Source organism: Variovorax sp. EL159 (assembly GCF_900100965.1).
Taxonomy (GTDB): domain Bacteria; phylum Pseudomonadota; class Gammaproteobacteria; order Burkholderiales; family Burkholderiaceae_C; genus Variovorax.
In genome coordinates, this window is sequence record NZ_FMUJ01000005.1 from 57672 (window position 1) to 112842 (window position 55171).

Sequence of the window (55171 nt, forward strand, 5' to 3'; positions counted from 1 at the left end):
CCGGCGACCAAGCTTGCTTCCCTGGTGACGTGAGTCACATCGTCGATGCGATCGCCTCCACCACGAAACGGCACGAACGCGTCCGAGGCGATCACCATGGCCGTGCGCTCTCGGCAGTTGAGGAGCCCGGCCGCCTAGCTGCGGGCCGCTTGCTCTCGGAATGGTTGCAGCAGACCTTCCCCGCGAACCCCCTTTAAAACCGAACTGCCCCGAACTTGGAGATCGCTTCATGTCTGCTTCGAATCTGCCCGCGCTGACGCTGCGCGGCGTCGACCATACGGCCCGCCCCACCTGGAAACTGCGCGAGACCATCGACTTCTATCGAGATAAGCTTGGCTTGCCGCTGATCCACGTCATCTCGGCACGCGGCTGGGGGCCGGCCACGCATCCCGACTTCCTGCACTTCTTCTTCGACAGCGGGAATGGCAGCACGATCGCCTTCTTCTACTACCTCGGCAGCGATCAACCGGCTGCCCTTGAAGGTCGCGCGGCAATGAGGCCAGTGCCGGAAGACCATGTATTCGATGCCACTCACACCGCGTGGCTGGTCGATAGCGCGGAGTCATTGCACGCCTGGAAAAAGCGACTCGAGGCCCAAGGGCTGAACGTATCGACCGAGACGCGCCACGAGGTGATCGAATCGATCTACGTGCGCGATCCGAACGGCTATTTTGTTGAGTTCACCCATAAGCTGCGCCCGTTGGAGGACGTCGATGCGATCGATGCCGCGCTCACGCTTCAGGCCGCAATCGAGGTCGAGGACGCGGCCGCAAGCGCTGGCAGACGCGTCACTGCGATCGATGAAATCTGGGCCCGCAAGGCCGCTCTGCTGGACCGGCGAGATGGTCGCCAAGGTGGTGGCATCCGCATCTACGTGCCCAAGGTGGATGAGTTCGCGGCAATCGTGAAGGATGCGGCTGCGCGCGGCGATTGTCGTGTTAACTCGATCGAAGGGTACGACCGGATCGAAGCCAGTGGCCCACTGGAGTTCCAGCGCGAAGTGCTGGGACTAAAGCCGGCGGTCTGGTACGGACTTTTCACCGGCGGTGTTCATGGTCGCATCGAAGTACTGGATCGCGACCGGGTGGTCATTGCGCCATTGCACGCCTGAGCGATGCGTCGAAGAGGAGACAAGAATGACGAGAATCCTGAACCCCATCGAAGGCGTGAGCTACCCTATGCCGGAGCGCGCCGCCGCATTTATCGCCAATGGATCGTGGATCGATTCGACCGTCGGCGACGCGCTGCGTGCTACCGCGCAGCGTCATCCCGATCGCGTGGCCTTCATCAGCGATGAGCGAACGCTGAGCTTCCGAGAGCTCGACGAAACCACGGAGCGCCTGGCTGCCGCGCTGCTGCAGCTCGGGCTGAGCACCGGCGACCGGGCGATCTTCCAGCTCGGGACCACTGTGGAAACGGCGATCGTGCTGCTTGCCTGCTACAAGGCCGGCATTGTTCCGGTGTGTTCGCTGCCGCAGCATCGCGAGGTCGAGATTGGCCAACTGGTGCGGCAGTCGGGCGCTCGTGGGTATTTCGTGCAGGCCGACTTCAGCAGCTTCGACCTCGTCAACTTTGCCGTAGGCATGGTCGAGAAGTATGAAATGCTGGAGCATTTGGTCGTCGTTCGTGGCGTGGCCTCTGATGCGCGAGGACTCGTGGGCCTGATCGATGGCATGCCTTTGGCCGAGGCGCGTAAGCGCCTGGCACGCCTGCCATTGGATTGCAGCGACGTGTTGAGCTTTCAACTGTCGGGCGGCACGACTGGTGTTCCGAAAATCATCCCGCGCTTTCATGCGGAATACCTTGGCCAGTCGGCGGCGTGGATGCGGCGCTTTCGAATCACGCCGCAGAGCCGCGTGATCTGGTCCCTGTCATTGCTGCACAACGCCGGGCAGCTGTATGCGCTGATTCCAGCGGCGGCCTTCGGTGCGACTGTGGTGCTGATGCCGAAGGTCGACGTCCGTCGAATGCTTGAGCTGATCGAGCAGCATCGCGTCACGCACGCACTGTCGATCGGTCCGATTGCGCCCCAACTGCTGGCCTATACCGACATCGCAACGCACGACCTGTCTTCGCTGCAGATCTTCGGAACCATGAGTCGAGCGGACAACCTTGAGATGCATCTCGGTGTGCCTTGCTCCAATCTCTACGGTCTCACCGAGGGGCTGCTGCTGGGTTCGCCTCCCGATGCCCCGGCCTTCGCCCGGCATCACACGCAAGGGGCTTCGGGCTGCCCGCAGGACGAAATCCGACTGCTGGTTCCGGAGTCCGAAGAGCCCAGCCCGCCGGGCGAGATGGGCGAGATGTGCTTTCGCGGGCCGTCCAGCCTGACTGGGTTCTTTGCCAATCCCGAGGCGAATGCCAATGCGTTCACCGCCGACGGCTTCTATCGGACGGGCGACATGATGCGCGCCCACGTGGTCGATGGTGTCTCCCACTACACCTTCGAAGGGCGGCTGCGCGACAACATCAACCGCGGCGGCGAGAAGATCGGCTGCGAGGAGGTCGAGGGCTTCGTCAGCCAGCATCCAGCCGTGGCCGACGCGAAGCTGATTGCGATGCCCGATCCCTTTTACGGCGAGAAAGCTTGCGTCTACATCATTCCGCGCCCCGGAATGACCGCTCCCGACGTCAAGACGCTCGGCGCCTTCCTCATCGAACAGGGACTTGCCAAGTACAAGTGCCCCGAGCGCGTGGAAGTGGTCGACAGCTACCCGCTCACCCGCGTGGGCAAGGTCGACAAGCCGGCCCTCAAGCAGCAGATCGCCGCGCAACTGGCCGCCGAGACTGCAGGGAGCGCGTCGTGATCGCCACCGAACTCGTGTTGAGCCAGTTGCCCCTCGTGATTCGTCGGCGGGTGAAGTGGGGCGAATGCGATCCGGCCGGCGTGGTCTACACCGTGACGTTCTCGGAGTACGTCATTTCCGCGGCGGAGCTTTTCTACGGCGCGCTTTTCGAGACTACGCCGCAACGTGCCAAACGGGAGCAGGGCTTCGGTACGCCCAGCCGCGCGCTGTCGTTCGACTTTCAACGATCTCTGCGGCCGGACGATGAGTTCGATATGACAGTTACCGTGGCAGACATCCGCGAGCGGACCTATGTGCTCGAGATCACCGGTCGGACGCTGCAAGGAGAGGTAATCTTCGTCGCGAAACTCACGCCGGTTTGCGTGGCACGCGACGAACGCCGATCGATCGAGATACCTGATGCATTTCGCCAGGCGCTGCAGCGCTACCGCGACGGCTGCGAGAGCCCCGCAGGGGGGGCGAAATCATGAAGATCGCAGTCATCGGCGCCGGCCCAGCCGGCATGTATTTCTCTTTGCTGGCGAAGAAGCACGACCCTTCGCATGAGATCCGCATCTACGAGCAGAACGCAGAAGGCGCCACTTACGGCTGGGGCGTGGTGTTCTCGGACGTTGGTCTGAAGTTCCTGCAGGAGGCCGACCCGGAGTTCTTCGCCGAGTTCACCGCGCATCACGAACGGTGCGACTACATGGAGCTGGTGCATCGTGGCACTCACGTGCAGGTCCACGGCAACCATTTCTCTCGCACGTCGCGCATCGACATGTTGAATACGCTGCAGCGCGCCTGCGAGCGTGTCGGCGTGGAGATCACTTACGGTCACCGTATCAACGATGTCGAGGCCTTGGCCAGCGAAGTCGACCTCGTGGTCGCTGCCGACGGCGGAAATAGCGCCGTACGCGGGCAATTTTCCGATCATTTTCGACCGAACTTCGAGAAGCGTCGCAACAAGTTCGCCTGGTATGGCACGCGTCAGCGCTTCCATCCCGTGTCACTGATCTTTCGGGAAACGCCGCACGGCGTTTTCATTGCTCACAGTTACCAGTACAGCGGAGAACTCAGTACCTTTCTGGTTGAACTGGCCCCCGAGACATGGCAGCGTGCCGGGCTGGACCATGCGAGCGAGGACGAAAGCCGGCGCCTTTGCGCCGAAGTGTTTCGCCCCGAGCTTGGAGGCAACGAACTGCTGACTAACCGCTCCCTCTGGTTCGAGGCCAACATCGTCCGGAACGAGCAGTGGACGCACCGCAACATCGTGCTGCTCGGCGACGCGCTGCGCACGGTGCATTTCTCGCTGGGTTCGGGGACGCGCATGGCGATGCAGGATGCAATCGCCTTGCAGCAAGGTTTGGCGGCACATCCGCGCGACCTGGAGGCAGCTTTCGCCATGTTCGAGACCTCACGTCGACCGGCTTCGGCAAGCTTTCAGAGCTCGGCTGCAAGAAGCTTGGATTGGTATGAGAACGTAGCCGACAAGCTGCATCTCGACCCTCTCACATTCGCCTACGACTACATGCGACGCACCGGCCAGGTGAGTCACGAAGACCTGGCACGACGCGATCCGCATTTCACTGCGGCCTACGACGCGCTGCACCCGAATAACAGCTGAAGGAGACATCACCATGAGCCCGTTGTTTCGCGCCCGTTCGCTGGGTGCCAGCCTGCTGTGCTTGGCTGCCATCATGAGTACTCCTGCGTTCGCGCAGGTCTTCCCGGCCAAGCCGGTGCGTGCCGTCATGCCGTATTCGGCCGGTAGCGGGCCCGACGCGGTGATGCGCAACGTCGGCGACAAGCTGGGCCGCGAATGGGGGCAGCAGGTCTTGGTAGACAACAAGCCCGGAGCCAACAGCTGGCTCGCGCTCGGCGAGGTCAAGCGTGCAGCCCCGGATGGTCATACGCTTCTCGTAGTCGATGCGATGCCGATGACTCTGCAGCCGCATCTGTACAAGCAACTGCCCTTCGATCCAGTCAAGGATTTCGAGCCCGTCGCGGGGATGTACTCCACCAATTTCTTCATCGTAGTCGGCGCCAACTCTCCGTGGAAGAACCTGTCAGATCTAATGGCAGCCGCGAAGGCAAAGAAGGGGCAGGTCAGCTATGGAAGCTGGGGCGTTGGCAGTCCGGCTCATGTGGGCACCGCACAGCTGGAGGGTGCGACCGGTTTGCAGATGATGCATGTCCCTTTCAAAGAGCTGCCGCAGCTCTACACGGCTGTCGCGACCGGGGATGTCGACTGGGCCTTTGGTACCGCGGCGACAGTGGATGCGCTGTACCGTGCCAGAAAGCTCAGGCTGCTGGCTTATGCAGCCCCTAAACGGTTGGCAGGCTATGAGGACATTCCCACTGTGGTTGAAGCTGGCGGGCCAGCGGGTTTCGAACTACGTACCTGGGTCGCGCTCTATGCGCCGAGGGGCACACCAAAGCCGGTGATTGACCGCATAGGCGACAGCATGGCTAGAACATTGACGAACCCCGAGGTGCGTGCGCGCTTTGCCGGCTTCGGCTTTGAACCGTGGAGTGCGTCGCCCTCGGAAATCGCCCGCGTCGCTGCCGCAGATACCCGGCGCTTCGCTGAGGTAGTCAAGCGCGCCAGCATTTCATTGGACTAAAGGATAGACATCATGAGCAATCGTCCCTTCCGGATCGGGCAGATCGTGCCCAGTTCCAACATCACCATGGAGACCGAGGTGCCGGCTATGTTCCGGGCCCGCGAGGCGATTTGCCCCGAGCGTTTTACCTTCCATTCGAGCCGCATGCGCATGCATAAGGTGACGAAGGAAGAGCTTGAGGCGATGAACAGGGAGAGCTTGCGCTGTGCGGCCGAACTCGCCGACGCCCGGGTCGACGTGATGAGCACCGCATGCCTGGTTGCCATCATGGCGATGGGACTGGGCTATCACCGCGAAACTGAGCGAGAGCTGACGCAAGTTGCTCGCGCGAATCAGTCTCTGGCGCCGGTGATGACCTCTGCCGGTGCGCTGGTCGAGGGGCTGAAGACACTGGGTGCAAAGCGCATTTCTTTGATGGCGCCCTACATGCGGCCGTTGACAGATCTTGTCGTGAAGTACATCGAGAACGAAGGCATCGAGGTCGTCGATTCGGTCTGCTTCGAGATTCCCGATAACCTTGAGGTTGGAATGCGTGACCCGATGAAGCTGATCGATGATGTCAAGCGGCTCGACACGACCGGTGTGGACGTGGTTGTCGCATCGGCGTGCGTTCAGATGCCTTCCCTGCCGGCCATCCAGCGCATCGAGGACATGCTGGGCATTCGCACTGTCTCGACGGCCGTGTGCACGGTGCGTCGCATGCTGGATCATCTGGCCCTGGAACCAGTCGTACCTGGAGCCGGTGCTTTGTTGGCGGGCAGCCAGCAGCCTTTCGCACCGCGGCTTGTGGCCTGATTCGCCTGTTCTGACCCCGACTGGGCGCTGAAGCACGCGATGCTGGATCTCAACGACTTTCGTTACTTCGTTCGCATCGTGGAGAGTGGTGGGCTCACCGCCGCTAGTCGCAGGATGAACGTGCCGAAATCGACGGTCAGCTATCGCTTGCAGCAACTCGAGACTTCGCTCGGCGTCCGACTGATCAATCGGACATCGCGCAGCCAGAGCATGACCGAGGCGGGGGAGTTGTTCTATCGGCATGCAGTCGCCACACTCGAGCGGGCTGACCTTGCCGAGAGCTCCGTTCGCGAACGGCTGGCAGAGCCTAGCGGCACCATTCGCTTTACGACCGCCGTGGCGACATCGTTGTTCGTGATGCGATACGTGCTGCCTGCCTTCCTCAGGCGCTATCCCAAGGTGCGTGTGATCCAGCACACCAGTGACGAGCCTGCTGATATAGGAGGTGGGAGCTTCGATCTCGCCATACGCGCGCATACAGGGCCGCTGTCGGATTCGACGCTGGTGTCGCGCGTACTTGCGCCGGCGCCCTGGTTCCTCTTTGCTGCGCCGGAATACCTGGCACAGCGCGGTGAACCTGTCTCTCCCGAGGATCTGACCAGTCACGACACCTTGGCCATGCTGCATCGTGACCGGCCGATGGCCTGGAAGCTCAGGCATCCGACGCATGGGGAGTTCATTGCGCCGCTCGAGCCACGCGTTGGTGGAAACGATCTTCTGATGCTCATGCAGGCGGCGCGCGAGGGCTTAGGCATTGCAGCCCTTCCCGGATATGTCTGCCGGGAGGACGCCGAGACCGGAAAGCTCCGACAGATTCTGCCCGACTGGCGAGCTGGCGAGGCCAGCATCACCGCGGTCACACCGCATCGGAACGGCATGCTTCCTTCTGTTCGCGTCTTTCTCGACTTCTTGATTGAAGAGGTCCCCAAGATAGTCTATTGACGGTCGCTGCCTGCGTCAGCCCGATTGAGCACCCGACTTGGCGCGATCATTCACAGCAAGTGCGCCGTGCTTGGGAGCCAGCCTAGGAAAGAGTACTCGCGCATTGCCATGGTTGATAGCGGTACGTTCCGCAGTCGAAAGTCCGTCATACACGTCGAGTTTTGCAGTGAAGCCCGCGGCGATCTCCTTGGAGACGTAAGGGAAGTCGCTGCCAAAGAGGATCCGATTGCTCTCAGTAAATGCTCTCAACCCTGCGAGGGCCGGATGGCCCGAAGACAACGCGGTGTCGAAGTAAAAGCGTTGAAACTTCGACAGTATCTCCGTGGGGCTCGCGGCATCCGGGCGGAACACACGGGCGAGCTCAGCAAAGCGATGCGAGGCATAGGGCAGAAATCCTCCTGCATGAGCAAGGATGATCTTGACGTTCGGGCGGCGATCCAGGGTACCGTTCAATGTGAGTTGCACGGCTGTGCGCGTCGTGTCGAACGGATAGTCTGCCAGTGGACCTGCAACGCCTTGAGCCGTTGGAAGCGGCGGCTGCCCTGGGTGGACAAAGACCACAGCTTGGCGGCGGTCGAGTTCGGCCCACAAGGGTTCGAAGGCTGCATCCCCAAGGTACTTGCCGGCGTAGTTGGCAAGAAGGATGACGCCATCGGCGTGTAGGACATCGAGCGAATGCGTCAGCTCCTGGAGTGCCCCGTCGACATCGGGCAGTGGCAGCGTTGCAAAGTTGCCAAACCGATCCGGCCGCTTGGCGACCAGGTCCGCGGTGTACTCGTTGACACGGCGAGCCATTTCGCGGCGCTGGCTTTTGTACCATTTGACGACGCTTGGTGCGGTCAGAGACAGGATGCCGGTGGCGATTTCCTGCGAGTCCATGAAGGCGATGGCACTCTCCGGCGTCCATTGCGGAACCATCGTGCCTGAAGGGTCCCCGCCGTGATCGGGCAGGGCCTTGGCCCAGAAGGGCGGAACTACATGTTGGTGTACGTCGATACGAGCTGCAGTGCTCATGATTCTTTCCTCGATCAATGAATGCGATGGGGAAGCAAGCGACACCTGGTGCCGCTTGCAGGACTGAAGCTCAGAACGGGTAATTCGGAAGCTGTGCGTGCGTTGTCACCCACTGCCATTCGCTGAACTGGTCAGCGTTGGCGAGCGTGCTGTGGCCGAACCCGTTTCCGGAAATACCAAAACCCCCGATCGGACCGTAGACGCCGTGGACCACGGTCTGGTCATTGATGTGCACCACGCCAGAGCGAATGCCGTCGGCAATGCGTTGTGCTCTCGCGAGATCGGAAGAGGCAACGGCCGCGGAGAGCCCGTAGGCTGTCGTGTTGGCGAGAACGATCGCTTCCTCGTCGGTCTTGAAGGTGGTGATCGCGGCGACTGGGCCGAAGATTTCTTCGTCGAATGCTGCCATTCCAGGCAACACGCCGGTGATGACCGTCGGCTCGAAGAACAACCCGTTGCGTTCACCACCAACCAGTACTTTGGCACCCTTGGCAGCAGTCTCTGCAACGATGCGGTCGACATTCTTTGCCTGGCGTTCGTTGACGATGGGGCCGATCTGTACCCTCTCATCGATCGGATTTCCGACAATCAGCGCCTTCGCCTTCCTGACCAGTGCTTGTGCATAAGCATCGGCGATGCTTTCGTGAACGATGTGACGACCCGTTGTCAGGCAAATTTGCCCCTGGTGGAAGAATGAGCCCCAAGCGCCCGCACTTGCTGCAGCTTCGATATCTACATCGTCTGTCACGACGTACGGATTGTTGCCGCCAAGCTCGAGCGACACGCGCTTGAGCATTCCGCTTGCCACAGAGCCAACAGTTCGTCCGACACGGGTCGAACCGGTAAAGCTGAGCATGTCGACGAGTGGCTCCTTGACAAGGGCTTCGCCCGTCTCCGCCGCGCCAGGCAGCATGTGAAAGAGTCCCTCAGGCAAGCCAGCTTCCTCAAGCAGGCGCGCGAAGACGACGCCGCCAACAATCCCGGTTTGCACGTCGGGTTTCAGGATCACCGCGTTGCCCATTGCCAGTGCTGGACCGATGGCGCGTGCCCCGAGAATGAGCGGCGAGTTCCAGGGGGTGATGATGCCTATGACGCCCAATGGAGTTCGCCGAGCGATGCTTTGAAACCCCGCTTCCAGCGTCGCGGTCAGAACGCCCAGTGGCTGGCTTCCCAGAGCAGCGGCTTCGAGAAACTCGCGAGCAGTCATCTGCACTTCCCACTGCGCTTTAGCTTTGATCGAGCCGGTTTCCCGAACGAGCTGCTCGGCGATCTCGTCGGCATGCAGCAGCATCAGGCGAGAGAACTCTCGCATGACATCGCCGCGCTTGGGGCCTGGCAACTTGGCCCAGTGCTTTTGGGCGAGGTGTGCGCTGACCGCTGCCAAGGAAACATCCGCAGGAGAGGCGATGCCCACCTCTCCCAGCTTCTCGCCCGTTGCTTTCTCTGTTACGTCGGCAATTCCGGCGCCTGGATCTTTCCAGCTGTTGCTATAGATCTTGGCGCGCCATGCTGGGTTCGAGGTCAGCAGGTTTGTGTTCGTCATTTCAATACTCCGTTAACTGATTTCGGTTCTGTCGAAGGAAGGCGAGATGCCTACGAGAAAATCTTTGCAGCAATGCGTTCGGCCACCATGATGGTTGTCACATTCGTCGCGACCGACGGGATGTCGGGAAGGATCGATGCATCCACTACGCGCAGTCCTTCGACACCTTTCACCTTGCCCCATGCATCGACCACTGCGGTCGGGTCCGAAGCCGTTCCCATCGGAACCGTGGAGGTTGGATGCAGGTAGGCGGCGACGGTCGAGACGATGTTGGTGCGCAGGGACTTCTCGTCATCCACTGCACTGCCTGGGCTCATCTCGTGATCGACAAAATCCGAGAACGGGGCCGCCCTCCCGATCTGTCGGGAAAGCATTACGGCTTCAACCATCCGGTCGAGATCGTTCTTGTCTGCAAAGAAGTTGTAGTGAATACGAGGTGCGGCGCGCGGATCTCGACTTGCAAGCCGGAACTGCCCGACGGACTTCGGTAGAGTCACCGCAGCAGCGAGCACGATGGCACCACCAGTCGGGCTTGCCTTCGGGTCGATGAAATGCGTACCCGAGACATGCAGATCCAGTTCGTTCGCCTTCGCACTGTTAGAGCGAGTCCAGACGATGGCGCCTGCAGCAGGATCCATCTGATTCACCTCCCGCTTCAGCGCATAGACGTTGTAGTAGAAAGGATGGTCCTGGAGGCGGTCGCCCACCGGGAGGTCGACAAGCGGTTGAATGCCAAGCTCCGACAGATGACTGGATGGCCCAATTCCCGATCGCATCAGGATTGCAGGGCTACCAAATGCACCTGCGGCGAGCACGACCTCGCCCGCAAGGATGACCTTGCCGTCGGCGAGCCTGACGCCAGTGGCGCGATGGCCTTGGAATACCACCGCGTCCACCTCGGCGTCAGCATGGATCGTGAGATTGCGGCGGGCCCGAACGGATGCCGTGAGATAGACCATCCCGGTGTTCATCCGCACGCCGTCCACGACATTGAGCGGGTAGGGGCCGACGCCGTGCTGGTTGGCCCCATTGAAATCGGTTACACGTGAAAGTCCGATTGCCTCGGAGGCATCGACAAAGGCGCGCATGGACACGGTGTTTTCCTGTCCGGTTCTTTGACGAATGGGAAATGGGCCGCCTCGACCGTGCCAGGCGTCATCGCCGCTCGGCGTGTTCTCCATGGCCTTGTAAGAGGCGAGCACCTCTTTCCATGACCAACCCTCGATGCCTCGATCGGCCCAGCGGGCAAAGTCGGTAGCGCGCGCGCGCATGGCCACAGTGCCGTTGACCGCCGAGCTGCCGCCGATCACGCGGCCGCGCGGCACAGGGACGTTGTGCCCGAGCAGGGCTGCATCCTGCGTGCTGTAGTTCCAGTCGAATGCCGGTGAGCCTGCAACGATGTTGGCGTTCTTAAGCACAGGCGGGTAGCTGCCGGGCGCGAAGTTCGGTCCTGCCTCGATCAATAGCACTTGCCGACTGTGGTCCTCGCTCAGACGCGACGCGAGAACCGCTCCTGCGGAGCCGCCGCCGACAATCACCACGTCGAAGCTCTTGGTCGTCTTTTTCTTCTGGGTGCGGCTCAAGTTGCTTGGATTTGCTCCTGCCATCAGCGTCACCGCGGAGGCGGCTCCTGCGACGAGAACACTGCGTCTGGATGTCTTCATGATCTGCTCTTCCTTTGAAAGCTGAGGCGCTGATATGCGCTCGGTTAACTGGTCGATCGGGTGACCGGCCTTCGAGTCAAAGTTAAGCCTGGAGCAGATAGCCAACAAGATGGTTGACTAGGAAGTTGGGTCCAATGGATCGGACGTTTACTCCGGATCTCAGATGCCAGACGTGTGGTCCGAGGGGGCAGCGATCCGAGGAGTACGAACGAGAAACCGGGTCATTCCCCGTTGGTTTTCAACGCCCTCCTAGGAAGACGCGGATTTGTCGATGGATCCCGGTGTAGCTGATGCATGCAATGAGAGGACGGATTTCTCAGGGCCTGTCGTCTGAAGCTAGAGATGCACTAGGAGCCTGGCAACGCCACCGCGTCGAGCAGAGGCCTTCATCGAGCGTGCTGGCGATTCAATCCCGCGCAAATGAGGCCTCAGGCGATGGCCTCGTCGCTGTTCATGAACTGGGTCAACACGTGACGACCCGTAATGCATTAGCTGGGGTAATTTCCGGGATGGGGGTATCGGTCGTTCTGGAAGCGGTTACGAAGCCGAATACCGCCGAGGCTCACTACAACGGCATTGAGGGTCTAAATGAGACCGTAGAGATTGCTTTGACCCGGTTGTGCGAAAGCGTCAATGAAGTGCTGGGAAGTCTTGTTCAGATTGCGGCGAGAGCCACAAAATTGCGCGTACCAGCGCAAGCATGACGCTTGGCAATGTCGTGTCGACTGCGTGAGCGGGCCGTGGTAGCTCGTGAGTCACGAGGCACTGGACGACGATCTGCGTGTCTGACGGGGCGTCTCCCCGTATCGTTGCATATAGATTTCCGAAAAGTGACCCGGGTGACTGAATCCATGACGATGGGCAATGGCTGCAATGCTCAAGTGGCGCTCATCGACAAGGTCCTTGCGCACTTTTGAAAGTCGGGCGTGCCGCGCGTAGACGGAAGGAGAGGTCTGGCGGAATGAGCGAAATCCGTCGAACAGTGCGCGAACGCTGACACCGACGTGCGCTGCGATCTCTTCGGTCGTTAACGCGCGGTTGAGATTTGCTTGGATGAACTCTTCGGCTTTTCTGACATGGCGCGGAGCGGTGGAGGCAGGCGACCTTAGATTTTCGCGATATGCATTGGGCTGCGTCAGAAGCAACGTCGACAAGACCATGCTCTCGATCGCCTGAAGGGTGGGGACAGGGAAAGTGGCAGATGGATCACGTTGCATCGCATCCAGCGCCGCCACCACCGGCGAAAAGGCGGACCATGTATCGGAACCCTGCGAAATACAGGGCGCGAAAGAAAAGTCCTGCTCGGGGCGAAAGCCCAATGTGCGCTCTGCGTAGTCTCGCAGCGTGGACATCTTGATGCGCAGAACCAGCATGTCGATGTCGGGTCCGTACTGCACCGTCGATACACGGTTCACGTCGATCACAGCGTAGTGCGCCGAATCGAATGCTGTGTCGGTTTCTCCATGGCTCACCCGGCCCGTTCCGAGTCGAGGCATCTGCAGCAGGATCACGTCCGCGCGCTCCTCTGGTCGTACAACCACTTGGGTGCCGTACGACAGAGAACTCAGAGACATGCCCTTGCTGATGGATCGGATGGAAAACCGCAGCGTGAGCTTGTCGTCATGAGGAACGTGAATGTGATGCGGAGACCATTCGGTGCCCATGATCTGTACACCCTCGCTCAGTGAAGTGGTTCGATAGACACGCGGTAGCACAGCAACCTCCTGAACGCCGAAGAACCAGCCATTGGCAATGCGGAACTCCCAACACTGTAAGACCGTGACCAGGCTTGGTGCAAGCTGCAGATCCGGAGTTTGGAAACGAGCCGATTCGGGAGTCGTCGACGCTTGCTGGCGAAAAGTCCTGCCGGATTCTGGTCCGGATTGCCGGAAATCGGCATTTATGGAAGTGGCCAACCCTAGAGTCAAGTCCCCAGCAAGCATTGGGTCTGGCGCCTCTGCTGGCAGGGTCTGTGCGCCTCGATACGCAGGGGCGGATGAAGCCAGTCCATATCTGCGAGTTCAATCGACAGGAAAGCTCTCATGGGAAAAATTCTTCACGTCGCTTCGCCATTGCAGGTCCAGACGCCGCCGCTTTCGGCTGCAACACGTCACGGCGAGCTGGTTTTCATTTCTGGAACGCCCGGATATCACGATGACGGAACGATTGCCGAAAACGACTTCGAAGCACAGTTTCACCAAGCGGTGACGACTTTGCAGGCGCTACTCCTCGCCGCGGGCAGCTCCATGCGCAGCATCCTGAAGGTGAACGTGCTGCTCACCCGGGAGGCAGATGTGCAGGCGATGAATCTTCACTACGGAAGCGCGTTCGGCCCTGCACCGTATCCCGCCAGAACCACTTCGGTTGTGCGCGCACTTCCCGATCCAAGAATGCTGCTTGAGATCGAATGCATCGCCGTCGCTACAGATGGGTCGGAGGTACTCTGATGGCCGCCATTACCGAGCAATCGGATACGTCTCGACCATTCCGCGTCGGCATGCTGATCTTTCCGGGTATGACGAAACTTGACTTCGCCGCCCCACTGGAGGTATTCGCCCGCATGCCAAATGCCGTGGTGCACGTTCTGGGCAAGACGCTTGAGCCAGTTCTTACCGACATCGGCACGCTGGAACTTCCCAACATGCGGATGACCGATGCGCCACCACTTGATTTGCTTTTCATCGGAGGCGGGCCCGGCGTCAACGCCCTGATGGAGGACGAGGAAACCGTGGGTTTCTTGGCCGCGCGAGCACCGCAGGCGCTGTGGATCACCTCGGTGTGTACTGGCGCCCTGGTTCTTGGTGCCGCCGGCCTTCTGAATGGTTACAGGGCCGCGACGCACTGGACTGCGATGGACGTACTGCCCCATTTCGGCGCACAGCCGGTCGCAGAACGCGTGGTCATCGACCGCAATCGCATCACCGGCGGAGGGGTCACGGCGGGTATCGACTTTGCGCTCACCGTCGCCGCGCAGATTTACGGGGAAGAGCGGGCGCGAGCGATGCAGTTGGGTATGGAGTACGCCCCTGATCCGCCTTTCGACAGTGGCTCCCCCCGTACCGCGTCGGCGGAACTCGTTGCTCTTGTAGCTAACGGCGCCGCGGCATTGACTCTTGAGCGCCACGAGATCGCTCGGCGCGTGTCGCGGCACAGAGACTGGTCGCATCCCGGCGCCGAATAGTCGAGCCACTGCAAAAGGCCATGGATTGAGTTGATGGTCTCGGTCGTCACGCCGAGGCTGTCAGACGTAACAGAGGAGTTTCAATGAAGTTTTTTGGAAAAAGCGGCTGGATCGGCGTGGTTCTCATGACTTGCCTGAGTACTGGTTGCGGCCTGGCAATTGCGCAGGACCACAAGGGGCCGATCACTTTGGTTGTCGGATATCCCCCGGGTGGATCTGCGGATATCGGCGCGCGGATCTTGGCAGAAAAGCTGCCTGCCATTCTTGGACAGTCCGTGGTGGTCGATAACCGGTCCGGTGCCGGTGGACAAATCGCAGCACGCCTCGTGAAATCTGCTCCCAGCAATGGATCGGTGCTGTTCTTCACGAATGGCCACACCGTCGTCACCGTGCCTCGGATCTTCAAGGTCCCGGGCTTCGACACGATGACCGACTTCAAGCCTGTCGGGACGTTCGCCAGCTTTGAGTTTGCATTAGCGGTGCATCCCAAGACCCAGGCCCATAGTGTTCAGGAGTTGGTGGCCTACTTTGCTCGCACACCCGCTGATCGCAGCATTGCCGTTCCTGCTCCGGGCAGTGCGCCGGAATTCATGGTCGGCCGTTTGGCGCAACTGACGAAGTCGGACGTTCAGTCAGTGGCGTACCGAGGCGCAGCCCCGGCCGTCCAGGATCTGCTGGGAGGGCAAGTGGCCGCGGCGGTCCTGCCCGTGGCGGACATTCTCCCGTATTTGAAGGCCGGTCGACTGCAAGCTATCGCGGTCACTCAGGCCACGGCGCTATTGCCCCACGTGCCCGCTTTCGCAGACCTGGGTCTTGGAGAGCTGGCTGCCTCGGACTTCTTGGCTGTGTATGCACCCGTTGGTGTGAGCGACGACAACGTGGCGCGTGTCAATGCGGCGATACAGAAGGTACTTGCCATGCCCGATGTGTCCGAGCGGATCCACTCGTATGCGATGCAACCCTTGCCAGGATCACCGGACGACCTGCGTAACCGCTATCTCGCCGCGAGCAAAACGGTAGGTGCACTCATGAAGGCCGTGGATTACCAACCGCAATGAGAACTGGGCCGACATGAACAGTCAGAGAGCAGATAACGAAGGTAGGCAATTCGCCGGACCGGTCGGACCCACGCGGTGGGGTGGCTTCAAATCGCCCGATTTTTCACGGGTGGACGTTTCGTCGACGATGGTAATTCTCCCTATCGGATCGACGGAACAGCATGGCCCGCACCTTCCGGTGGAGGTCGACAGTCTGCTGGTCAGCGAGGTGGCGCACCGTGCCGCGGCGCTTGCGCCGGCGTTGGTATTGCCGACGCTTTGGGTCTCTCTGGCGGAGCACCACATGGCATATGCCGGTAGCCTCACACTGGACTTTGAGACGCTCCTGGCATTCGTGCGCTGTGTGGTGCGATCGCTGAAGCGTCAGGGGTTTCGCCGGATCCTGCTTTTGAACGGACATGGCGGTAATATGGCCGCACTGACTCTGGTCGTCGACAAGTTGAGCGCTGAGTTCGAACTGCCGCTGGCGACGGCGACCTACTGGAATGTCGCGGCGAAGGATTTCGCTGCGATTCTTGAAGGCCAACCGAATCTGTTGCACGCCTGTGAAGCAGAAACATCGATGGTGATGTTTCTACGCCCTGACCTCGTGGATGCTCAGGCGGCCTGTACGGTCGCTTCTGCGCCGACTGGTTTTCTCCAAGAAGGCGGTATCCATCGCTGGCGCGACATGTCCCACTGGTCCCGCAGCGGAGTGGTGGGGACACCGCGGCTGGCGAGCGCAATGAAGGGTGAGCGCCTTTTGGAGGCCGCCGCATCGGCGCTGGCAGATCAGTTCGCGCGCGGGGCGATCTGGGGTGATGAAATGGTCAAGCCTAGCCCGGTGTGACGGTCGCAGGCGGGAAAGGGCCGTGCTAAGAGGCCGCTCTTAACAGGCTGCCGCAATATCTTGTTCCAATTTCCCAATGGGGGCCGGCGCGTTGTGTTTGTAAAAACACGAAGCCATTTGCGATGCGCAGCCATAAATTTATTGAACGACTTCGTTCCCGTCGATCAATCGCCTCGCCGTGTCCGCGTGATGCTCGTTGAGGAATTCGCCAAATGGACGCGCTGTTCTCCCGGATGTACGAGAGCGACGCTGAGGGAAGCGGCGAGAGCTTATCGAACGAGCATCGTCCTCTGCCAGAAGCGGCGCTTATGGGCGTATGCAAACACGCTATTGGTTTCTGCACACGCACCTCAATACATTGCTCCTACTCTTTGGCGGCGAATCTCTGAGCCAACAAAAAATAGGAGACGTTCATGGCAAATCGAGGCTCTGCGCGGATGGGCATCGGCATTTCTTCGGTCGCAACCCTCTGCCTGATCGGGGGTGGTGGAGATGTTCTTGCGGCAGGTCCTCGGTTAGACCTTGAGGCAGGCACTGAGGCGACCAGCGCATCGATCATTGGAAGATCACGCATCGCCCGACTTGAGATTACTTCTAGGGTGAGTCCTGCCTTTGAAGGAAAGAGTTTCGGGAGCATAGGTCAGTATGAAATGCTGATTGGTAAGTACTATGGTGAGGCGGACCCTGCCTCGCCGATCAATATCTCTGTGGTCGATCTGAAGGGCGCGCGCCCTAACGGATCGGGTCTCGTTGAATACAGCGGTGACGTTGCAATTCTGAAACCGATCGATCAGAGGAAGGCAAATGGAACCTTGGTCTACGAGGTAGTCAATCGAGGCTCGAAGATCTTGATTCCTGGAAGCCTGTTGAACGGGGACAAGACGTTCGATACTGCGGCAGGGGCCAAAATTGGAGTCGGACTCGAGCAAGGCCAAACGATGGTTTGGAGTGGGTGGCAGGGAGACATCGCATCGACTCACGACGCGAAGGGTGGCGGCCTGATGGCGGCATCGCTCCCTATTGCCAAGGATGCGAGCGGAGCATCCATCACTGGGACTGTTGTTGATGAATTTGTACTTGACGGCTCGGCCGGGGCTTCTATCCCGGCCATAGCGCCCACCGCAACCTCCTTCGACGCGCCTTTGTCCTATATGCCATCGGTTAGTGGTGTGGCTGACATCAGGCTCACAGTGCAAGCACGTGCGGATGACACGCCACTCGTACTGCCAAGCTCCCAGATGGATTTCGTCGGACCTAAGAAGCTACGGGTGCGATTGGCCGCAGGCTACGATCTTGGTGCGATCTATCGAATCACCTATGTGGCCAAAGATCCGATCGTCATGGGATTGGGTTCAGTATCAATTCGTGATCTGATCTCCTTCCTTCGCAACGAGGTTCAGGATTCCTTGGGCAACGCTAACCCCGTGACCTCGGGCGGAAAGCCGACAACTCAGAGAACGATCGGCATTGGGCTTTCGCAAAGTGGTCGCTTTCTCAGAGACTTTGTCTACCTTGACTTCAATCGCGACGAGCAGGGACGCCGCGTATTCGACGGTGTGATTCCGTCCGGAGCGGGCGGCAAGCGCGGGTTTTTCCACCAGAGGTTTGCACAGCCTGGTCGTTCGCCGGATCTACAGCATGAGATGCGCGGTTATCCAGGTGCTCAATTTCCATTCACCTACCCAACGCTGACTGATCCGGTGAGCGGCAGGACAGACGGGATTCTTGCCCGCTGCACCTTGAGTCAATCCTGTCCAAAGGTAATGCACCTGGATAGCGAGTGGGAGCAATGGCAGCAGGCCGGTTCGCTTGTCGTGACCGATACCTCAGGTGCGCCAATCAAGTTGCCTGAGAACGTGCGTTCGTATGTTTTTGCGGGTACGCCGCATTCAGTCGGCGGTAGCGTGTCGCAGGGCACACTTCCAGCCAACGCTGTCTACTGCGAAGGCCTTGGCAACCCTTTGAGCTGGGCGCCTTTGTATCGGGCTCTTTTTCTTGGCATGGAAGACTGGATCGCGAAGGGGACGTCACCGCCGCCGAGCCGCAATCCGTCTAGCGCTGCAGATGGCCGCCTGTCGATAGACGCGTTGGCTAGCAGCTATCCAACAATTCCAGGATATTCCTTTAGCAAGCTATATGGAAGACTCCATCTGGTCGACTTCAATGCTGACCCTTGGCGCGTCCTGTCATCACCTGCGAACTATCCATTGAGCTTCTTGCGCGTCAATGCCGATGGCAATGCCTACGATGGCGTGTTGCTTCCGGAGATGTCCGTCCCGATCGCTACCTACTTGGGTCGCGCGACTCGCGCGGCTAACTACGCGCAAGGCGAATTGTGCAACGTTCATGGAGCCGCAGTCCCTTTCTCCAGGACAGTGGCGGATCGTATCGCAAATGGTGATCCCAGGCTGTCGCTGGAGGAGCGGTACCGCTCGGATGCGGACTACCAGGCCAAGTTGAAGGCTGCCGCTGACGCTTTGGTGAGTCAACGGTTTCTGCTTCAAGCTGATGCTGATCGGTACGCCACGTACATCCTTCCCCGTTGACGCGCTGGCCGTGTCTGCCCTATCGACTGCCAGAACTCCATGACCGACAGCGCACCGTCCCTCTCTCACCCGGCTCCTCATGTAGCGCGGATCGACCTAAATCGCCCCGATAACGCCAACCGCATCGAGCTCAGCGATCTGTCCGCCTTGCACACACTCTTGGATAAGTGTGAGGCCGACACATCCATCCACGTGCTGATCCTGGGAGCGCGTGGGCGTCACTTCAGCTCGGGATTCGATTTGCGCGCGCTGCTGGCTCAGGCAGCGTCTGGACAGAGTGGTTCGCAGGACGGTGACGGTGGTTTTGAGATCCTAGCCAACCGGATTGAGGCGACGCACCTGATTACCGTAGCGGCGATCAACGGACCGGTCATCGGCGGAGCCACCGATCTGGCGCTGGCTTGCGATGTCCGTATCGGCTCGCAGGATGCATACATGCAAATGCCAGCTGCGAGGTTTGGTCTTCCGCTGTATTCGTCAGTGCTGCAGCGCTACGTGAGCCGACTTGGCATAAACCACGCAAAGCGATTGGTGTTTACGGCGCAGCGCGTCGATGCCTCTGAGATGCTGGCCATCGGGTTCTTGAGTGAAATAGTGGATTCTGGCGATCTCGCCGGGAGATGCTTGGTACTTGCCAAGCAAATCGCGGACATGCCTGCTAACCCTTTGGTAGCGATGAAGATGGCATTGAATGCTTTGTCTGTTGGGCTTGGCAACGAAGACCAGATTCGCGAGGGCTTGCGAGGTGCATTTGACGGGCCTCAGATCGTCCAGCGAGTCCAGGCGGTCAGGTCGGCTAGCAGGATATCGGGCGCAAAAAATAAGTTCGATCGTGAAATGAAATTCGAAGTTGAGGAGAAGGGGCAATGATCGATGCCGCCATGCCCAAGGGGCCGCTTTCCGGGCTTCTGGTACTCGACCTGACCCGCGTACTGGCCGGGCCATATTGCACTCTCAACCTGGCCGATCTCGGCGCACGTGTGATCAAGATTGAGATGCCAGTGACGGGCGACGATTCGCGTCAGATCGGACCATTCGTTGGAGATGGAGAGGGTCGAACGTCAGCGTACTTCGCATCCGTCAATCGAAACAAGGAGTCGATTGCTCTAGACCTCAAGAATCCGGAGGATAGGGTGATCTTCGAAGGGTGGCTCGCACGCGCCGACGTGCTGGTCGAGAACTTCACACCGGGAACGATGAGCCGCCTGGGGTACGGGTGGGAAGATATACATCGACGGTTCCCCGCGCTAGTTATGGCTTCTATCTCCGGATTCGGGCAAACCGGACCTTCGCGGGAGCTACCGGCCTACGACATGGTGGTTCAGGCCATGGGAGGGGTTTTAAGTCTGACGGGTGAGGAGGATGGTCCACCGACACGCGTCGGCGTATCAATCGGTGATCTCGCGGCGGGACTGTTCGGTGTTATCGGAATTCAAGCTGCGCTGCTTGACCGCGTTGGCACCGGTATCGGCCGGCACGTGGATGTAGCGATGCTCGATTCCCAAGTCTCTCTGCTAGAGAACGCATTGGCACGCTTCCAGATCGACGGGCAGGTTCCCCGTCCGATTGGCTCGCGTCATCCGTCGATTACGCCCTTCGGCGTATTCAAGGCAGCCGACGGCTACATGGTCGCGGCGGCTGGCAACGACAAAATGTTCCTGCGCCTATGTGCCACCTTGGGGCTTGAAGGACTGATTGCCGATCCTCTGTATTCCAGCAACTCTTCGCGTTGTACGAACCATGAGGCGTTGAAAAAGATCATCGAAGGCGTTCTCGCGCTAGCCACAGTCGCGCATTGGCTTGCCTTGCTGAGAGGGCAAGGGATTCCCTGCGGACCGATGAACGACGTAGCCGCCGTCATGGCTGATCCTCAGGTAAACGCACGGGACATGCTGCCCGATTTGCCCTTGCCGCGCGGCCTATCAATGAAGGTCGCGCGAAGTCCGGTGCGTTTTTCCGGAGCGGCGCTACAGCCCGTGCTACAGGCGCCAGAGCTAGACCAGCATCGCGCGGCCTTGTTGGCTGAGTTGGAATTATCGGTTGCGCCCAGACAGTTTCCCCTGTCACGAACGAAGGAGACAACATGACGCCACATGGCTCAATTCGCATGGTAGTCGCCGCCTTGGCGACGGGAGCGCTGATTTTGGGGCCTGCTTTGGCGCTAGCTCAGTCCTATCCGAACAAGCCGATCAAGCTTGTTCTGGGGTATCCCCCGGGAGGGGGGCTGACGGAGTTGCTCGTCAGATGGTCGACACATTGGCTAAATACCTTGGCCAGCCAGTAATCATCGAATACATGCCAGGTGCTGGCACCACGCTGGCCTCGGCAAATGTGGCGAAGGCGGTGCCCGATGGGTACACCATCTACATGAATGCCTCGGGCATCTACGGGTCGGACAAGGTGCTATACAAGAAGAGCGCTCGCTACGAAGCCAAGGACTTTACGCCGATCACACGCTGGACTATCGCGCCAATGATTCTTGCCGTGAGCACGGCTTCGGGGGATCAAAACCACGAACGACCTGATCGCGCGAGCCAAAGCCGAACCCGGAAGGCTTGCCTACTCCTCATCTGGAAATGGATCGCCACCGCATCTGGCGGGTATGTATTTTGAATCGCGGACTGGTATCCAGATGCTGCACGTCCCGTTCAAAGGCGGTGCACCCGCGTTGCAGGCTGTCGCAGCGGGAGACGTGCAGTTGAGCATGGGTACACCGCCCTCGGTAATGTCTTTGGTCCAGACTGGACGCGTGACGGCTATCGCTGTCACGTCCGGTCAACGATCGCCGATGTTCCCGAATTTGCCAGCGGTCGCCGAGGCCGGCATCAAGGATTTTGACTATACGTTCTGGTTCGGCCTGTTTGGCCCAGCAGGGATGTCAGCCGAGGTTGTGGGGAAGCTGTTCGACGCAAGCGTAAAGACGTTGAATGATCCCGATATCCGGGCGCGATTGGCTCAAGGAGGGAACGAAGCGGCGCCATCTAAGTCGCCTGCCGAGTTCGCGAGCTGGGCGGAAGCGGACGGAAAGAAGAACGCCGACCTGGTGCGTAAGTTGGGCGTGACGCTAGATTGAGTCTTTTCTCGCGGGCGTTGGGGAGGACTCAGTAGCTGAGGGTGGCTCCTTGCCAGTGTCCCTCTTCGACCATCTTCCGGACTACAACGAGGAGGGTCTGCTTTACACATTGAGAGGCGGATGTGAGTTCGATCATTCTTGAGTGTGCGAGCTGAGCCTTTCGGACGATCGCTGGTTCTATCAAGATCGCGCACAGTGATGCATTGGCCGAGTGCCACGACAGCGCGGAGTAAGGTACAAAGGTCCCCATATCTCCCTGAGCGACCAAAGTCAGCAAACTCTGGATGGAGCTGGTCTCCGCATATACACGGGGCTCGATCCCCGCCTTCCGAAAGGCGAGGTCGACCAAGTGCCGCAAGGTTGTGGAGCGAGCGGGTAGGACAATCGGTCTATCAGCCAGATCTTCCAGCCGTATGGACGTAGGGCCACCTGGCAGATGCTCTGTTTCAGAGTAGACAAAGTAGAGGTGTTCATCGACCAGCGGTTCTACCCGCAGACCGTCTGACAGTGAATCGCCCACCAGGATGCTGAGATCCACGCGCTCTTCTATCAGCTGGGCGGCGAGGTAGCTGCTCGGACTTTCATACACCTCAAGCAGGATGCCTGGATGTTCTTGGCGAAGTGCAGCTACCAATGGGGCAACCAAGATGACGGCAATCGTCGAAGGAAGTCCGATGCGAACGCGCCCTGATACCCGTTCAGCTGAGCCGGTCACCACATTCTTGGTTTCGGCCGCGAGCTTCAGGATGACCTGTGCGTGCTTGTACAACTCGAGGCCAGCTGCTGTAGGCTTGGCGCCCCTAGCGCCTCGGTTGAGAAGCCGGATGCCAAGATCAGACTCGAGTGCTGCGAGTTGCTGGCTCAGGGCGGGCTGTGCGATGTACAAAGCGCTGGCTGCGCGGGTCAGCGAGCCGGCATCGACGATCGCGGTGAAATAGCGAAGTTGGCGTAGCTCGAGCATGACTCGTCAAGTTTCACGTACGAACGAGGAATTCCCTCGGGATCTAATGCTCCAACAGCGTGTAGGTTCTACGCCTCAGGCACCTGCGAAAGTTCTGCGTCGAACGGCGAGACTGGTCGAGCGAATACAGGCACCACATACGGGTGAACAGATAGGTGACGCTTGTGTCCGCTGCTCCCCGTGGCGGGTGCTTAAATTCATAGCTGCTTCTCAGGAATAAAAGGTCCTAGCAAGTGCAGGCGAAATCGCTGCCAGAACGTGGTCTCTGGCGGGGCGTCATAAGTCAACCTTGTTCCATCGCCGTTGTCTTCGATCCACTGAATATCTTTGCCGTTCGTACTCAACTGAAGTTCATAGGAACTGCCTGTATCTGCAAAGCTTTCCAGCTGCCGTGCCATCTCCTCGCTGTCAATGATCAGTCCTAGTTCCGTGTTCAGTCGGGCGGATCGCTGATCCAGATTCATAGAGCCCAGGAAAACCTGCTTGTGGTCCACGATAGCGCTCTTCATGTGCAATGCGCCTGTCCGACGTCCAAAGATGCCCGATTTTTGTCGCCGCACACTTAGCGTGGGACTGATCTCCTTGACCCGAACTCCCGAGATCAACAGAGCCTTGACGTGCGCCCAATAGCCCACGTAGACCCAAGGCTCATCTGTCGACGCCAACGAATTGGTCAGCAGCTCGACATCGATGTCGTTTGCCTTGGCGTCGACCAGGCTGGTCACAGCGTTGTCGCTCGGGACGAAGTACGGCGACACCATCTGGATGCTTTGGCGGGCTGTCATGAGCCAGTGGATGACTCCTTCGGTGACGGTCCCCTTGAGTGAATTCTCCGTCTCGTTCACTCCTTCCGTTTTCGTCAGGGGGTCGAAAAGAATCCGTGCGTTTGCCCAGAGCAACGGACTCAGTTGGTGGCGTGCCAGCTCGAAGGGAAGGTTCAGCATTGGAACGAGTTCCAGCGGTATCGAATCAGGCTCGCCATCGAGCGGGTGTCTGGGTCTGCCATCTAGCGGAATCTCACTCGCCTTGGGTGGGAGCGCATGTAAGGTCTGTCGCTCAAAGTCCTCCTGAAGCTGAGTGGGCGATAGCTTGCTGTGGATGATGCTGTCGAGGGGGAAGACGACCTCGCTATTCCAGTAGTGATCGAATTCGCGGGACAGATCACGCACCACGGGTCCAGCCACGAAGGTGTCCATGTCGATGAAGTTCGCGCCCTTGGCGTTCATCACGTACTCGTCGGCCATGTTGCGGCCACCGGCCACGGCCGCCACGTTATCCGCGACGAAGAGCTTGTTGTGCATGCGCCGGTTCACGCGGCGAAATTCCAGGCCCGAACTGATGAAGCGGGTGATCTCGCTGCCGCGGCCGCCCGGAAACGGATTGAACAGGCGCACTTCCACGTTTGGATAGCTGGCGAGCGCCAGCAGCAGCTCGTCTTCGCCGACTGTGTACAGGTCATCGACCAGCAGGCGGACGCGAACACCTCGCGTCGCGGCATCGCGCAACGCGCGCATCAAGGTGAGGCCTGTGTTGTCGCCCTGCAGCAGGTAGTACTGCACGTCGAGGCTGCGGGTGGCGAGCCTGGTCAGTTCGATCCGAGTCGCGAACGAGTTCGGGCCGTAGGGCTGCAGCTGGAATCCTGAGCGGCCGTCCGTGGGTAGCACTTTCTGCGTGATCGCGGCCAGCGGCGTCTGCGCGTAGTCGTCGATGGCCGATGTCGGCGCGCGGGGGATTTGGGACGGCAAGCTGGAACAGGCGGCCAACAGAACGGCCAGAACCAGAAGGATGGAAATGCGAACCAGGGACTTCATTTTGGCCTCAGTTTGCGGCGTGACCTCAATAGGTGCCCGGATAAGCACCTCCATCCGCAAGTACGTTTTGTCCGGTCAAGTAACCCGCATGCACGCTGCATAGGAAGGCGCAGATCGCGCCGAATTCTGCCGCAGTCCCTAGTCGCCTGGCGGGAATCAACTGCTTGTGCCTTGTGACCACAGTGTCGAGATCCTCGCCGCTTCTCTCCGCCGAACCGACGAACGTTGCCTGGAGGCGGTCCGTCTCAAACGAGCCGGGGAGCAGGTTGTTGATCGTCACCCCTTTGGCGGCGATCGATGACCTGGCGATCCCAGCCACGAATCCTGTCAACCCGCTCCGTGCGCCATTGCTCAAGCCAAGAAAGCTGATCGGCGCCTTGACCGCGCTAGAGGTGATATTGACGATGCGGCCGAATCCTCGCGTAGCCATGCCGTCGACGCTGGCTCTGATCAATTCAACGGGTGCGAGCATGTTGGCATCGATCGCGCGGATCCACGTCTCTCGGTTCCAGGCTCGAAAGTCGCCGGGCGGTGGTCCTCCAGCGTTGGTGACAACGATATCGAATTCCGAGTGCAGAGAAAGGACGGCCTTCCGGCCCTCCGCAGTCGTGATGTCAGCCGTCACCTGCTTGACGAAGTTTCTCGAGCCCGCATCAGCTGCAACCTTCGAAAGCGCTCGGGCGGCGGCGTCCAGGCCGGCAGCTCCTCGCGCGACGATCACTACATTGGCGCCTTCGCGAACCAGCGCCTCGGCGCAGCCGTAGCCGAGCCCCTTGCTGGCACCGCACACCAGCGCTGTCTTGCCTGAAATTCCCAGGTCCATGCTCTTGCTCCCAGGCCCTCAAGCCACCAGTACTTTCAACTGCGAAAATTCCGCCAGCCCTTGCTCCCCTAGTTCGACTCCCATGCCCGACTGACGTGCACCGCCAAACGGAACATCGGGCGAGACCGGGAAATGTGTATTGACCCAGACGCTCCCGGCGTCGATGCGCAGTGCGACCTCGCGAGCGGCATCGCGGTCACTGCTCAAGACGGAAGCGCCCAAGCCATAGGGAGAGGCATTCACTGTCGCCACTACGGCTTCCAGGTCGGTGAAGCGGACAATGGGCAGGACCGGGCCGAACTGCTCTTCGTCCACGATTCGACTTCCATCAGCAACGTCGCAGACGATGGTCGGACGAATGAAGTACCCAGGGCCGTCAAGCCCGACGCCGCCCGCTACAACACGCCCTGTGCTTCGAGCGCCCTCGATCAGTTCATTGACAAGATCGAACTGTCGCTTGTTCTGCAATGGCCCCAGAGTCACATCAGGAGTCGATCCTGCACCCACTGAGGTGCGATCAGCGATGGCCGCCAGTGCCTCCGTGAGCCGATCGTGCAGGCTTTCGTGGACGTAGACGCGCTTGATAGCCGAGCATGTTTGCCCATTGTTCTGGAACGCGCTGCGAAAGATATGCGTAGCGATGGCCTCGGGATCTGCGTCGGGCAGAACGATAGCCGGATCGTTTCCGCCGAGTTCAAGCGTCAACCGTTTCAGCGTCGCAGCGGCGCTGCGCATGACGGCACGCCCCGTCGCGGTCGAGCCCGTGAACGAGATCTTCCGAATGCCCGGATGACTAGTGAGAAGGGGACCCAGATCCCCGGCGTCACCCAAGACGTTGAGCACACCAGGTGGAAGAGCGTCCTTGACCAATGCAGCCCAGCGCAACGTTGTCAGAGGCGTTGTCGGGGCCGGTTTCAGTACCACCGTGTTGCCCATGAGAAGTGCGCCTGGAAGCTTGAACGCCATCAGCGCAATCGGATAGTTCCAGGGCACGATGGCACCGACAACGCCGAGTGGATCCCGAAGCAACTGCGCTCGACCCGAGGGCAAGGGGGAGGGCGTCAGCGCAGAGGGAGCAAGACTTGCGTGATAGTCGAAGAAACCGGCACAAGCCGAGAGTTCGCCTCGTGCATCCTCAAGAGGCTTCCCTTGCTCCTGCGAAAGCAGCCCTGCCAATTCCTCCGCGTGCGAGCGCGTAATCTCCGCCATCCCGGAAAGTACCGCCTGGCGCTGTGCCAACGAAGTGGCTCGCCACGCCGGGAATGCCCGATTGGCAGCGGCAACGGCTTGATCGAGCTGTGCCGGGGAGGCGGCTGGACTCATGGCGATACGTTGCTCTGTGGCGGGATTGATGACTTCGAACTCCAGATCGCCTGGAACCAGATGGCCGTCAATCAGAAGGTTGTAGCTCATTGAAATATGCCTCTTTTAGTGATGGACGGACGCGTGCGCGCGCACGTAGCCTGGATACCACCGAGTGAACTTGATGGCGCCAAGAATCGCGGTCACGGTCACGGCGATGCTTAGCCAGGTAGGCACGGACGGTACGTAGAGCATCGCAATGTCCGCCGTCACCATGAAGGCGAATGCCACAGCCCACGCTGCTGTGATGACGTCGTTGACTTTCAGGAAGGCTGGTTGCATCCAGACCTCGGGCGAGGTCTGCTCCTTTGCGTACTGCAGCGTAAACGGGCGACGCACGACAATGGACGCAAGCACCACCAGAAAGAGACCAGCGTCGACACGCAGACGCACGGCGAGCAGCGACCATTCCGTTTGCGTGACAACCGCATAGAGCGCGAGGCCACCAAAAAGCGCTGCCGTTCCGATTTCCAGCAACTTCACTGTTCGATTCTTTGAAAAAAGATCTCGCAAGAGGAAGACTACCGCGAGGGCGGTCGCCACTCCCAATGCGGGGAGAACACCGAGCATGCGATCTAGCAGTGCAAAAGCGATGAAGGGAGCGAAGCTAAGTAACATGCCCATGAAATTTCCTATCGTGAGTATTTATCTTTACGGTGAAAATATTGCAGCTTAGGGTCGTACCGTCAAGCAAAATTTACATCGTAAAGATCAAGAGAAAAGAAAGTTACACGCAAGTCATGACCACTGCACGTCCTCGCGCCACTCCCAGGAAGAAGGCCGCACTACCGAAGCCCTACCACCATGGCTCATTGCACGACGCCTTGCTTGTTGCCGCGGAGACGGTGCTTCTGAGAGACGGGATTTCTGGCCTCGCGCTTCGTAATATCGCGCGCGAAGCAGGCGTTTCGGCCGCTGCGCCGAAGCACCACTTTGGCGATACAACGGGTCTACTGAGCGAGCTTGCCGCAATCGGTTTTCGACGCTTGGGTGATGTCATGGCTTCGACAATGAAGAATGCGCCTGATGAGCGAACACGGCGCAACGCGCTCGGGCGCGCCTATTTGCGCTTCGCGTACGAGAACGCAGGCATGTTCGGATTGATGTTCCGCAACGAGATCATCAACATGGAGCATCCTGCGCTTAAAGAGGCCGCCGCTTCAATCATGGACGTAATGGTTCCGGTGATCGAAGGGAAGGCGGATGCTTTAAAGCAGTCAAAGAACCCCTTGTCCAGGATGAATGCGATGCGCGTCACGGCAGCTTGGGCTTTTGTGCATGGCCTTGCTACACTGTTGATCGATCATCGTCTGGGTGGCATCCTGAAGGCAACGTCTGCGTTCGATGATCCGGTCTCGCTCGTCGATGTCGTCTTGGAGGAGGTTCGATTGGGATTGGACAACTCGTAGCCCAAACTTCGGCCTTCTTAGATCATCAGTTCGATCAAAAAGGGTCCCGTACGTTTGAAGCTGCTAGACATCAGGTCGGCACATTCATCCATCGTCGTCGCTTGCGCGGCTTCAACACCAAGTCCGTTTGCGATCTTCACCCAGTCCAGGTTGGGATTCCCGAGATCGAGCATGCTCATCGCGGTCGGGCCAGGGGTTGCACCAACGCTCTTGTATTCGTTGATGAGAATGCGGTACTTTCGGTTGTTGAGAAGAATGGTCGTGTTTGGCAAGCGTTCACGGGCCTGTGTCCACAACGACTGAAGCGAATACATGGCCGAGCCATCCGCCTGAAGACTGATCACACGGCGTTGGCCGCCGCTGCCAATCGCAGCACCTGTAGCGACAGGCAGACCATCGCCGATGGCACCGCCGGCGAGGTGCAGCCAATCGTGCGCCGGAGCGGCGTGGGTGTGCCGATAGAAGCCCCGCCCATACGAAATGCTTTCATCCGAGACGATGGCGTTCTCAGGCATCAGCGCAGCCAAGGTTTGCGCCAATCCCTCTGGCGTTGGCGCGCCAGTCGCAACTGAAGGGCGCGGGCCAGGATCCGGCATCGCAACCTCGGGAGCGCCGAGCTCATCAACCAACGCCTGCAGTGCGGCGTCCGGATCCTGATCATTGCGCGAAAGGAAATGCAGCTGGGTCTGATCGGGATACTGCCTCGATGGCATACCCGGGTAGGCAAAGAATCCGACGGGAGGCTTCGCATTGACGAGGATGATGTGTTCGAAGTGCTTGAGCGCTTCCATGGCCTGCTCGGCAATGTAGGGGACGCGCTCGAGCGGTAGGCGGCCGCGGCCGCGTGAGAGATGCGACGTCACTTGATCCGCCATAACGGTTGCACCGGTGGCTTGGGCGATGCGCCAAGCGAGAGTCTGGGACCCGGCGAGCACGCCACGCCCGGCGAGCAAAATCAGAACCCGCTTGCGCGAACGCAGGATGCGCGCTGCATTCTGGATGGCCAGCGGATCGACTACGGGGGCGTTTGGAATGTCCAGGGCGTCCGCGACCATGCCTCCCTCGTCCCAGGACGTGTCGGAGGGCAGGATAAGTGTCGCAACCTGCCCCGGGAACGTCCGCGCAGCCTGCACCGCAGCCGCCGCGTCGCGGCCAACGTCGGCCGACCTGCTACTCGTGTGCACCCAACCTGATACAGAGCGCGCGATGCCATCCGTGTCGGCGGTGAGCGGCGCGTCCAGCGGGCGATGGAAGGTTGCTTGATCGCCAACAATGTTTACGATCCCGCTTCGCGCACGGCGGGCGTTGTGCAGATTGGCCAGACCGTTGGCGAGACCGGGTCCGCAATGCAACAAGGTGCAGGCTGGTTTTCCCGCGATTCGGTAGTAGCCGTCGGCCATGCCGGTTACGACGTTCTCGTGCAGGCCTAGCACGCAGCGAATTCCCGGCGTTTGATCCAACGCCGCGACGAAATGCATCTCGCTGGTGCCAGGATTGGCGAAGCAGGTATCCACGCCCGAACGCAGAAGCGTGGCAACAAGACTTTTGGCACCGTTCATTTCAAGTACTCCTTGGTAGATTCCGTGTAATCGCAGGAGGCGAGGCCCCCAGATTTTTTGATGAAGTCGCAGCGCCGATTCCTGGGGAAAGGGGTAGTCGCTACGACGTGCTGCCTTTGATGTCGGCGGTCAAGCCGGCGATGAGAACGTTGGCGAGTGCGCGACATTGCTCCGTTGCTTGCAGCTTCTGGCGCGGGTTCTGTTGGCGATGGACAAGCAGAGTGCTCAGGCCATGCGTGGCACTCCATACGTGCACGGCCGCGGCCTCCGCGTAGCTTGCGGGAAGCTTGTGAGCTTGAAGGTGATCTGCAATCGCGTGCATGAGAAGCCTGAACGATGCGATGGAGGCCATCCTGAGTTCCTCGTAGTCGTCCTTGTCGGCGAGCTCGGAGCCGAACATCAGGTTGAAAAGAGCAGGTCGTTCGATTGCAAACAGGACATAACCCAGCATCAAGGCGCGCAGGCGCTCCTCGGCACTCATGCTTATCGTCAACATTTCCAGCCGTTTGGTGGTGAGTTGCTCGAAGCCCTTGGTCGCGATGGCCGCAAGCATTCCTCGCTTGTCCTGGAAATGGTGGCCTGGCGCTGTCTGAGACACTCCTGCAAGCCTGGCCGCACCGCGCAGGCTCAGCGCATCGGCTCCCTGAGTGTCGAGCAGAAAAATCCCTGCGGCGATCAGTGCGTCGCGCAAATTTCCATGGTGATAGGTATCCTGCTTGCGCAATTGATTGGGCATCCGCGTGATGCGACCAACCTTGACGGCAGAGGGGAGGTGCGCACGTTTGTTCATCGCGAAGGCACGGAGATGTCTTGACCATTGAGTCTCAGCCCACTTCAATCCGTCTGCTGATCGATGGGTGCGCAGACGACGTCGGCCGGCGCAACTTCCGCGTAGAGGGCGGAAATTGACTCGCGTCGGTTGCTGATCACGGCGCGCTGATTGATGTAGCCCTTGTCTGCGACTTCTCCAAGATCGCGGCTTGGGGCCGACGGCAGTACGAGCGCTCGTTTGATGTGCTTGCTGCTGGCTCGTCGACCTGTATTCGCGCGTTCGAGCGCTATGCGCAGAACGGTTCGCACGGCAGCGTGCGAGGCCAGCTCGACGTACCCCAGATGTGCCATGTCCGGTACAAGGGTGCGGCACGCGGCCTCATCGATAAATATCAAAGCACCAACAAAGCGACGGTTCTCCCCTGTCACCACCACGTCCCTCGCAAATGATCCCAGTGCGGCAAGGAGGCGCGCGCGGACCGAGCCGACGTGAACCCAGGTGCCGCTGTCAAGCTTGAAGTCTTCGCCGAGCCTGCCGTCGAAGCGCAGGCCCGCACCGGGGAAATCCGACTGAGCCCATTGGACAGCGTCGCCGGTGCGGTAGTACCCCTCTTCGTCGAAGGCGGCTGCGCTGGCCTGCGCGTCGCCTAAATAGTGCGAGAACAAGTGAGGTCCAGCAATCCGAAGTTCATACCTGTCTGCAACAGGCACTAGCTTGACAGACACACCTGGCAATGGAAGACCCAGCGCGTCGGCCCCATTTGACGGCCAGAAGGTGGAGATCCCTGGGCCGCAAGTCTCTGTTGCGCCGTAGCCTGCGCAGATTGCGATGCGATGGCCAACAGCCCGCTCCGCAGCGCGCTGCAGTCGATCCTCGGTATCTCGCGACAAGGCGGCGCCACCGAACGTGAGGTACTCCAATTTCGAGAAAAACCGAGTCGCGAAGGCAGGGTCACGCTCCATCTCGGTTGCCAGCAGCCCAAAGCCCAGCGGCACATTGATGTACTGACTGGGCGAGAGCTCCCGCAAGTTGGCGACCGTGGCCGCGATGGCACCCGGGGCGGGACGTCCGGCGTCGATGTGCAATGCGGTGCCCATGCGCAGACAACGATGCAACACGATATTGCCTCCCATGACGTGGTGCCAGGGCAACCAGTCGAGCGCAACTTGCTGCGTGTCCGGTATTTTTTCGAGCACGGACGCAGCGATGGCCTGGGCGGCGGCGAGCGCCGCATGCGTCATGACAACAGCCTTGGGCTTGCCGGTTGAGCCGGAAGTGAACATCACCTTTGCCAGAGCTTTGCCGTGCGCGGTCTCGTGGCCAGATTGCGCAATGGCCTCATCACCGGCGAGTAGCGCCGACCAGTCGTTGTCTGGACCCGAGCCGACGACCAGGCCAGCTGAATCCAATCCAAGTTCGGTGGCCACCGGTGCAAATGCCGTGCGCTCTTCTACGTAGAAGCATGCAGGTCCAAGCACTTGCAATAACGACCGCAGCTGTCCTCGATCGCCACCGGGGCTTGCGTAAGCCGGGGAGACAGGCGCGACCGGGATGCCCGCGTACAGCGCGGCGAAAGTCAGGAGCGCGTGCCGCACGGAGTTTCCCGTCAGCATGGCAATCGGCACAATGGGAAGACCGTGCCGCCCCGCGTGCGCTACCGACCGCCGGCGCAACTCTCCACCGATGCGACGAATCTGCTGCCATGCTTCGGCGTACGTTACGGAATACCAGGCGCCAGAAGATTCGCGTTCGGCGAGGCAGATCGCCTCAGGCCTGGCAGCGGCCCAGACGCTGAGCCAATCGACCACGTTGGCTGCGACCGTGGTCGTGGGAGCGTCCGCCGACAGCGGTCGCTCACGCAGCCCAACGGCTGCATCATCTGACCAGCGCAGCAGAAAGCTGCCGTCGCTGCGCTCGATGCGTTCGATCGCCGGCTGCCTGAAGGGCAATCGTCCGTAGGCCGTCGGTTCTGTGGGCGCCGGGCGCAACAGTTCGCTGCGGATCGTCCGAGCGCTCTCTGGCGAATTTTCTAGCATCGCTCAGTCGGAAATGATGTCACCGAACTGCTTCCACGAGGTTCCGTCGAAGCGCATCAACTTCAATTGCCTGAAGGGGCGCAAGTCATCGGGTGACGTGTTGATCTTGATGCCGGGGAGCAAACCGCCGAAGTCGAAGTCCTTCAGGCTAGAGGCTTGCTTCATCACATTCTCCCGCGTCAGGTTGTCTCCTGCTCGGCGAAGAATCTCGGCCAGAACTTGAGCTTGGATGGCCCCGCCGGTGTAGAGCGAGTTTTCAGGATCGCCATTTGGAATCTGCTTCTTCAGCATTGCGTAGTACCCCTTGACGTATGGATCTTGAGCCAATGCGGGGTCGTAGAGATTCTTTGAAAAGGACGACGAGATGGCGCCTACAGCGTTCTCGACCCCTGCCGGGCGCAAGATGCCTGGCGTCGATGACGAACCCACGGGCAGGATCAGCGTCGGCTTCCATCCGATTTCAGCGGCCTTGCGGATCGCCTGTACCACGAACTTCCCGTTCGTGAATACGGCCAACACCGTTGCGCCGCTGCTGCGCAGGGAGACGATCTGAGAGTCAACCGTCGGGTCGGTGGCCTCGTGTGTGACGTCGGCGACCAGGTTTGCTCGCTTGTCGCCCAGGCCGCGCTTGAACCCTGCGAGGTAGTCGGTGCCAAAGTCGTCGTTGCTGCGCAGCACCGCTACTTTCGCGTTGGGTGCGGATGTGGCCACGTAGTGGCCGAAAGCAGCCCCCTCGGTTTCCCAAGCTGGCATGCCAATCATCGTGTAGGGCGCATTCTTGACGTTGACGAAGCGTGTTGCACCCGTCTGGATGAGCAGTTGCGGCACCTTGTTGGTGTTCAGGTAGCGCATCGTGGCCGCATTGCTACCGGTACCGACGGTGCCGAACACGAAGAGGACCTTGTCCTGTTCCACCAGTTGGCGTGTCAATTCGAGGGCTCGCGCGGGGCTGAGCTCGTCGTCGAGTGCGATCACGCGGACCTTGCGGCCGTTGATGCCTCCTTCGTCGTTGATCTGATTGAACTGAGCTTGCGCACCACGCGCCAAGTCACCAAGCAACGAATACGGGCCGCTGAAGGGCGTGGTCACTCCGATCACGATGTCGGCCTTGGTGCCGCTGGGGCTATCGCTCTTCTGCGCAAGCGCCGGACTGAGCGCGAACATCGCGGCGGTGATACCTGCAAGTATTCTGAGCATCTTCATGAGGACTCCATGTGAAAAGTTGTGATAGGTGGATGAATCAGCGCGTAAATCGTGCGGCCCACGCTCGCATGCCGCCAACGATGCCTCTGGGAAGGAAGTAAACGGTGAGCGCAATCGCGATTCCGAAAACCGCCCACGGAGCGGCGGTGGAAACCGCCCCCGCTGCTGTGGGCACGAAGCGGATGAAGAAGGCGCCGATCACCGCACCCGCCAACGAAGCCAGACCGCCGACCACGATGCCAACGGCAAGAATCATGGAATCAAACAGCGAGAACGAGTCGGCCGAAACGAACTGGATCTGCATCGCAAACAGACCTCCGGCAACCCCTGCGTAGATCGCGCTGATGGCGAATGCGAAGATCTTGGTGGCATTGACATTGATCCCCATCGAAGCGGCGGAGATCGGATGCTCACGAACCGCCTGGATGGCCCGGCCTGTGCGGTTCTTGAGCAGATGCACCAACACTGCGTATCCCAAGACAAGGCAGAGCAGGACGACGTAGTAGTACCAGGTATCGGAGCGGACTCCCCATTTGGCAATCGCATCAGGGACCTGCAATGGATCGAGCACGATGCCGTCCGAGCCGCCGGTCCAAATTGCCAACTTCGGGTGCCGCACTAACTGTGGCAACGCGGCGGCGAACGACATGGTCGTCAACGCCAGGAGAGTTCTGTCGAGGCGCTTGATGGGGTAGGCGAAAAGAAAGCTGACGACGCCGCTTACCACGCCACCGCCAATGATCGCGACCGTCCATCCGAGTGGGGTGCGCGTTACCAGAATTGCCGTTGCATAAGCGCCCAACAGCATGAAACCAGCGTGTCCGAGTGAGGCAACACCGCAGTAGCCAATGAGAAGGTTCAAACCGAGCAAGGTCAGGGCGAACGTCAGGGCCATCGTGAACCGAAGAGTCCACACGTCCGTCAACAGCCAAGGCAAAGCCAGCGCAAGAACCAATGCCACCAGCCGAAGTTTGTTGTCGGTGTTCATACGCGCGAGACTCCCGGTTTGCCGAAGATGCCGGCAGGCCTGAACAGAAGGATTCCGATGATCAGAAGATTGGCAACAGTCAGCTTGAGTTCGGTGCCTATCACGTAGGCACCTAGCAGGTTCTCACCCACACCTACAAGCAAACCGCCGACGATGGCCCCCTTCGGGTGATCGATGCCGCCAAGCAGCGCTGCGGTAAAGCCGTAGATGAGCATGCTCGTCATCATTAGCGGATCGAGGTAGAGGATCGGCGCGATCATCATTCCGGCGATGGCACCAATCACGGTCGCGATGCCCCAACCCAGACTGGCCATGTGACGCACTGAGATTCCTGTCAGACGGGCCGAGTCGGGCGAGGCTGCCGCAGCACGCATCTTCAGACCGATATCCGTGTGGCTGAAGAACAGGTAAAGAGCCAGCATGATCGCCGCAGTGACGCCATAGATGCCGAGTTGGTGTGCCGTGACGAGGCCGCCGAGATAGGACACCTTGGGCAAGGGGCTCGGAAAGGTCTGGACCTTGTATCCGAAAAGACTTCCGGAGAGGCTATGAAACAGCATGAGCAGTCCCACGAGCACCATCAACACTGATATTTCTGGAGTTCGCCGGTCTTGAAGTCTTTGCAGGAGGAGCGCGTTGATGGCATATCCGATCGCGAAGGACGACAGCAGCGTTAGGGCGGCCGACACGGCATAACTTGCGCCTGCTGTCATGCAGGCCCACGCAATGAAGGTAGAGAACGTCGCGATCTCGGCTTGGGCAAAGTTCGCGAGCTTGCTGCTCTTGTGAACCATGACGAGTGCCAGGGCGATGAGCGCGTATACGCATCCGGTCGCCAAGCCCGAGAAAACCTGGAAAAGAAATGCTTCCATGTCAACCTCCAAGATAGGCTTGGTGCAGCGCCGAATTTGCTGCGACCTCGGCTGGACTTCCCTGCCCGATGAGTCGACCGTTCTGCATCACACAGATGTGGTGCGCCATCTCGGTTGCCAGTTCGGCGCGCTGCTCGACCAGCAGGACGCCAATCTGGCTGTCCTTCGTGATAGCGCGCAAGATGGTGTAGATCTCCTGCACGAGCAGGGGGGCCAGGCCGAACGATGGTTCGTCGAGCAGCATCATGATGGGCCGCATCATCAGCGCGCGACCGATGGCGAGCATCTGCTGCTCGCCACCTGAAAGTAGTCCCGCCGTCTGCTTTCGGCGTTGGGCGAGGCGCGGAAAGTAGGTGAAGACGCGGTCCATATCGGTGGTGATCGTCGACTTTTCGCCGGTCGCGAGGCCGCCCAGACGAAGGTTGTCGAGGACCGAAAAGTCGACGAAGGTGCCTCGGTTTTCAGGGACATGTGCGATGCGGAGTCGACTGATGCGGCTCGCCTCGAGTTCGGCGATGCTTCGGCCTTGGAATCGGATCTCTCCACTGCGGTTGCACATGCCACTGATCGCCCGCAAGACAGTGGTCTTGCCGGCACCGTTGGCGCCCAGCAGCGCGGTCACGCGCGAAGCATTGACGTCGAACGAGATGTCGCGCAAAACTTGGACACCCCCGTAGCCTGCCGACAGCCGACGGACCGTCAGAAGTTGATCGCTCATGCCGGCTCTCCTAGGTACGCCCGCAACACTTCGGGATGTTCGCGCACCTCATCCGGTGAGCCTTTCGCAATGACGCGGCCGAAGTCGAGAACGACGAGTTCGTCACAGACATTCATGACGAGGTTCATGTTGTGTTCGATCAGCAGTACGGAGATGCCATCCTCGTCGCGCAACCGATGGATGTGTTGAGCGAGTTGCTCCAGTTCACCGGGCGTGAGACCTGCGGCAGGTTCATCGAGCAATAGAAGGCGCGGACCTGCTGCCAGGGCGCGTGCCATCTCCACGCGTCTCTGGACCCCCGCAGGCAACTGACCTACTGGTGTTGAGGCATGTTCCGTAAGGCTCAGCCGATCCATCGCCAGAAGCGCGCGCGCTTCGATTTCCTTCTCCTCGGCGCGTTGCTGGCGGCTGCCAAACAAGGCTGCGATGTAGCCAGAACTACCTTGGCAATGCGCGCCGATGAGTACGTTGTGCCAGACGGGAAGATGGGCAAACGAGGCCAGGTTCTGAAAGGTGCGTAGGACGCCCATGCCAGCCATCTCATACTGCCGGTGCGCCAGGACAGACCGCCCTTTAAGGCGGATGTCGCCTCGGGTCGGGGGCTGGATGCGACTGACACAGTTCACCAGAGTGGTCTTGCCGGCACCGTTGGGTCCGATCAGGCCACAGACCGAGCGAGGCCAGACTTTGAACGAGACCTGATCCAAGGCCTTGATTCCGCCAAACTGCACGCTCAGGTCGTCGACTTCGAGAAGCGATGTTTTCTCAGGTGATGAGGATTGGGACAAGATGGGTCCTGACCAGGGTTCGATGTGGGAGATTGATCGGCGTTGGTATCGCTGTTCACGCCACGCGCATCTGCCGGTCCTTCACGTCCTGCAGCCGAATGCTGTCGCGCATGTGCGCCCACTCTTCATCGGTGTTGTTTCGATAGGCATAGAAGTTGCCGCCGGTTGCGAGAGAGTTCCCGCCATCGATCGAGATGACTTGCCCGGTCATCCAGTCGGCACCATCCGCCATGAGGAAGCCTGCGAGATTCTTGAGCTCCGACATGCGACCGATGCGACGCATTGGATTGTTCGCTTCGCGCCCTGAGGTCTTCTTGCCGGGCGTGAGCCGGGCATTCATCCCCTCAGTGGGAAATTCGCCTGGTGCGATTGCGTTGAGGCGGATGCCGTAGCCGCCCCATTCCACCGCGAGCGATTTGGTCATGTTGGCTACAGCCGACTTTGCCATCGCCGAAGGGACCACAAAAGGACCGCCGTTGAAGATCCACGTCACGAGGATTGATACGACGCTACGGGTTGGCAGCTCAGCACCGTCGGCCAGAAGCTTCCGTGCTTCCTGTGCCCAACGTTTCCCCACGCTGTGGGTCACGTAGAAGGTTCCGTGCATCACCGTGCTGGCGACAGCATCGAAGCCGCGATGCGAAAGGTCCTCGGTACGGCTCACGAAGTTGCCGGCCGCGTTGTTCAGGACACCGTCAAGTGGGCCGCCGTCGTCCCAGATCGCCTGAATCATCGCGTCGACGCCTTCAGGGTCGCGGATGTTCGTGGCAAATGCCCGGACTTTGGTGCCGTGCGCCGAAGCCAGTTCCGCCGCGGTTTGCTCGACAACCTCCTGTCGCCGGCCGCACAGATAGAGGTCGGCGCCGAGCGCGGCATACATGGAAGCCATTTCCTTTCCCAGCCCGGTGCCGCCACCGGTGACAAGAATTCGCTTTCCTTTGAGCAGTCCTTCTTTCAACATTGAGATTCCTTGTTTATGTAGATGCGTGTAAGTGGAGCCAATCGACCTTGACTAGCCGCCGGTCTGTGCGACGTTCTTCCGCTCTATGGCGGGAAACCAGTTGCCGTGAAATCCGGCGGGCACACGGTGGGGCAACGCGGCGCTGCACACGGGGCCGTGTGCCAGGTCCAGTGCGTTGAAGACGACCAGGTCGCTGCGGTTCTCCGTTGCGCGCCAAACCACCGCAAGCAACCATCCGTCGCCTTCCCGCGCATCCGCCGCGCGCGGCACGAAAACCGGCTCGGAGACTCGATCGTCGGGATTGAAGGTGAAGTCGGAACGTTCTTCCGTGGCGTGGTCCACATGACGCAGGCCGTTGTAGCTCTGCAAACGGCCGTCGCTAGTCACCACATGGGAGGCGTACCAGCCGTGTCGATACGGAAGTCCGGAAAACCGCTCATCAATGCGTGGGAACTCGCCTGGCACCGGATCGATTCGTATGCGCGTGAAACGTCGGCGTGTATCTGCGGTGTTGAAAGTCCAGCGCACAAGATGCGCGACTGGGTTCGCATCCGGGGAAGGCGAGCCGTCTGGCAGGGGAAACAACGGTGGCACGTCGAACTCCATCACGTCGGCATGAAGGAGGTTCGGATGATTTGGGTCTTGCCACGCATTCATCGGGTGAAATACATAGCTGGGAGGGCCTTCCCACCACTCAATGTCACGCGTACTTCCGGTGCGCGGCATGATGCCTACACGTGTACCAAACTCAGGCTCCCAGGCGTACGGAGGCAGTCCATTTTTCGCACGTTCCTGGCTTGCCGTGAGCGGCATGACAGGGAACATCACATAGTCCTTCGTGACCATGAAGTCGTGGACCATGCTCGCGTAGGGCGCCTCAAATCGTTCGAAGCGCGTGACTTTTCCCTGCGCGGAAATCACGCCGTAACTCATGCCGGCCGACAGTTGCTCGGGTGTTCCAAATCCAAAGAAGATCAGCTCACCCGTGTGCGGGTCCGTCTTTGGGTGTGCGGTGAAGGCGCCGTTCAACCCGCTGTTGAAATCGATAGGGCCGATCGTATCGAGCGAGTCGACATCGATGTCTATCGGCAAGTGCGCTTCCTCCAGCGCAAGCATGTGACCGGCGTGGCCGATCACGTTGGTATTGGCGGTTCCATCGTCACCCGCGGAGACGGACAGCGATGTGGCACGTGGCTGACCTGTTGCCTGCTGGGCCACGAGGCGCTGCGTACGAATCCAACGGTTGCGGTAGTGCACCACGCCGTTGTCGATGCTGAAGGCATGGAGCATGCCGTCACCCAAGAACCAATGGCTGCCGGGCACCTCGATGTATGGATTGGGGCCGTTGCGCACCAACGTGCCACGCAACTCAGGGGGCCACTTACCACTAGAAGGCAAGGGCCCGAGTTGAGTCTCGAAGCCGATAGGGTCGAGCGGCGAAGCCAACGCCGACAGAGAAGGGGCTGAATCACTCATCGGATCTCCTGAGGTGCGCATTTGTGGTCGGACTGCAGATGCAGGCCATTTCCGTTTGAGACAGGTGCAATGTAGTTTTCAATCTTTACGATGTCAACTTGGTATTAACCTCTATCCATGACGGCAAGCGGCGGCGCCGATCTGCTAGTGGCTCTCGTGAATGAAGTGGCGTGAAGCGAAGCGTTGTCGCAAGCTGTCGAAAGCAGGAATCCGTGGTTCGTGCAGTCGCACTCTTCGTCCACTGGTTGGGCTTAGAGGGTGAAGCTTCCTTCGAAGACGGCGACGCATCGACCACCAACGCGTGTACGCGTAACCCCAAGGTGCGACTGCGCTCGGGTTAACAGCAAACTTGGGCGTCCCATGTCTTCACCTTGACGAATGCGGAGGTGAGTCTCCGAATCTCCGCTGATTTCTGTAAGCAAAGCGGTCAACGCTGCAGCAGCGCTGCCTGTCGCTGGATCCTCCACCATACGGCGCGTGAACATTCGCGCGTGCACATCGCAGCCGGTGTCCGCTCCGACGTCGTGCGTATAGACATAGATGGCTTGTGCGCCATCCAGCGGGAAGACTTTTTCAAAGGACTGGCGATCAGGGAGAACTCGGCGCAGTGCCGCACGCGACTTGACTTCGAAGACCAGTGACGGGAGGCCCGCGGAGACCACCTGAGGCAGATTTCTCTCCGTGGAAACGTCATCCGCCGTCAGGCCTAGACAAGCGGCTGCAAGTGCGGGTGAAACTTCGGAGCGTCGAGCGAGGGGCTCAGGGGAGAGGAGTTCAGCACCGACGACGGAATCGTTTTCCCATATGAGCTCTATCTGCACCAGGCCTGCAGCCTCTTCAAACACGAGATTCTTCAAGGGGGGATCGCCACGGTCCGTCGCTCTTCTAGCCAAGATGAACGCCGTACCGATGTTCGGGTGTCCAGCGAATGGCACCTCACGATCGGGCGTGAAGATTCGGACATGTGCGGTGTGGGAGCCATCGCGCGGGGGGAAGACAAAGGTCGTCTCAACGTAGTTGAACTCCCTGGCGATCGTTTGCATTTGCTCCGCCGACAGGCCCTCGGCTTCGAGGACGACGGCTAACGGGTTTCCGCTAAACATGCCGTCGGTGAATACGTCGACGGTGGCGTAGCGGCGTCTTCTGGGTAGCGACTGGTTTTTTTCACGCGGCGCTGCCGACGAAGGGGATGGGTCGCCCATGAGATCTCCTTTGGACACGGCCTTGGCTGCGGACGCAGAGATTGCCGTCATCGGGATGCAGTTTAGCTCAAATCTTTACATCGTCAATATTGCGTCGGTGGCAACGCCTGCGTGCGATTTCCTTGCGTCCCGAGGCTCCAGTCCCGCTCGGGTCAGGGATCTGTTCGCCGTTACTCGAAGGGATGTCCTGAACTTCCCGCTCGAGCGTCTCCCACGGAAGTGAGCAGAGGGAGCCGCTCTCTTCGTGACATGAGGCGTCGAAAGCGGCCCGGTAAGTGGACGCCGCATGCTGGCTTCAGCCGCTCCACTCAGGATCGCCGGTCGGCTCCTTGTGTCGCTGTGGCTGGGCCGGCATCGTGAAAACGTGGGCTTCGACCGACGCAGAGCCGACCGAGCAAGAGATCTTTGGGGGTGACTACCAGGTTGAATCACCGCGAATCACGACATCTGCACCACCATCAATGAAGATCGTCTGACCGGTAACGTGACCGTTCTTTTCGCTGATAAGCCACGCAAGTAGTTCGGCAGCGGCGATTGGTTCATAGGGCCCGCCCAGAGGCATTGGTGTTCCGGCACTGATCCTCGCGCGAGTTCCCTCGTCATCGAACAGTCGCTTGAGTAGCTCCGTTTTCACAAGGCCAGGGGCAATAGCGTTCAGGGGGATACCGGCGCCAGACCATTCAGAGCGAATGGCATTGCGACGAATCCATCGCGACAGGGCTCGTTTGGTGGTGGCATAGACAAACTTCTCTTCTTTCGCCTTCTCCAGAGCCAGCGACTCGTCCCCGTCTAGCAGCACATTGAGGAGTTGAGGGTCGAAGAGATGAACGGAGGTGATGGATGACACAGCGACCGCACGAGGCGCTGACGATTCAAGCAACAGGGGGCGAAGGCCCTCGAGTGTCGCCAGGGCGCCGTAATAGTTCACGGCGACCGTGATCGGACCACCTGTGTCGACGCCCGCGATTGCGAGAATTGCGTCGATCTTCCCATCGCTGATCTTGGTGACTTGTTCGATCATGGTCGCACGGCCATGATGCTGGCTGAGATCTGCAACAACTTCTGCGTCACGTATGTCGACACCAATGACACGGCCACCTTGCGATTCAAGAAGACGCTTGGTTTCCATGCCGATACCGGAGGCTGCACCCGTCACTACATAAACTCGAGCTTGATCGGACATTTGATTTTCTTTCCTAGGTTGAGTAAGCGCGAAGGCCAGTAGCGGCGCTGGCCTGCGATGTCCGTGAGGACCAACCAAAGATAGATGCGACCGGGTCCAGTACCAAGTGGGGTAGCGGTCAACACTGCTCGGACAAGATGTCCGCATTCATGGTGCGGCAGTGGAAGCTATGACCTTCTCTGCCGGAAGGCACGAGCTGCTCCTGGGGGCTGGAGCAAGGACACTGCCGCAGCGCGGCGCGCCTGGGCACCTTGTGGCTATGCTATTTCTGGCGAATTTGCCGCTCGGAGTATTGCTCGGTCAAGAAGTCAATGAATGCTCGCAGCTTCGGCGTGATGTGCTTGCCGGAAGGCCACAGCAGACGAAAGACGTTTTTCTCCGTTGCATAGTCCTCAAGCACCGAAACCAAGGCGCCGCTGGCCAGGGCATGCTGTACGGAATAGTCCGACATGTATGCGATGCCGGCTCCTGCCAGTGCAAAGCTCAACCGCGCCTCGTTGCTGTTGCAAGTCATGCAAGTCGGCAGCCGATACTCCGCCTCGTCATTCGTCCTACGCAACCTCCAGATCTGAAGCTTGCCCGTGTTCGGCATCCGAAACTGGATGCATGTATGCTGAGCTAGGTCCCTGGGATGGGAGGGCTTGCCGTGACGCTCGAAGTAGGAGGGCGCACCGACGACAAGCATACGGAAGCTGCCCACCAGTTTTGACGAGAGTTGTGAGTCTTCGACCTCGCCACTGCGCACGACGGCGTCGAATCCTTCCTCGATCACGTCCACCTTGCGGTTGTCGAACTCCAAATCGAGCTCGACCTCGGGATATTTCCGCTGGAATGCTGTGAGTACTTCCAGGAATGGCGCGCCGATCAACGGGAATCCGATTCGAAGTCGGCCTCGAACCTCCGAGGTCGTTTGGGTCAGTGCTGCCTCTGCGGCGTCGAACTCATCGCGGATGCGCCGCGCATGCTCGAGGAAAGCCGATCCTTCAGCGGTAAGTGTCACGCTGCGCGTGCTGCGATGAAACATCCGAACACCAAAACTCTGTTCAAGGCGCGTGATGCTCTTGCCAATACCGGAGGCGGAGATTCCCAGCAGTCTGCCTGCCGCAACAAAGCTGCGTGCGTCCGCGACATGAACAAATACGTTGATTGCGAAGCGATCCATACGTGCCGAGGGTAAACAATTCCGGACACTTTGTCCGGGATGAGGTGAGTTGATGCCCCCTTATTCTTCGAGGTGAGAGCCGCTAAGTTCTGTTGACGCTGAGTGCGACGTTTGTTGCGCAGTCAGTCAACAGGAGATGTTCTCATGACCAAGGTAGAGAGATCCGCAGTCCCTGCGGAGCAGGAAAAAGTTGAAGGCTTCGGACTCGACGTGCCGATGCTCGAGCTTGCTGAGCAGTTGGAAGGCCAAAGGTGGCTGGCCATGCTGGATGGGAATCACGAGGCCCTATCCCGATTGGTATCGGAGGACTTGTGGTACGTGCATTCGAGCGGCCTCAAGGATGGCAAGAAAGGCTATGTCGACTCCGTGAAGACGGGACTTGTCGTGTACCAGAGCTCCAAGCGTCAGATCAACACAGTCATTCGGCTTGGTGATCAAGCGTTCCTCGCCGGAGGCGAGGTCGTGATGGATGCCGTGATCCGAGGAGTCCAGAAGCGCCTGCAGTCATTGTTTTCCGTGACCTGGCGTCAGGAGCAGGGGATTTGGCGTCTTGTTGCTCACCAGACAACCCTGCTGCCGCTTTGATGCTGTTCACCTTTTCAGAAACGAGATCTGTATGAAAGTATTTATCACAGGGGCGTCCGGCTTTATTGGCGGTAGCGTGGCCGTACGCCTGTTGGCCGCGGGGCATAGCGTCCGGGGCCTGGTGCGCGACGCCGAGAAGGCCGAGCGCATCGCAAAGTTGGGGGTCGAACCCGTCATTGGCACGCTTGATGACCGGGATCTCCTGGTCGCGGAGGCGCAAAAGTCTGATGGCGTCATCAACGCTGCGGACAGCGATCATCGGCCCGGAGTCTTGGCGCTCATTGAAGGGCTTTGGGGATCGGGTAAGCCGTTGCTACATACAAGCGGCTCTAGCGTCATCAGCGACGACGCCCGTGGGAACTCGGTCTCCGAGACCGTCTTTGAGGAGGAGACCCCATTCGTCGTTCCGCCCTCGAAGCAGGCTCGCCGTGACATCGATACAAGGGTGCTCGACGCCATCGGCTCGGGCATACGTGCGGTCGTCATTTGTCCCAGCAACGTATACGGCGTGGGCCACGGCCTCAATCCGCGTAGTGTCCAGATTCCATTCCTCGTCGATCAGGCCAAGAAGAGCGGAGTAGTGAAGATCGTCGGCCGCGGCGTCAACGTCTGGTCGAACGTTCACATCGACGATCTGGCCGAGCTTTATCTGCTTGCCCTCGAGAAGGCACCTGCAGGAACGCTCTATTTTGTTGAGAACGGCGAGGTTTCATTTGGAGAAATCGGCGCGGCAATCGCGAAGCGAATGAAGCTCGGACCGGTCGTTTTCTGGCCGGCAGAAGAGGCGGCGAAGGAGTGGGGTGAGGTCTGGGCCTACTTCACCTACGGCAGCAACAGCCGGGTGAACGCGAAACGCGCCCGAAAGGAACTGGGCTGGAAGCCACTTCGCAATTCGGCGATTTCCTGGATCGAAGAGGAGATGCCGCTATGAGCAAAGTTTGGCTGGTGACTGGAGCGGCCAGCGGTCTGGGCGCCGGAATTGCCCGTGCCGCACTGGACGCAGGTGACCTGATGGTTGCTACGGATATGGATAGCGCTCGTCTTTCGACTGCCTATGCTGACAGTGGTGATCGCGTGCTTACTGCGAAGCTTGATATTCGCGATGCCCTTCAGGCTGGATCTGTGGTGAGTGCCGCCGTCAAGAGATTCGGGCGCATTGATGTGCTCGTGAACAACGCGGGCTACGGCCAGTTCGGGCCGTTCGAGGAGATTGCACCAGAGTCCGCTGAACGGCAGTTTGCCACCAATGTCTTTGGCACATTCAACGTGACGCGTGCGGTCTTGCCGGTAATGAGAGGCCAGCGCTCCGGGTATGTGATCAACATGTCGTCCAACGGCGGATTCAAAGGCGTTTCAGGTGCATCGATGTACTCTGCATCGAAGTTCGCCATCGAAGGTTTCTCGGAGGCTCTCGCGCTGGAAATCGCAGGCTTCGGTATCCGACTGACCATTGTCGAGCCCGGCGCGTTCCGCACGGACTTTCTTGATGATCGTGCCTTGAAGAAGGGTGATATCTCCATCGAAGACTACGAGGAGTTCCGCGCTCGGGCCAATGCTGTGTTTGTGCAGCGCAATCACCGCCAGGTCGGCGACCCGGAAAAGCTCGGGCAGGCGTTGGTGCAGCTTGCTGCGCAACCCGTTTCGCCGCTACGTTTCGTGGCAGGCGCAGACGCTCTGGCCGTCGTGACGCAGAAGATCAAAAGCGTAGCGGAGGAAGTTGAGCGCTGGCGAGATCTGTCGGTTTCCACGGATTTCGCGACCACACCATCGACTGAAAGTAATGAAAATGAGCAACGTTGATCTCATGGCACGCCTCGACGTGCTGGAAAGCCGCTTCGCTATTGAGCGATTGATCGGGCAGTACGCGCAGGCCTTTGACAATCAAGACGAGGCGATGCTACGCGGCATTTGGCACGACGGTGCAACGCTGTCTCTCGGCGCGACCTTCGGTGCGTTCGAGGGAGTCGAGGAGATCATGCAATCTGCGCACTCGAACTGGAAGCAAATGCCGCACATGCATCATTGGATGGCCAATCCCATCATCGACATCGAAGGCGATCGTGCGACCGGAAGAGTTGCAGTCGACTGCCTATGCACAGATGTGACGAGTGGTCCGGTTCAGATCAGTGGCCTCTACCATGATCGGTTTGAGCGCCGCGGTCATCGCTGGGCATTCGTGGAGCGCCGGTTCGAGATGCACTTCTTGACACCGCTGCAGAACTGGACGCCGATCGCGGGTAGTGAGTTCAAGGGGTAGAGGGTGATCTGCGAAAGACGCGCCGCCGTGTGCGATCAAGCCCGCGGTAAGTTTGCATACTTCGCTGTTCCCCGACGCGTCAGCGACCTAGCGGATTCGCTGGCGCGTCTTTCGCATCTTTTTTTACGACGAGCTTGAAATCCGCTTCCCTCAAAAACTGCTATCAAAGGCTTCGTCTCCTTGAATGCGTTCGGCGAGGAATTCCAGCAATGCGCGCATTGCCGCACTATTCTGGCGTCGCTGCATGAAGGCCGCATACAACCATAGGTCGCGCGGTAGATGCTCCTGTAGCACAGGCACAAGGGCACCTTGGCTGAGGTGTTGTCGAACCATCACGGTCGGCACGCAGATAACGCCAAGATCTGCGAGGGCAGCGCTGATCAGCGCCACGGCGTCGTTGGCATCCATTCGGCTGTTCACTGGTACCGCATAGATCTCGCCATTCGGCCCCGCCGTTTGAAAAGGCAACGTGGGGGTCGGCCCCAACAAGGAATAAGTCAAGACATCGTGCTTGCGAATGTCTTCAGGTGTGCGCGGAAGGCCGCGTCGAGCCCAATAGCGTGGCGTTGCGCACAGCGACATGCTGACTGAGTGCAGGCGGCGAACAATGAGGTTGTCGTTGTTGAGCCGCCCCATGCGAATGGCAACGTCTACACCATCCTGAACCAAATCGACCACCCGATTGCTGAGGCGCAGGCTTACATGAACCTGCGGATGAAGGTTCATGAATGCACCCAAGACGCCTGGAAGGGGACTGTGCTCGAGTCCGTGCGGTGCAGTGATGTGAAGGCGGCCCGAGGGTTGGCGTGCGTGAGCTTCGAGCTCGTGAGCCGTCGTTTCCAAGGTCTCCAGTAGCGGCTTGCTGCGTTCGAGAAGCAGCCTTCCAGCATCCGTCAGGCTGACAGAGCGAGTGGACCGATTGAGCAAGCGAACGCCAAAGCGTGTCTCAAGCTGGGAGATGTGCTTGCTCACGGCGGCAGGAGACATTCGAAGCGCTACCGCCGTGCGCGAGAAGCTGCTTCGCTCGGCCACTGCTTGAAAGGTTCTTAGAAGCTCAAATCCGTCCATGGCATTTCATTCCGTTGTCGGCCTGCGCCGGTGCATTCGAGTTCAGGCACGTATGCGGTGGAGATTTCTAAACCGGAAAGACCTCGTCATTCGATATGAAGGCCTCCCGTTCCCCTTGACCGTGACTAGCGAGAGATGAGGTTTTCAAAATCGAAAAACGATTTCCGCCACCGTATCACTTTGACTTGCTCGAAGAGCCCTCCCTGATTGAAGGGGTCCCCGGCGGCAAAGGCGTCAGCGATCGCGCGATCGTCGGTGTCGATGAGGATGATGCCGCCGTGCGGTCTATCGTTCTCGTCAAGCATTGCGCCGCCGGCGAGCATGAGGTGCTTGCGTGCGTCCAGGTAGGCAACATGCTCGGGGCGAAGTCGGGAGCGCAGTTCTTCTTCATGTGGCTTGTCGAAGGTGAGGATGGCATAGGGCATGGTTTTTCCTTGGGGTTGATGTCGGATCGGCTTCCACACCTCTGCGAGAAGCCGGCTGGTAGATTCTGTTGTTGACATAAGTGTCTAATAATGGGGGAAACCCTCTGATGTATTTGACGAAATAGTCAAATACTAAGTGGGCGCGCCGCCTGAGGCGCGACCCACAAGGAGACATTCATGCACAACAGGCACCCCGGTTCGGCCCTTGGCGCGGCGATGCGTACGGTCCCGATCGCCGTCGTCATCGCAATGGCGGCCCTCCCCGCAACAGCGCAAACGACGCCGTCTTTCAGGATTGGGATGGCGACCGATATGTCGTCGGCCTACAGCGACCTGTCGGGCAAGTACTCGGTCGCTGCAGCTCAAATGGCGATCGAGGACTTCGGCGGCAGCGTGCTGGGGCGCCCGATCGAATTGCTTACGGCAGATCACCAACTCAAGCCCACGATTGGGTCGGCGATCGTCACTGAATGGTTCGATCGCGACAACGTCTCGGCCGTCTTTGGGCTTGCAGGCTCGTCGGTCTCGATGGCAGCTCAGGCCATTGCGAAGGCTCGGCCCAAACGCACCATCGTCTACACCATTGCGCAGAGCTCCGATCTGATTGGCAAGGCCTGCATCCCCAATGGGGTTCACTGGGCACCGGACTTCTATTCGTTGGGGGTCTCGCCCACGCGCTATGTCAGCCAGAAGCTCGGTAAGGACTGGTATGTGATGGTCCAGGACACTGCGGCTGGTCCGCCGGCCCGGGCGGCCGCAATGGCAGGCATAAAGGCTGGAGGAGGGCGTGTACTCGGCGACGTTCGCGTGCCGGTCAATGCCGGTGATGTTTCATCCTTCGTGCTGCAGGCGCAGGGCGCACGCGCGAATAGCATCGCGCTCGGTTTCGGCGGGACCGACATGGTCAATGTCATCAAGGCGGCCCGGCAGTTCGGAATGACAAGGGAGGGTGTGACTTTCGTTGCCGGTGGTGGGCTGTTCACCACCGACATCGCTGCGATGGGGCCGCAATTGGCCGCCGGAGTGACATTTGCGACACCGTTCTACGCGGAGATGAACGACGAGGCGCGAGCCTGGTCGAAGCGCTTCTTTGCAAAGACGGGACGCTATCCGGCGTTCTCTCACGCTGACGAGTATCAGGCCGTCATGCACTATCTGAAGGCGGTCCAGAAGGCGGGTACCGACGATGCGACGAGCGTCGTGCCGACCATGCGCGCTATGCCGGTCACCTCTTTTGCTGTGAAGGACGGCCGCATCCGCGAGGACAACCAGTTGGTTCGCACCATGTATCTCGGCAAGGTGAAGGCGGAGTCACAGTCGAAATCTCCGGCCGACTACCTTGATCTGTTAGCGACCATCGCGCCCGAAGAGGCTTTCTCGCCCATCGCACAAAGCGAATGCCCCATGGTGAAGAAGCAGCCATGAATCCCTACATCCTCGAGGCGCAGGGCTTGCGCAAAGACTTCGGAGGCTTCTGTGCAGTTTCGGGAGTCGACCTGCGCGTCCGGCGCGGCCATATTCATGCACTGATTGGCCCGAACGGTGCCGGCAAATCGACCACCTTCAATCTGCTGACCAAGTTTCTTCAGCCCAGTGGCGGATCGATCTCCTACAACGGGCGCGACATCACGCGCTTGCGGCCTGCCGCAGTGGCTCGCCTCGGCCTGGTGCGCTCATTCCAGATCTCCGCTGTTTTCCCGCACCTGAGCGTGCTCGACAACGTGCGAATCGCGCTTCAGCGCAAGCTCGGCACTGCCTTTCACTTCTGGCGCAACAACAGCGGTCTCGATGTGCTGAACGACCGGGCGGAAGAGTTGCTCGCGTCGGTGGGGCTCGGTGACTGCCTGGATAGCGTCGCGGCCGATCTTTCCTATGGCAAGCGGCGTGCGCTTGAAATCGCCACCACCCTGTCGCTGGACCCCGAGATGCTGCTGCTTGATGAACCGATGGCGGGTCTCGGCCGTGAGGACATCGGCGTCGTCTCCGAATTGATCCGGCAAGTGGGAAAGCATCGCACGGTGTTGATGGTCGAGCACAATCTTTCAGTGGTCGCAGCCCTGTCGGACACGATCACAGTGATGGCGCGCGGCCAGGTACTTGCCGAGGGCCCCTACGCGGAGGTATCCAAGAATCCCGAGGTCCGCGCGGCCTATATGGGAGCAGCTCATGCCTGAACTGCTGCGCGTCCGCAACCTGCGCGCGGGCTATGGCGAGTCGCAGGTGTTGCACGGCATGGATTTCGACGTGCGACAGGGTGAAGTGGTCACGCTGCTCGGACGCAACGGGGCCGGCAAATCGACCGCCCTGAAGGCGATCATGGGCATGCTCGATCGCCGCAGCGGCGAGGTGCTGCTCGGTGGGACGAACTGCATCGACCTTCCCTCTGACCGCATCGCACGCTTGGGCATCGCGTTCTGTCCGGAGGAGCGCGGTATCTATGCCAGCCTCAGCGTCGAGGAAAACCTGATGCTGCCACCCGTCATCGCGAAAGGTGGCATGAGCGTGGAGGAAATCTACGCGTTGTTTCCCAACCTCTGGGAGCGCAGGCGTAGCTTGGGAACCCGGATGTCGGGAGGCGAGCAGCAAATGCTTGCGATCGGCCGCATTCTGCGCACCGGCGCAAAGCTGCTCCTGCTCGACGAGCCAACTGAAGGCCTGGCACCCGTCATCGTCCAGCAGATCGAGAAAGCGATCCGCACCCTGAAGACTCGCGGCTTCACCATCCTGCTGGTCGAGCAGAACTCGCAGTTCGCCGCCAGCGTCGCCGAGCGGCACTACATCGTCGAGCACGGTCGGGTGGTCGACGCCTTCACCAGCGCTGAGTTCAACGAAAGCAGCGAGCGCGTCAACACCTACCTCGCCGTGTGAGGATTCCCATGTCAGAACTCTTCTCTTTCCTGCCGCCTGCCCCTGCATTGTTTGGCCAGCTACTGGTCGGCTTGATCAATGGCAGTTTCTACGCGATGCTGAGCTTGGGCCTCGCCGTCATCTTCGGCCTCCTGAACATTGTCAACTTCACCCACGGAGCGCAATACATGCTGGGTGCGTTGTGCGCCTATGTGCTGTTGAATGCACTGGGAGTTGGCTACTGGGCGGCGCTGATCCTCGCGCCGCTAATCGTTGGTGCGCTCGGCATTGTGCTGGAGCGACTGTTCTTGCAGCACCTATACCGGCTGAACCACCTGTACGGCATGCTACTGACCTTCGGCGTGGCGCTCATTCTCGAGGGACTGGTGCGCCATCAGTTCGGCTCCACGGGCGTGCCGTACCCGATTCCTGAACTGCTGAATGGCGCTTGGGACATCGGCTTCATGGTGCTGCCAATTTATCGCGTCTGGGTAATTGCACTGTCGCTCGTGATCTGCTTGGCGACCTGGTATCTCATTGAACGCACACGCCTGGGTGCCCATCTGCGCGCCTCGACCGAGAACCCGAAGCTCACGCGCGCGTTCGGCATCAATGTGCCGCGCCTGGTGACGCTGACTTACGGTTGCGGTGTGGGTCTTGCGGCGCTCGCCGGCGTGATGGCCGCTCCGATCTACCAAGTCAATGCGCAGATGGGGGCTGACGCAATCATCATCGTCTTCGCCGTGGTCGTCATTGGCGGGATGGGCTCGATCATGGGTGCGATCGTCTCCGGATTCGGTCTGGGTCTCGTTGAGGGACTGACCAAGGTTTTCTATCCGCAGGCTTCGACCACTATCGTCTTCATCGTGATGGTGCTGGTTCTCCTGGTGCGTCCGGCGGGCCTTTTCGGTAACGCGTTGTTGGCTGGAGCAGCCCACGGTGCGTCCAGCGACACGGCGACCTGTGCGCCACCACCAGTGTTGTCAAGGACTCTGTTGGTGGTGGTGCTTCTGCTGGGGTTGGTCGCGCCGCAGATCGTCTATCAGGTGTTCCTGATGAAGGTGCTGTGCTTCGCGCTTTTTGCCAGTGCATTCAACCTGCTGCTGGGGTACGGCGGTCTGCTGTCCTTCGGTCATGCGGCGTTCTACGGAGGCGCCAGCTACATCACCGCACACTGCGTGAAGGAACTCGGGATGGATCCGGCACTTGCTATTCTGGCTGGCACCGCGGCATCGGCGCTGCTCGGGCTCGCCTTCGGTGTGGTCGGCATCAGGCGGCAGGGCATCTACTTTTCGATGATCACACTGGCTTTGGCGCAGATGATTTACTTCATCGCTCTCCAGGCGCCGTTCACGCATGCCGACGAGGGCATCCAGGGGGTGCCGCGTGGAAAGCTCTTCGGCATCCTCGATCTGAGTAACACCAACACGATGTACTACTTCGTGTTCGTGGTCTGTTCGCTTGGCCTCTGGCTCATCTATCGGACAATCAACTCGCCCTTCGGCAACGTACTGAAGAGCATCAGGGAGAACGAAGCCCGGGCGGTTTCGCTCGGCTATGACACCGACCTCTTCAAGCTGCAGGCTTTTGTACTCTCGGCCGCACTCGCGGGCCTCGCGGGAGCTCTTGACGCGCTGGTCTTCCAACTGGCTTCGTTGACCAACGTGCACTGGAGTATGTCGGGCCACGCCATGCTGATGACTGTCCTCGGTGGCGTGGGCACCTTCGCTGGGCCGATTGTTGGTGCAGTGATCGTGGCCGCGATGGAAAACTACCTGGCCCAGCTCGGCGCATGGGTGACGGTGATTCACGGCGCAATCTTCGTCTTGTGTGTGATGGCTTTCCGCCGAGGAATCGTAGGTGAAGCGGCAAGATTTCTCCGGCTTCGATCGAAGGCGCGGGCTGTGGTGTCAGCGACCGCACCAGCACCGACCCGCCGGTTGAAAGCGGAGCCTCTTCAATGACGAGTGCAAACGCTGCATTGCACCGCAGGGTCGTGATAACAGGCGCGGCTGGCGGGTTGGGGCGAGCAATGGCTCTTGGGCTGCTAGATGCCGGCTACAGCGTGATGCTCGTCGATCAGGATGCCACGCGGATCGGTGAGACGCTGGCGCTGGCCGACGCGCGCAGAGTCGGTGAGCGGGCCTTCAGATTCGATGCCGACCTGACTGCAACCGATGCAAGCGTGTCGATCATGGATGCTGCCCAGGTGCTACTCGGCGGAATCGACATCCTGGTCAACAACGCCGGCCTCGGCCCAGGCCTGATCAGCAAGAATTATTTCTCCGATCCTCCCGCCTTCGATTCGTTGTCGGATACGTTGGTGCGGCAGTTCTTCGAGGTCAACGGCATCGCTCCGATGCTGCTGGCGATGCATGCGGCGCGGCGTATGCGGCTGCAGCGGTGGGGCCGCATCGTCAACGTAACGACCAGCCACGACTCGATGATGCGGCGCGGCTTTGCGCCCTATGGAGGCACCAAGGCCTCACTCGAATCGCACAGCGCGATCATGGCGCGCGACCTGGAGGGCAGCGGTATCACGGTCAACGTGCTGGTGCCAGGTGGTGCCGCCGACACGGCCATGATCCCGCAGGAATCTGGCTTCGAACGAGCTCAGTTGATCCGTCCCGAATCGATGGTTGCACCGCTACTGTGGCTGCTGGCCGACGTTCCGGATGCACCGCACGAGCGCCGCGTACTTGCGGCTGGGTGGACGCCGGAGGCGTCTACGAATGGACACCCTTCCGTGGCACCGATCGGCTGGCCGGGCACCGGCAGCCCGGCGATCCTGCCATCCAACTCTCATTAATCCCAGGAGCTTGAATGAATTTTTCCTTCGAAGGCAAGGTGGCCGTTGTTACCGGCGGCGCGAACGGCCAAGGACGCGCCGAGGCGACCTTGTTCGCCCAACACGGCGCAGCCGTCGCGATCTGCGACGTCGCGCATGAGGAGGGCGAGGCACTTGCTACGGAACTGCGCTCTCGCGGTCTGCAAGCGCGCTATTTCCCGCTTGATGTGGGCGTCGCAGCTGATTGGGACCGGGTGATCACAGCTGTCTCCGATTGGCAGTCGCGCATCGATATTCTTGTCAACAACGCCGGCATTCTGAAGCGCAAGACCATCGCGGACTATCTTGAGGCGGAATGGCGGCATGTCATCGACATCAATCTGACGGGTAGCTTTTTGGGTATTCAGAAGGTGGCCCCATTCATGCGGGAGCAGCGCAGCGGGTCGATTGTCAATATCGGATCGAACGCGGCTTTTTCAGGCCATCCCGATCCGGCATATACCGCGAGCAAATGGGCTGTTCGAGGCCTGACCAAGTCGGCTGCGCTGGAGCTTTCGACATTCGGTGTTCGAGTCAACTGCGTCTGCCCCGGCCTGGTTGTCACTGACATCAATCGCAATGCTGCGCACTTGTGCACGATGATCGGCATGACGCCGATGGGGCGCGCAGCCGAGGTGGAAGACATCGCGGCCATGGTCGCCTTTCTCTCCAGCGATGGTGCACGCATGATCACGGGCGAAGAGGTCGTGATCGATGGCGGCTTCACGGCTGGCGCTGCCTACTGGAAGGTCGCGATGGAGGCCGGCTACTACGGCGCGCGCAATGTGGGAGCATCGGCATGAGTGGCAACAGCTTTGAAGGCAAGACGCTGCTCTTGGTTGGCGCAGGCGCGCACGACGGAATCGGGTACGCCACGGCAAAAATGTTGGCCGAGCGTGGTGCAGACGTCGCACTCGCCGATCTGGATGTCGCGGCGGTAAATGGGTTGTCTGGCGAGCTGCCACGCGCGGCGCGGCATTCGGCCCACGCCGTTGACATCGGTAGCGAGCAATCGGTGAAAGCGATGATGGAGGCCGTAATGGCGCGACATGGCCGGATCGATGGTGTCGCCATCTGCGCGGGAATTTACGCGCGCGATTCTTTTCTCGAGACTTCACTCGCAACCTGGAACCGTGTGTTTACCGTCAACGCGACGGGCACGTTCCTGATCGCGCAGGCAGTGGCCCGTCAACTCGTGGCGCAGGGCGGCGGTGGACGGATCGTTGCAGTTGCTTCGATTGGCGGGCGCGCGCCGCAGCTTACGGCTGCGGCCTACGGAGCTTCGAAGGCTGCAGTGATTCAGCTCGGGCGCTACATGGCGCTGGAACTGGCACAGCACAACATCACCGTCAACGTACTGTGTCCAGGCTCGACTGCCACGGCCATGATGGGCGTTGACCCGGTTCGCCACGCCGCGGCCGTGAGAGGAAACCTCGACCAATGGAGGCTCGGCATTCCGCTTGGCCATATGGCCGAGGCTCGCGACCAAGCGGCCGCAATTGCCTTCCTGCTCAGCGACGATGCGCGTCACATCACCGGACAGACAATGACGGTGGATGGTGGGCAGACATTTCTTTGAGCGAGACCGCTGCCTTTCGGCGCGTCGATACACCAACGAGCGCATCATTTCGTCGACAGTCTAGGAGAAGTTCGAGGTAATTTTTGTTGCCGTCTCGAACGTCGAAGCTCCTTGATCGGCTTGATCAGAAGGATGTCAATTTCGATGCAGAGGTTGGAGACGATGAGGGCGGCGACCCGGTCTACGGGATCGCTAACGAGGTCGTCCGCTCCCCGGCCAGGGCACCACGAACATCGCCG

General features: G+C 59.9%; 54 protein-coding genes (1 of these 54 running past the window's edge). 30 read left to right on the forward strand and 24 right to left on the reverse strand.

Features of this window, described 5'->3' with window-relative positions; genetic code table 11:
- The 8 genes in view from BLQ28_RS21180 to BLQ28_RS21215 are tightly spaced (at most 39 nt apart) and all read left to right on the forward strand, a layout consistent with a single transcriptional unit that may run on beyond the window.
- Positions 1-197, forward strand: partial view of an alpha/beta fold hydrolase gene (locus BLQ28_RS21180; RefSeq protein ID WP_093243594.1) — the end only. 1075 nt of this gene lie to the left of the window's left edge; the window shows 197 of its 1272 coding nt (coding positions 1076-1272); its start codon lies off the left edge, out of view; its stop codon occupies positions 195-197.
- 32 nt (positions 198-229) lie between these two features.
- A complete protein-coding gene (locus BLQ28_RS21185; RefSeq protein ID WP_093243597.1) occupies positions 230-1111 on the forward strand; it encodes a VOC family protein in 882 nt (293 codons plus the stop codon).
- Positions 1112-1136: 25 nt separating this feature from the next.
- On the forward strand, positions 1137-2807 hold the full coding sequence (locus BLQ28_RS21190) for an AMP-binding protein (RefSeq protein WP_093243599.1): 1671 nt from the start codon (positions 1137-1139) through the stop codon (positions 2805-2807).
- Complete coding sequence (locus tag BLQ28_RS21195) at positions 2804-3277, forward strand: acyl-CoA thioesterase (protein WP_093243602.1); 474 nt, start codon at positions 2804-2806, stop codon at positions 3275-3277. The genes BLQ28_RS21190 and BLQ28_RS21195 overlap by 4 nt, the downstream gene beginning before the upstream one ends.
- Positions 3274-4413, forward strand: a complete 1140-nt coding sequence (locus BLQ28_RS21200; RefSeq protein ID WP_093243604.1) for an FAD-dependent monooxygenase — start codon at positions 3274-3276, stop codon at positions 4411-4413. The genes BLQ28_RS21195 and BLQ28_RS21200 overlap by 4 nt, the downstream gene beginning before the upstream one ends.
- A gap of 13 nt (positions 4414-4426) precedes the next feature.
- Entirely contained in the window at positions 4427-5413 is a 987-nt protein-coding gene (locus BLQ28_RS21205; RefSeq protein ID WP_256327402.1) for a Bug family tripartite tricarboxylate transporter substrate binding protein, read from the forward strand.
- Positions 5414-5425: 12 nt separating this feature from the next.
- On the forward strand, positions 5426-6208 hold the full coding sequence (locus BLQ28_RS21210; protein WP_093243606.1) for a maleate cis-trans isomerase family protein: 783 nt from the start codon (positions 5426-5428) through the stop codon (positions 6206-6208).
- Positions 6209-6247: 39 nt separating this feature from the next.
- Positions 6248-7150, forward strand: coding sequence for a LysR substrate-binding domain-containing protein (locus BLQ28_RS21215; protein WP_093243609.1), 903 nt, complete (start codon positions 6248-6250; stop codon positions 7148-7150).
- Between the two features lie 15 nt (positions 7151-7165).
- Here BLQ28_RS21215 and BLQ28_RS21220 read toward each other — a convergent pair whose 3' ends face one another.
- The 3 genes from BLQ28_RS21220 to BLQ28_RS21230 form a co-directional block, all read right to left on the reverse strand.
- Positions 7166-8164 (reverse strand): amidohydrolase family protein, encoded by a 999-nt coding sequence (locus BLQ28_RS21220; RefSeq protein ID WP_093243611.1) that lies wholly within the window; start codon positions 8162-8164, stop codon positions 7166-7168.
- A 70-nt stretch (positions 8165-8234) separates the two neighbouring features.
- Positions 8235-9707 (reverse strand): benzaldehyde dehydrogenase, encoded by a 1473-nt coding sequence (locus BLQ28_RS21225; protein ID WP_093243613.1) that lies wholly within the window; start codon positions 9705-9707, stop codon positions 8235-8237.
- Between the two features lie 50 nt (positions 9708-9757).
- The gene (locus BLQ28_RS21230) at positions 9758-11371 is read right to left on the reverse strand and encodes a GMC family oxidoreductase (RefSeq protein ID WP_093243615.1); all 1614 of its coding nucleotides are present in this window, start codon (positions 11369-11371) and stop codon (positions 9758-9760) included.
- 395 nt (positions 11372-11766) lie between these two features.
- Between BLQ28_RS21230 and BLQ28_RS32705 the strand changes: the two genes are divergently transcribed.
- Entirely contained in the window at positions 11767-12075 is a 309-nt protein-coding gene (locus BLQ28_RS32705) for a hypothetical protein (protein WP_218121950.1), read from the forward strand.
- Between the two features lie 51 nt (positions 12076-12126).
- Here BLQ28_RS32705 and BLQ28_RS21235 read toward each other — a convergent pair whose 3' ends face one another.
- A complete protein-coding gene (locus tag BLQ28_RS21235) occupies positions 12127-13287 on the reverse strand; it encodes an AraC family transcriptional regulator (protein WP_176801183.1) in 1161 nt (386 codons plus the stop codon).
- 126 nt (positions 13288-13413) lie between these two features.
- On the opposite strand from BLQ28_RS21235, the gene BLQ28_RS21240 reads away from it, so the two are divergent.
- From BLQ28_RS21240 to BLQ28_RS33530, 9 genes are all read left to right on the forward strand, one after another.
- Positions 13414-13818 (forward strand): RidA family protein, encoded by a 405-nt coding sequence (locus BLQ28_RS21240; RefSeq protein ID WP_093243620.1) that lies wholly within the window; start codon positions 13414-13416, stop codon positions 13816-13818.
- Positions 13818-14552: a DJ-1/PfpI family protein gene (locus BLQ28_RS21245; protein WP_176801184.1), complete on the forward strand. Its 735-nt coding sequence runs from the start codon at positions 13818-13820 to the stop codon at positions 14550-14552. The genes BLQ28_RS21240 and BLQ28_RS21245 overlap by 1 nt, the downstream gene beginning before the upstream one ends.
- Before the next feature lie 83 nt (positions 14553-14635).
- A complete protein-coding gene (locus BLQ28_RS21250; RefSeq protein ID WP_093243626.1) occupies positions 14636-15610 on the forward strand; it encodes a tripartite tricarboxylate transporter substrate-binding protein in 975 nt (324 codons plus the stop codon).
- A gap of 13 nt (positions 15611-15623) precedes the next feature.
- Positions 15624-16439: a creatininase family protein gene (locus BLQ28_RS21255; protein WP_093243628.1), complete on the forward strand. Its 816-nt coding sequence runs from the start codon at positions 15624-15626 to the stop codon at positions 16437-16439.
- 413 nt (positions 16440-16852) lie between these two features.
- The gene (locus BLQ28_RS32710; RefSeq protein WP_143012535.1) at positions 16853-18985 is read left to right on the forward strand and encodes an alpha/beta hydrolase domain-containing protein; all 2133 of its coding nucleotides are present in this window, start codon (positions 16853-16855) and stop codon (positions 18983-18985) included.
- A 39-nt stretch (positions 18986-19024) separates the two neighbouring features.
- Positions 19025-19855: an enoyl-CoA hydratase/isomerase family protein gene (locus BLQ28_RS21265; protein ID WP_093243633.1), complete on the forward strand. Its 831-nt coding sequence runs from the start codon at positions 19025-19027 to the stop codon at positions 19853-19855.
- Positions 19852-21072 carry a CaiB/BaiF CoA transferase family protein gene (locus BLQ28_RS21270; protein ID WP_093243636.1) on the forward strand — a complete coding sequence of 407 codons (1221 nt, stop codon included), beginning with the start codon at positions 19852-19854 and terminating at the stop codon, positions 21070-21072. The genes BLQ28_RS21265 and BLQ28_RS21270 overlap by 4 nt, the downstream gene beginning before the upstream one ends.
- A gap of 157 nt (positions 21073-21229) precedes the next feature.
- The gene (locus BLQ28_RS33525; protein ID WP_371126701.1) at positions 21230-21598 is read left to right on the forward strand and encodes a tripartite tricarboxylate transporter substrate-binding protein; all 369 of its coding nucleotides are present in this window, start codon (positions 21230-21232) and stop codon (positions 21596-21598) included.
- Entirely contained in the window at positions 21510-22058 is a 549-nt protein-coding gene (locus BLQ28_RS33530; RefSeq protein WP_371126706.1) for a Bug family tripartite tricarboxylate transporter substrate binding protein, read from the forward strand. The genes BLQ28_RS33525 and BLQ28_RS33530 overlap by 89 nt, the downstream gene beginning before the upstream one ends.
- 28 nt (positions 22059-22086) lie before the next feature.
- On the opposite strand, the gene BLQ28_RS21280 is transcribed toward BLQ28_RS33530, so the two are convergent.
- The 5 genes from BLQ28_RS21280 to BLQ28_RS21300 form a co-directional block, all read right to left on the reverse strand.
- Complete coding sequence (locus tag BLQ28_RS21280; RefSeq protein WP_093243639.1) at positions 22087-23019, reverse strand: LysR substrate-binding domain-containing protein; 933 nt, start codon at positions 23017-23019, stop codon at positions 22087-22089.
- Positions 23020-23216: 197 nt separating this feature from the next.
- Positions 23217-24830: a phospholipase D family protein gene (locus BLQ28_RS21285; RefSeq protein ID WP_256327404.1), complete on the reverse strand. Its 1614-nt coding sequence runs from the start codon at positions 24828-24830 to the stop codon at positions 23217-23219.
- 25 nt (positions 24831-24855) lie between these two features.
- Positions 24856-25653 carry an SDR family oxidoreductase gene (locus BLQ28_RS21290; RefSeq protein WP_093243645.1) on the reverse strand — a complete coding sequence of 266 codons (798 nt, stop codon included), beginning with the start codon at positions 25651-25653 and terminating at the stop codon, positions 24856-24858.
- Positions 25654-25671: 18 nt separating this feature from the next.
- Positions 25672-27066 carry an aldehyde dehydrogenase family protein gene (locus tag BLQ28_RS21295; protein ID WP_093243648.1) on the reverse strand — a complete coding sequence of 465 codons (1395 nt, stop codon included), beginning with the start codon at positions 27064-27066 and terminating at the stop codon, positions 25672-25674.
- 15 nt (positions 27067-27081) lie between these two features.
- On the reverse strand, positions 27082-27639 hold the full coding sequence (locus tag BLQ28_RS21300) for a DUF3159 domain-containing protein (protein ID WP_093243652.1): 558 nt from the start codon (positions 27637-27639) through the stop codon (positions 27082-27084).
- 116 nt (positions 27640-27755) lie between these two features.
- Between BLQ28_RS21300 and BLQ28_RS21305 the strand changes: the two genes are divergently transcribed.
- Entirely contained in the window at positions 27756-28424 is a 669-nt protein-coding gene (locus tag BLQ28_RS21305; RefSeq protein ID WP_093243655.1) for a TetR/AcrR family transcriptional regulator, read from the forward strand.
- Between the two features lie 17 nt (positions 28425-28441).
- On the opposite strand, the gene BLQ28_RS21310 is transcribed toward BLQ28_RS21305, so the two are convergent.
- The 13 genes from BLQ28_RS21310 to BLQ28_RS21375 all read right to left on the reverse strand — a co-directional run bounded on the left by BLQ28_RS21310 (position 28442) and on the right by BLQ28_RS21375 (position 43344).
- Positions 28442-29983: an acetolactate synthase large subunit gene (locus BLQ28_RS21310; RefSeq protein WP_093243659.1), complete on the reverse strand. Its 1542-nt coding sequence runs from the start codon at positions 29981-29983 to the stop codon at positions 28442-28444.
- Positions 29984-30083: 100 nt separating this feature from the next.
- Entirely contained in the window at positions 30084-30773 is a 690-nt protein-coding gene (locus BLQ28_RS21315) for a TetR/AcrR family transcriptional regulator (RefSeq protein ID WP_093243663.1), read from the reverse strand.
- A 44-nt stretch (positions 30774-30817) separates the two neighbouring features.
- On the reverse strand, positions 30818-32791 hold the full coding sequence (locus tag BLQ28_RS21320; RefSeq protein WP_093243665.1) for an AMP-binding protein: 1974 nt from the start codon (positions 32789-32791) through the stop codon (positions 30818-30820).
- 3 nt (positions 32792-32794) lie between these two features.
- Positions 32795-33994: an ABC transporter substrate-binding protein gene (locus tag BLQ28_RS21325; protein ID WP_093243668.1), complete on the reverse strand. Its 1200-nt coding sequence runs from the start codon at positions 33992-33994 to the stop codon at positions 32795-32797.
- Between the two features lie 37 nt (positions 33995-34031).
- Complete coding sequence (locus tag BLQ28_RS21330; RefSeq protein WP_093243670.1) at positions 34032-34982, reverse strand: branched-chain amino acid ABC transporter permease; 951 nt, start codon at positions 34980-34982, stop codon at positions 34032-34034.
- Entirely contained in the window at positions 34979-35854 is an 876-nt protein-coding gene (locus BLQ28_RS21335; RefSeq protein WP_093245473.1) for a branched-chain amino acid ABC transporter permease, read from the reverse strand. Before BLQ28_RS21335 ends, BLQ28_RS21330 begins: the two co-directional genes overlap by 4 nt.
- 1 nt (position 35855) lies before the next feature.
- Positions 35856-36572 (reverse strand): ABC transporter ATP-binding protein, encoded by a 717-nt coding sequence (locus BLQ28_RS21340; protein WP_093243673.1) that lies wholly within the window; start codon positions 36570-36572, stop codon positions 35856-35858.
- Positions 36569-37360 carry an ABC transporter ATP-binding protein gene (locus BLQ28_RS21345; protein WP_093243675.1) on the reverse strand — a complete coding sequence of 264 codons (792 nt, stop codon included), beginning with the start codon at positions 37358-37360 and terminating at the stop codon, positions 36569-36571. The genes BLQ28_RS21340 and BLQ28_RS21345 overlap by 4 nt, the downstream gene beginning before the upstream one ends.
- A 55-nt stretch (positions 37361-37415) precedes the next feature.
- Positions 37416-38321 carry an SDR family oxidoreductase gene (locus BLQ28_RS21350; RefSeq protein WP_093243678.1) on the reverse strand — a complete coding sequence of 302 codons (906 nt, stop codon included), beginning with the start codon at positions 38319-38321 and terminating at the stop codon, positions 37416-37418.
- A 51-nt stretch (positions 38322-38372) separates the two neighbouring features.
- Positions 38373-39797, reverse strand: a complete 1425-nt coding sequence (locus tag BLQ28_RS21355) for a carotenoid oxygenase family protein (protein WP_093243681.1) — start codon at positions 39795-39797, stop codon at positions 38373-38375.
- Positions 39798-40048: 251 nt separating this feature from the next.
- Entirely contained in the window at positions 40049-41050 is a 1002-nt protein-coding gene (locus tag BLQ28_RS21360; RefSeq protein ID WP_256327405.1) for a PhzF family phenazine biosynthesis protein, read from the reverse strand.
- 364 nt (positions 41051-41414) lie between these two features.
- Complete coding sequence (locus BLQ28_RS21370; RefSeq protein ID WP_093243690.1) at positions 41415-42182, reverse strand: SDR family oxidoreductase; 768 nt, start codon at positions 42180-42182, stop codon at positions 41415-41417.
- Between the two features lie 262 nt (positions 42183-42444).
- Positions 42445-43344: a LysR family transcriptional regulator gene (locus tag BLQ28_RS21375; RefSeq protein ID WP_093243692.1), complete on the reverse strand. Its 900-nt coding sequence runs from the start codon at positions 43342-43344 to the stop codon at positions 42445-42447.
- A gap of 144 nt (positions 43345-43488) precedes the next feature.
- Here BLQ28_RS21375 and BLQ28_RS21380 point away from each other — a divergent pair, with 144 nt between their 5' ends.
- Genes BLQ28_RS21380 through BLQ28_RS21395 form a run of 4 tightly spaced genes read left to right on the forward strand, consistent with a single transcriptional unit; the run spans position 43489 to position 46186 of the window.
- Positions 43489-43929: a nuclear transport factor 2 family protein gene (locus BLQ28_RS21380; RefSeq protein ID WP_093243695.1), complete on the forward strand. Its 441-nt coding sequence runs from the start codon at positions 43489-43491 to the stop codon at positions 43927-43929.
- Positions 43930-43960: 31 nt separating this feature from the next.
- Positions 43961-44860 (forward strand): NAD-dependent epimerase/dehydratase family protein, encoded by a 900-nt coding sequence (locus BLQ28_RS21385; protein ID WP_093243697.1) that lies wholly within the window; start codon positions 43961-43963, stop codon positions 44858-44860.
- On the forward strand, positions 44857-45729 hold the full coding sequence (locus tag BLQ28_RS21390; protein ID WP_093243700.1) for an SDR family NAD(P)-dependent oxidoreductase: 873 nt from the start codon (positions 44857-44859) through the stop codon (positions 45727-45729). The genes BLQ28_RS21385 and BLQ28_RS21390 overlap by 4 nt, the downstream gene beginning before the upstream one ends.
- Positions 45710-46186, forward strand: a complete 477-nt coding sequence (locus BLQ28_RS21395) for a nuclear transport factor 2 family protein (protein WP_218121951.1) — start codon at positions 45710-45712, stop codon at positions 46184-46186. The genes BLQ28_RS21390 and BLQ28_RS21395 overlap by 20 nt, the downstream gene beginning before the upstream one ends.
- 150 nt (positions 46187-46336) lie before the next feature.
- Here the strand turns inward: BLQ28_RS21395 and BLQ28_RS21400 are convergent, their stop codons facing one another.
- Both BLQ28_RS21400 and BLQ28_RS21405 read right to left on the reverse strand, forming a co-directional pair.
- The gene (locus BLQ28_RS21400) at positions 46337-47254 is read right to left on the reverse strand and encodes a LysR family transcriptional regulator (RefSeq protein WP_093243704.1); all 918 of its coding nucleotides are present in this window, start codon (positions 47252-47254) and stop codon (positions 46337-46339) included.
- A 125-nt stretch (positions 47255-47379) separates the two neighbouring features.
- Positions 47380-47679 carry a YciI family protein gene (locus BLQ28_RS21405; RefSeq protein ID WP_093243706.1) on the reverse strand — a complete coding sequence of 100 codons (300 nt, stop codon included), beginning with the start codon at positions 47677-47679 and terminating at the stop codon, positions 47380-47382.
- A gap of 177 nt (positions 47680-47856) precedes the next feature.
- Between BLQ28_RS21405 and BLQ28_RS21410 the strand changes: the two genes are divergently transcribed.
- From BLQ28_RS21410 to BLQ28_RS21440, 7 genes are read left to right on the forward strand one after another with little or no spacing between them, the layout of a single operon-like run.
- A complete protein-coding gene (locus BLQ28_RS21410; protein ID WP_093243709.1) occupies positions 47857-49104 on the forward strand; it encodes an ABC transporter substrate-binding protein in 1248 nt (415 codons plus the stop codon).
- Complete coding sequence (locus BLQ28_RS21415) at positions 49101-49853, forward strand: ABC transporter ATP-binding protein (RefSeq protein ID WP_176801185.1); 753 nt, start codon at positions 49101-49103, stop codon at positions 49851-49853. Before BLQ28_RS21410 ends, BLQ28_RS21415 begins: the two co-directional genes overlap by 4 nt.
- A complete protein-coding gene (locus BLQ28_RS21420; protein ID WP_093243714.1) occupies positions 49846-50547 on the forward strand; it encodes an ABC transporter ATP-binding protein in 702 nt (233 codons plus the stop codon). The genes BLQ28_RS21415 and BLQ28_RS21420 overlap by 8 nt, the downstream gene beginning before the upstream one ends.
- Positions 50548-50555: 8 nt before the next feature.
- Positions 50556-52490, forward strand: a complete 1935-nt coding sequence (locus tag BLQ28_RS21425) for an ABC transporter permease (RefSeq protein WP_093245475.1) — start codon at positions 50556-50558, stop codon at positions 52488-52490.
- Positions 52487-53335, forward strand: a complete 849-nt coding sequence (locus tag BLQ28_RS21430) for an SDR family oxidoreductase (protein WP_093243717.1) — start codon at positions 52487-52489, stop codon at positions 53333-53335. The genes BLQ28_RS21425 and BLQ28_RS21430 overlap by 4 nt, the downstream gene beginning before the upstream one ends.
- Before the next feature lie 14 nt (positions 53336-53349).
- Positions 53350-54156 carry an SDR family NAD(P)-dependent oxidoreductase gene (locus BLQ28_RS21435; RefSeq protein ID WP_093243719.1) on the forward strand — a complete coding sequence of 269 codons (807 nt, stop codon included), beginning with the start codon at positions 53350-53352 and terminating at the stop codon, positions 54154-54156.
- Positions 54153-54932, forward strand: coding sequence for an SDR family NAD(P)-dependent oxidoreductase (locus BLQ28_RS21440; RefSeq protein ID WP_093243722.1), 780 nt, complete (start codon positions 54153-54155; stop codon positions 54930-54932). The genes BLQ28_RS21435 and BLQ28_RS21440 overlap by 4 nt, the downstream gene beginning before the upstream one ends.
- Positions 54933-55171 lie beyond the last annotated feature (239 nt).

What these genes read in the sequence shown, in the direction of transcription:
- BLQ28_RS21205 (WP_256327402.1), top strand. Translation starts at nt 4,427, where the DNA reads ATGAGCCCGTTGTTTCGCGCCCGTTCGCTGGGTGCCAGCCTGCTGTGC.
- BLQ28_RS21415 (WP_176801185.1), top strand. Translation starts at nt 49,101, where the DNA reads ATGAATCCCTACATCCTCGAGGCGCAGGGCTTGCGCAAAGACTTCGGA.
- BLQ28_RS21250 (WP_093243626.1), top strand. Translation starts at nt 14,636, where the DNA reads ATGAAGTTTTTTGGAAAAAGCGGCTGGATCGGCGTGGTTCTCATGACT.
- BLQ28_RS21405 (WP_093243706.1), bottom strand. Translation starts at nt 47,679, where the DNA reads ATGCCCTATGCCATCCTCACCTTCGACAAGCCACATGAAGAAGAACTG.
- BLQ28_RS21245 (WP_176801184.1), top strand. Translation starts at nt 13,818, where the DNA reads ATGGCCGCCATTACCGAGCAATCGGATACGTCTCGACCATTCCGCGTC.
- BLQ28_RS21420 (WP_093243714.1), top strand. Translation starts at nt 49,846, where the DNA reads ATGCCTGAACTGCTGCGCGTCCGCAACCTGCGCGCGGGCTATGGCGAG.
- BLQ28_RS21340 (WP_093243673.1), bottom strand. Translation starts at nt 36,572, where the DNA reads ATGAGCGATCAACTTCTGACGGTCCGTCGGCTGTCGGCAGGCTACGGG.
- BLQ28_RS21225 (WP_093243613.1), bottom strand. Translation starts at nt 9,707, where the DNA reads ATGACGAACACAAACCTGCTGACCTCGAACCCAGCATGGCGCGCCAAG.
- BLQ28_RS21335 (WP_093245473.1), bottom strand. Translation starts at nt 35,854, where the DNA reads ATGGAAGCATTTCTTTTCCAGGTTTTCTCGGGCTTGGCGACCGGATGC.
- BLQ28_RS33525 (WP_371126701.1), top strand. Translation starts at nt 21,230, where the DNA reads ATGGTCGACACATTGGCTAAATACCTTGGCCAGCCAGTAATCATCGAA.
- BLQ28_RS21280 (WP_093243639.1), bottom strand. Translation starts at nt 23,019, where the DNA reads ATGCTCGAGCTACGCCAACTTCGCTATTTCACCGCGATCGTCGATGCC.
- BLQ28_RS21320 (WP_093243665.1), bottom strand. Translation starts at nt 32,791, where the DNA reads ATGCTAGAAAATTCGCCAGAGAGCGCTCGGACGATCCGCAGCGAACTG.
- BLQ28_RS32710 (WP_143012535.1), top strand. Translation starts at nt 16,853, where the DNA reads ATGGCAAATCGAGGCTCTGCGCGGATGGGCATCGGCATTTCTTCGGTC.
- BLQ28_RS21395 (WP_218121951.1), top strand. Translation starts at nt 45,710, where the DNA reads ATGAAAATGAGCAACGTTGATCTCATGGCACGCCTCGACGTGCTGGAA.
- BLQ28_RS21220 (WP_093243611.1), bottom strand. Translation starts at nt 8,164, where the DNA reads ATGAGCACTGCAGCTCGTATCGACGTACACCAACATGTAGTTCCGCCC.
- BLQ28_RS21350 (WP_093243678.1), bottom strand. Translation starts at nt 38,321, where the DNA reads ATGTTGAAAGAAGGACTGCTCAAAGGAAAGCGAATTCTTGTCACCGGT.
- BLQ28_RS21400 (WP_093243704.1), bottom strand. Translation starts at nt 47,254, where the DNA reads ATGGACGGATTTGAGCTTCTAAGAACCTTTCAAGCAGTGGCCGAGCGA.
- BLQ28_RS21285 (WP_256327404.1), bottom strand. Translation starts at nt 24,830, where the DNA reads ATGAAGTCCCTGGTTCGCATTTCCATCCTTCTGGTTCTGGCCGTTCTG.
- BLQ28_RS21315 (WP_093243663.1), bottom strand. Translation starts at nt 30,773, where the DNA reads ATGAACAAACGTGCGCACCTCCCCTCTGCCGTCAAGGTTGGTCGCATC.
- BLQ28_RS21440 (WP_093243722.1), top strand. Translation starts at nt 54,153, where the DNA reads ATGAGTGGCAACAGCTTTGAAGGCAAGACGCTGCTCTTGGTTGGCGCA.
- BLQ28_RS21265 (WP_093243633.1), top strand. Translation starts at nt 19,025, where the DNA reads ATGACCGACAGCGCACCGTCCCTCTCTCACCCGGCTCCTCATGTAGCG.
- BLQ28_RS21255 (WP_093243628.1), top strand. Translation starts at nt 15,624, where the DNA reads ATGAACAGTCAGAGAGCAGATAACGAAGGTAGGCAATTCGCCGGACCG.
- BLQ28_RS21325 (WP_093243668.1), bottom strand. Translation starts at nt 33,994, where the DNA reads ATGAAGATGCTCAGAATACTTGCAGGTATCACCGCCGCGATGTTCGCG.
- BLQ28_RS21185 (WP_093243597.1), top strand. Translation starts at nt 230, where the DNA reads ATGTCTGCTTCGAATCTGCCCGCGCTGACGCTGCGCGGCGTCGACCAT.
- BLQ28_RS21370 (WP_093243690.1), bottom strand. Translation starts at nt 42,182, where the DNA reads ATGTCCGATCAAGCTCGAGTTTATGTAGTGACGGGTGCAGCCTCCGGT.
- BLQ28_RS21290 (WP_093243645.1), bottom strand. Translation starts at nt 25,653, where the DNA reads ATGGACCTGGGAATTTCAGGCAAGACAGCGCTGGTGTGCGGTGCCAGC.
- BLQ28_RS21305 (WP_093243655.1), top strand. Translation starts at nt 27,756, where the DNA reads ATGACCACTGCACGTCCTCGCGCCACTCCCAGGAAGAAGGCCGCACTA.
- BLQ28_RS21385 (WP_093243697.1), top strand. Translation starts at nt 43,961, where the DNA reads ATGAAAGTATTTATCACAGGGGCGTCCGGCTTTATTGGCGGTAGCGTG.
- BLQ28_RS21390 (WP_093243700.1), top strand. Translation starts at nt 44,857, where the DNA reads ATGAGCAAAGTTTGGCTGGTGACTGGAGCGGCCAGCGGTCTGGGCGCC.
- BLQ28_RS21355 (WP_093243681.1), bottom strand. Translation starts at nt 39,797, where the DNA reads ATGAGTGATTCAGCCCCTTCTCTGTCGGCGTTGGCTTCGCCGCTCGAC.
- BLQ28_RS21215 (WP_093243609.1), top strand. Translation starts at nt 6,248, where the DNA reads ATGCTGGATCTCAACGACTTTCGTTACTTCGTTCGCATCGTGGAGAGT.
- BLQ28_RS21330 (WP_093243670.1), bottom strand. Translation starts at nt 34,982, where the DNA reads ATGAACACCGACAACAAACTTCGGCTGGTGGCATTGGTTCTTGCGCTG.
- BLQ28_RS21230 (WP_093243615.1), bottom strand. Translation starts at nt 11,371, where the DNA reads ATGAAGACATCCAGACGCAGTGTTCTCGTCGCAGGAGCCGCCTCCGCG.
- BLQ28_RS21190 (WP_093243599.1), top strand. Translation starts at nt 1,137, where the DNA reads ATGACGAGAATCCTGAACCCCATCGAAGGCGTGAGCTACCCTATGCCG.
- BLQ28_RS21300 (WP_093243652.1), bottom strand. Translation starts at nt 27,639, where the DNA reads ATGGGCATGTTACTTAGCTTCGCTCCCTTCATCGCTTTTGCACTGCTA.
- BLQ28_RS21435 (WP_093243719.1), top strand. Translation starts at nt 53,350, where the DNA reads ATGAATTTTTCCTTCGAAGGCAAGGTGGCCGTTGTTACCGGCGGCGCG.
- BLQ28_RS21360 (WP_256327405.1), bottom strand. Translation starts at nt 41,050, where the DNA reads ATGACGGCAATCTCTGCGTCCGCAGCCAAGGCCGTGTCCAAAGGAGAT.
- BLQ28_RS21240 (WP_093243620.1), top strand. Translation starts at nt 13,414, where the DNA reads ATGGGAAAAATTCTTCACGTCGCTTCGCCATTGCAGGTCCAGACGCCG.
- BLQ28_RS21380 (WP_093243695.1), top strand. Translation starts at nt 43,489, where the DNA reads ATGACCAAGGTAGAGAGATCCGCAGTCCCTGCGGAGCAGGAAAAAGTT.
- BLQ28_RS21310 (WP_093243659.1), bottom strand. Translation starts at nt 29,983, where the DNA reads ATGAACGGTGCCAAAAGTCTTGTTGCCACGCTTCTGCGTTCGGGCGTG.
- BLQ28_RS21430 (WP_093243717.1), top strand. Translation starts at nt 52,487, where the DNA reads ATGACGAGTGCAAACGCTGCATTGCACCGCAGGGTCGTGATAACAGGC.
- BLQ28_RS21410 (WP_093243709.1), top strand. Translation starts at nt 47,857, where the DNA reads ATGCACAACAGGCACCCCGGTTCGGCCCTTGGCGCGGCGATGCGTACG.
- BLQ28_RS21375 (WP_093243692.1), bottom strand. Translation starts at nt 43,344, where the DNA reads ATGGATCGCTTCGCAATCAACGTATTTGTTCATGTCGCGGACGCACGC.
- BLQ28_RS21200 (WP_093243604.1), top strand. Translation starts at nt 3,274, where the DNA reads ATGAAGATCGCAGTCATCGGCGCCGGCCCAGCCGGCATGTATTTCTCT.
- BLQ28_RS21270 (WP_093243636.1), top strand. Translation starts at nt 19,852, where the DNA reads ATGATCGATGCCGCCATGCCCAAGGGGCCGCTTTCCGGGCTTCTGGTA.
- BLQ28_RS21425 (WP_093245475.1), top strand. Translation starts at nt 50,556, where the DNA reads ATGTCAGAACTCTTCTCTTTCCTGCCGCCTGCCCCTGCATTGTTTGGC.
- BLQ28_RS21210 (WP_093243606.1), top strand. Translation starts at nt 5,426, where the DNA reads ATGAGCAATCGTCCCTTCCGGATCGGGCAGATCGTGCCCAGTTCCAAC.
- BLQ28_RS21295 (WP_093243648.1), bottom strand. Translation starts at nt 27,066, where the DNA reads ATGAGCTACAACCTTCTGATTGACGGCCATCTGGTTCCAGGCGATCTG.